46 protein-coding genes (1 of these 46 running past the window's edge) are annotated in these 50,976 nt (G+C 74.5%); 39 read left to right on the plus strand and 7 right to left on the minus strand.

Going from position 1 to position 50,976, the window contains the following annotated elements; genetic code table 11:
- Positions 1-633, plus strand: the 3' portion of a protein-coding gene (locus QRT03_RS13175; RefSeq protein WP_286053281.1) for an amidohydrolase family protein. Its footprint begins 201 nt before the window's first position; the window shows 633 of its 834 coding nt (coding positions 202-834); the start codon falls outside the window, past its left edge; it ends in the stop codon at positions 631-633.
- A 26-nt stretch (positions 634-659) separates the two neighbouring features.
- Here the strand turns inward: QRT03_RS13175 and QRT03_RS13180 are convergent, their stop codons facing one another.
- The gene (locus tag QRT03_RS13180; RefSeq protein WP_286053283.1) at positions 660-1,499 is read right to left on the minus strand and encodes a PaaX family transcriptional regulator; all 840 of its coding nucleotides are present in this window, start codon (positions 1,497-1,499) and stop codon (positions 660-662) included.
- Positions 1,500-1,534: 35 nt separating this feature from the next.
- Between QRT03_RS13180 and QRT03_RS13185 the strand changes: the two genes are divergently transcribed.
- From QRT03_RS13185 to QRT03_RS13225, 9 genes are all read left to right on the plus strand, one after another.
- A complete protein-coding gene (locus QRT03_RS13185) occupies positions 1,535-2,806 on the plus strand; it encodes an adenosylmethionine--8-amino-7-oxononanoate transaminase (RefSeq protein ID WP_286053284.1) in 1,272 nt (423 codons plus the stop codon).
- Positions 2,807-3,289: 483 nt separating this feature from the next.
- Entirely contained in the window at positions 3,290-5,668 is a 2,379-nt protein-coding gene (locus tag QRT03_RS13190; protein ID WP_286053285.1) for a solute carrier family 23 protein, read from the plus strand.
- Positions 5,669-5,771: 103 nt separating this feature from the next.
- A complete protein-coding gene (locus QRT03_RS13195; RefSeq protein WP_286053286.1) occupies positions 5,772-6,965 on the plus strand; it encodes an 8-amino-7-oxononanoate synthase in 1,194 nt (397 codons plus the stop codon).
- A 35-nt stretch (positions 6,966-7,000) separates the two neighbouring features.
- On the plus strand, positions 7,001-7,204 hold the full coding sequence (locus QRT03_RS13200; protein ID WP_286053287.1) for a hypothetical protein: 204 nt from the start codon (positions 7,001-7,003) through the stop codon (positions 7,202-7,204).
- 278 nt (positions 7,205-7,482) lie between these two features.
- Positions 7,483-8,187: a UPF0158 family protein gene (locus QRT03_RS13205; protein WP_286053288.1), complete on the plus strand. Its 705-nt coding sequence runs from the start codon at positions 7,483-7,485 to the stop codon at positions 8,185-8,187.
- Positions 8,188-8,228: 41 nt separating this feature from the next.
- A complete protein-coding gene (gene bioD / locus QRT03_RS13210) occupies positions 8,229-8,951 on the plus strand; it encodes a dethiobiotin synthase (protein ID WP_286053289.1) in 723 nt (240 codons plus the stop codon).
- A 10-nt stretch (positions 8,952-8,961) separates the two neighbouring features.
- A complete protein-coding gene (bioB, locus tag QRT03_RS13215) occupies positions 8,962-9,999 on the plus strand; it encodes a biotin synthase BioB (protein ID WP_286053290.1) in 1,038 nt (345 codons plus the stop codon).
- Positions 9,996-10,205, plus strand: coding sequence for a biotin synthase auxiliary protein BsaP (gene bsaP / locus QRT03_RS13220; protein WP_286053291.1), 210 nt, complete (start codon positions 9,996-9,998; stop codon positions 10,203-10,205). The genes bioB and bsaP overlap by 4 nt, the downstream gene beginning before the upstream one ends.
- Positions 10,202-10,840 (plus strand): DUF2567 domain-containing protein, encoded by a 639-nt coding sequence (locus QRT03_RS13225; protein ID WP_286053292.1) that lies wholly within the window; start codon positions 10,202-10,204, stop codon positions 10,838-10,840. Before bsaP ends, QRT03_RS13225 begins: the two co-directional genes overlap by 4 nt.
- Here the strand turns inward: QRT03_RS13225 and QRT03_RS13230 are convergent.
- Positions 10,837-11,610: an LON peptidase substrate-binding domain-containing protein gene (locus tag QRT03_RS13230; protein ID WP_286053294.1), complete on the minus strand. Its 774-nt coding sequence runs from the start codon at positions 11,608-11,610 to the stop codon at positions 10,837-10,839. The two genes, QRT03_RS13225 and QRT03_RS13230, sit on opposite strands and share 4 nt — an antisense overlap.
- A 50-nt stretch (positions 11,611-11,660) precedes the next feature.
- Positions 11,661-12,356, minus strand: coding sequence for an NUDIX hydrolase (locus QRT03_RS13235; protein ID WP_425604828.1), 696 nt, complete (start codon positions 12,354-12,356; stop codon positions 11,661-11,663).
- A gap of 187 nt (positions 12,357-12,543) precedes the next feature.
- Between QRT03_RS13235 and nadA the strand changes: the two genes are divergently transcribed.
- The 7 genes from nadA (at position 12,544) to QRT03_RS13270 (ending at position 19,879) form a co-directional block, all read left to right on the plus strand.
- Positions 12,544-13,581 carry a quinolinate synthase NadA gene (nadA, locus tag QRT03_RS13240; RefSeq protein ID WP_286053295.1) on the plus strand — a complete coding sequence of 346 codons (1,038 nt, stop codon included), beginning with the start codon at positions 12,544-12,546 and terminating at the stop codon, positions 13,579-13,581.
- A complete protein-coding gene (gene nadB, locus QRT03_RS13245; protein WP_286053296.1) occupies positions 13,578-15,197 on the plus strand; it encodes an L-aspartate oxidase in 1,620 nt (539 codons plus the stop codon). Before nadA ends, nadB begins: the two co-directional genes overlap by 4 nt.
- Positions 15,194-16,066: a carboxylating nicotinate-nucleotide diphosphorylase gene (nadC, locus tag QRT03_RS13250; RefSeq protein ID WP_286053297.1), complete on the plus strand. Its 873-nt coding sequence runs from the start codon at positions 15,194-15,196 to the stop codon at positions 16,064-16,066. The genes nadB and nadC overlap by 4 nt, the downstream gene beginning before the upstream one ends.
- Positions 16,063-16,536: an NUDIX hydrolase gene (locus QRT03_RS13255; RefSeq protein WP_286053298.1), complete on the plus strand. Its 474-nt coding sequence runs from the start codon at positions 16,063-16,065 to the stop codon at positions 16,534-16,536. Before nadC ends, QRT03_RS13255 begins: the two co-directional genes overlap by 4 nt.
- Positions 16,533-17,639, plus strand: a complete 1,107-nt coding sequence (locus QRT03_RS13260; protein WP_286053299.1) for an NAD(P)/FAD-dependent oxidoreductase — start codon at positions 16,533-16,535, stop codon at positions 17,637-17,639. The genes QRT03_RS13255 and QRT03_RS13260 overlap by 4 nt, the downstream gene beginning before the upstream one ends.
- A 10-nt stretch (positions 17,640-17,649) precedes the next feature.
- Positions 17,650-18,585 carry a GH12 family glycosyl hydrolase domain-containing protein gene (locus QRT03_RS13265; RefSeq protein WP_286053300.1) on the plus strand — a complete coding sequence of 312 codons (936 nt, stop codon included), beginning with the start codon at positions 17,650-17,652 and terminating at the stop codon, positions 18,583-18,585.
- A 127-nt stretch (positions 18,586-18,712) separates the two neighbouring features.
- Positions 18,713-19,879 (plus strand): GH12 family glycosyl hydrolase domain-containing protein, encoded by a 1,167-nt coding sequence (locus QRT03_RS13270; protein ID WP_286053302.1) that lies wholly within the window; start codon positions 18,713-18,715, stop codon positions 19,877-19,879.
- Here the strand turns inward: QRT03_RS13270 and QRT03_RS13275 are convergent.
- Positions 19,873-20,286 (minus strand): RNA-binding S4 domain-containing protein, encoded by a 414-nt coding sequence (locus tag QRT03_RS13275; protein ID WP_286053303.1) that lies wholly within the window; start codon positions 20,284-20,286, stop codon positions 19,873-19,875. The genes QRT03_RS13270 and QRT03_RS13275 overlap by 7 nt on opposite strands.
- A gap of 92 nt (positions 20,287-20,378) precedes the next feature.
- Between QRT03_RS13275 and QRT03_RS13280 the strand changes: the two genes are divergently transcribed.
- Positions 20,379-21,737: a sensor domain-containing phosphodiesterase gene (locus tag QRT03_RS13280; protein WP_286053304.1), complete on the plus strand. Its 1,359-nt coding sequence runs from the start codon at positions 20,379-20,381 to the stop codon at positions 21,735-21,737.
- Positions 21,738-21,807: 70 nt separating this feature from the next.
- Positions 21,808-23,067, plus strand: coding sequence for an EAL domain-containing protein (locus tag QRT03_RS13285; RefSeq protein ID WP_286053305.1), 1,260 nt, complete (start codon positions 21,808-21,810; stop codon positions 23,065-23,067).
- Between the two features lie 12 nt (positions 23,068-23,079).
- Here QRT03_RS13285 and QRT03_RS13290 read toward each other — a convergent pair whose 3' ends face one another.
- The gene (locus QRT03_RS13290) at positions 23,080-23,757 is read right to left on the minus strand and encodes an MBL fold metallo-hydrolase (RefSeq protein ID WP_286053306.1); all 678 of its coding nucleotides are present in this window, start codon (positions 23,755-23,757) and stop codon (positions 23,080-23,082) included.
- 359 nt (positions 23,758-24,116) lie between these two features.
- Between QRT03_RS13290 and uvrA the strand changes: the two genes are divergently transcribed.
- The 7 genes from uvrA to pheT all read left to right on the plus strand — a co-directional run bounded on the left by uvrA (position 24,117) and on the right by pheT (position 33,249).
- Positions 24,117-27,014 carry an excinuclease ABC subunit UvrA gene (gene uvrA / locus QRT03_RS13295; RefSeq protein ID WP_286053307.1) on the plus strand — a complete coding sequence of 966 codons (2,898 nt, stop codon included), beginning with the start codon at positions 24,117-24,119 and terminating at the stop codon, positions 27,012-27,014.
- A gap of 333 nt (positions 27,015-27,347) precedes the next feature.
- Positions 27,348-27,932, plus strand: coding sequence for a translation initiation factor IF-3 (gene infC, locus QRT03_RS13300; protein ID WP_286053365.1), 585 nt, complete (start codon positions 27,348-27,350; stop codon positions 27,930-27,932).
- A gap of 115 nt (positions 27,933-28,047) precedes the next feature.
- A complete protein-coding gene (gene rpmI, locus QRT03_RS13305; RefSeq protein WP_286053309.1) occupies positions 28,048-28,239 on the plus strand; it encodes a 50S ribosomal protein L35 in 192 nt (63 codons plus the stop codon).
- A 69-nt stretch (positions 28,240-28,308) separates the two neighbouring features.
- Positions 28,309-28,710 (plus strand): 50S ribosomal protein L20, encoded by a 402-nt coding sequence (rplT, locus tag QRT03_RS13310; RefSeq protein WP_286053310.1) that lies wholly within the window; start codon positions 28,309-28,311, stop codon positions 28,708-28,710.
- Positions 28,711-28,757: 47 nt separating this feature from the next.
- Entirely contained in the window at positions 28,758-29,543 is a 786-nt protein-coding gene (locus QRT03_RS13315; protein ID WP_425604834.1) for a TrmH family RNA methyltransferase, read from the plus strand.
- Between the two features lie 39 nt (positions 29,544-29,582).
- Complete coding sequence (gene pheS, locus QRT03_RS13320) at positions 29,583-30,650, plus strand: phenylalanine--tRNA ligase subunit alpha (protein ID WP_286053312.1); 1,068 nt, start codon at positions 29,583-29,585, stop codon at positions 30,648-30,650.
- Positions 30,651-30,696: 46 nt separating this feature from the next.
- Positions 30,697-33,249 carry a phenylalanine--tRNA ligase subunit beta gene (gene pheT, locus QRT03_RS13325; protein ID WP_286053313.1) on the plus strand — a complete coding sequence of 851 codons (2,553 nt, stop codon included), beginning with the start codon at positions 30,697-30,699 and terminating at the stop codon, positions 33,247-33,249.
- A gap of 119 nt (positions 33,250-33,368) precedes the next feature.
- Here the strand turns inward: pheT and QRT03_RS13330 are convergent, their stop codons facing one another.
- Positions 33,369-33,953, minus strand: a complete 585-nt coding sequence (locus tag QRT03_RS13330; RefSeq protein WP_286053315.1) for a hypothetical protein — start codon at positions 33,951-33,953, stop codon at positions 33,369-33,371.
- Positions 33,954-33,990: 37 nt separating this feature from the next.
- Here QRT03_RS13330 and QRT03_RS13335 point away from each other — a divergent pair, with 37 nt between their 5' ends.
- Positions 33,991-34,794, plus strand: a complete 804-nt coding sequence (locus tag QRT03_RS13335; RefSeq protein ID WP_286053316.1) for an alpha/beta hydrolase — start codon at positions 33,991-33,993, stop codon at positions 34,792-34,794.
- On the opposite strand, the gene QRT03_RS13340 is transcribed toward QRT03_RS13335, so the two are convergent.
- Positions 34,773-36,452: an alpha-keto acid decarboxylase family protein gene (locus tag QRT03_RS13340; protein ID WP_286053317.1), complete on the minus strand. Its 1,680-nt coding sequence runs from the start codon at positions 36,450-36,452 to the stop codon at positions 34,773-34,775. The genes QRT03_RS13335 and QRT03_RS13340 overlap by 22 nt on opposite strands.
- Positions 36,453-36,481: 29 nt before the next feature.
- Here QRT03_RS13340 and QRT03_RS13345 point away from each other — a divergent pair, with 29 nt between their 5' ends.
- From QRT03_RS13345 to tyrS, 12 genes are all read left to right on the plus strand, one after another.
- Positions 36,482-37,462, plus strand: a complete 981-nt coding sequence (locus QRT03_RS13345) for a winged helix DNA-binding domain-containing protein (protein WP_286053318.1) — start codon at positions 36,482-36,484, stop codon at positions 37,460-37,462.
- 81 nt (positions 37,463-37,543) lie between these two features.
- Positions 37,544-39,184: a class I adenylate-forming enzyme family protein gene (locus QRT03_RS13350; RefSeq protein ID WP_286053319.1), complete on the plus strand. Its 1,641-nt coding sequence runs from the start codon at positions 37,544-37,546 to the stop codon at positions 39,182-39,184.
- A gap of 225 nt (positions 39,185-39,409) precedes the next feature.
- A complete protein-coding gene (locus tag QRT03_RS13355) occupies positions 39,410-41,302 on the plus strand; it encodes an NAD(P)/FAD-dependent oxidoreductase (RefSeq protein ID WP_286053320.1) in 1,893 nt (630 codons plus the stop codon).
- A gap of 34 nt (positions 41,303-41,336) precedes the next feature.
- The gene (gene argC / locus QRT03_RS13360) at positions 41,337-42,368 is read left to right on the plus strand and encodes an N-acetyl-gamma-glutamyl-phosphate reductase (RefSeq protein WP_286053366.1); all 1,032 of its coding nucleotides are present in this window, start codon (positions 41,337-41,339) and stop codon (positions 42,366-42,368) included.
- A gap of 55 nt (positions 42,369-42,423) precedes the next feature.
- Entirely contained in the window at positions 42,424-43,584 is a 1,161-nt protein-coding gene (gene argJ / locus QRT03_RS13365; RefSeq protein ID WP_286053321.1) for a bifunctional glutamate N-acetyltransferase/amino-acid acetyltransferase ArgJ, read from the plus strand.
- Positions 43,581-44,489 (plus strand): acetylglutamate kinase, encoded by a 909-nt coding sequence (argB, locus tag QRT03_RS13370; RefSeq protein WP_286053322.1) that lies wholly within the window; start codon positions 43,581-43,583, stop codon positions 44,487-44,489. The genes argJ and argB overlap by 4 nt, the downstream gene beginning before the upstream one ends.
- Entirely contained in the window at positions 44,486-45,697 is a 1,212-nt protein-coding gene (locus QRT03_RS13375) for an acetylornithine transaminase (RefSeq protein ID WP_286053323.1), read from the plus strand. Before argB ends, QRT03_RS13375 begins: the two co-directional genes overlap by 4 nt.
- 11 nt (positions 45,698-45,708) lie before the next feature.
- Positions 45,709-46,695, plus strand: coding sequence for an ornithine carbamoyltransferase (gene argF, locus QRT03_RS13380; RefSeq protein WP_286053367.1), 987 nt, complete (start codon positions 45,709-45,711; stop codon positions 46,693-46,695).
- The gene (locus QRT03_RS13385; protein WP_286053324.1) at positions 46,692-47,303 is read left to right on the plus strand and encodes an arginine repressor; all 612 of its coding nucleotides are present in this window, start codon (positions 46,692-46,694) and stop codon (positions 47,301-47,303) included. The genes argF and QRT03_RS13385 overlap by 4 nt, the downstream gene beginning before the upstream one ends.
- The gene (gene argH, locus QRT03_RS13390) at positions 47,300-48,730 is read left to right on the plus strand and encodes an argininosuccinate lyase (RefSeq protein WP_286053325.1); all 1,431 of its coding nucleotides are present in this window, start codon (positions 47,300-47,302) and stop codon (positions 48,728-48,730) included. Before QRT03_RS13385 ends, argH begins: the two co-directional genes overlap by 4 nt.
- Entirely contained in the window at positions 48,727-49,356 is a 630-nt protein-coding gene (locus QRT03_RS13395; RefSeq protein WP_286053327.1) for a DNA-3-methyladenine glycosylase, read from the plus strand. Before argH ends, QRT03_RS13395 begins: the two co-directional genes overlap by 4 nt.
- Before the next feature lie 26 nt (positions 49,357-49,382).
- Positions 49,383-50,660, plus strand: coding sequence for a tyrosine--tRNA ligase (gene tyrS / locus QRT03_RS13400; RefSeq protein ID WP_286053328.1), 1,278 nt, complete (start codon positions 49,383-49,385; stop codon positions 50,658-50,660).
- Positions 50,661-50,976: the final 316 nt, after the last annotated feature.

Genomic DNA, 50,976 nt, shown 5'->3' on the forward strand with positions numbered 1-50,976 from the left:
AAGGCCACGGGCTGGCAGACGGTCGAGGACGTGCTGCCGATCGTCGAGCACGACCCGCAGCGCTTCCGCATCGTCGCGAACGTCAACCCGCACGTGCACCACCCGGTGGCCCGCGAGCTCGACCGCCAGCTCGACCACGGCGCCGTCGCCCTCAAGATCCACCCGGTCCACGCCGGCGTCGCCCCGAACGACCGCGAGCTCTACCCCGCGTACGCGCGCTGCGTCGAGCGGGGCGTGCCCGTGATCGTCCACACCGGCCCGTCGTTCTTCCCCGGCGCGACCTCCAAGCACGGCGACCCCGTCCTCATGGACGACGTGATGCGCGACTTCCCCGAGCTCGTCGTCATCCTGGCCCACGGCGGCCGCGGCTGGAGCTACGACGCCGCGGCCTCGCTCGCGCTGACCCGCGACAACGTCTGGCTCGACCTCGCCGGCCTCCCGCCCAAGCGCCTCCCGACCTACTACGCGGCCTTCGGCATGGAGCGCATCGCGGCGAAGTCGATCTTCGGCACGGACTCCCCGGCCGCGAGCCCGGCGCGCAACGTCGCCGCCGTCCGCGACCTCGGGCTGCCCGAGCACCTCGCCGACGCGCTCCTCGGCGGCAACGCCGCGCGGGTGTTCCCGGGGCTCTGACCCGTTCCCGACGACGGGTCGGGCTGCTACCGCGACAACTCCGCGAACGCCGCCCGCGCGCCCGGGGCCCACGCCTCGTGACGGGCGTGGAAGACCTCCGCGGCGCGGGCGCCGACCCAGTCGGCCGGCAGCAGCTCCGCGGGCAGCTGCGGGTCCAGGAACGGGAAGCGGCGCCAGGCGTCGACCAGCCGGACCTGGGCGGCGAGCACGCCCCCGGTCACCTCCGGCACCAGCTCGGCGAACTGGTCGACGAACTCCGCGTAGCGCGCCTCGAGCTCGCGCAGGTCCCAGGCCTGGGCCACCAGCTCGGCGTCCGACAGCCCGCCGTGGGTGCCGCCGACCACGACGAGCGCGGACCCGCCGAGCCCCACGTCGGTCAGCGCCCGGTGTGCCTCGGCGACCCGGGACGCGTCCGGACAGACCCACACCCCGGGTGCCGGGGAGCCCAGGCCGGCCCAGGCGAGCTGGGTGCGGAGCTGGTGGCGCAGCGCGCGTTGGGCCTCCGGGACGCTGACGACGAGCACGACCCAGCGCCCGTCCCACGGCTCGGAGCGCGTCCCGTGGGCGTAGATGCGCGCGGCGCCCTCGGAGAGCAGGCGACGACCCGACGACGTCAGCGACCACCGGACCCGTCGTCCGGAACGCTCGGAGAACACGACGTCGTCGGCCGCGGTCCGGGCGAGCGCCTGCCGGGCGGACTTCTCCTCGACGGCGACGGCCCCGAGGGCGTCGAGCAGCGTCTGGGTCCACACCGGCTCGCCCGCGGGGAGCACGAACTCGCCGAGCACCGTCAGCAACAGCGAACGGGCGCTGGTGGCGGCCACCTCACGACGCCGGGAGAACGCCTCGCCCGCCCCCGCCGCCATGACCGGTGATCGTAGGCGAGAGCTACCGTGCGCCGGTGTCAACCCTGCGTGACCTCGACCGACAGCACGTCTGGCACCCGTACGGCCCCATGCCCGGGCGCACCGACCCGCTCGTGGTCACCGACGCCCGCGGCGTCCGCCTGACCCTCGCCGACGGCCGCGAGCTCGTCGACGGGATGAGCTCGTGGTGGGCGGCCGTGCACGGCTACCGGCACCCCGCGCTCGACGCCGCCCTGCACGCCGACGCCGTCAGCCACGTCATGTTCGGCGGCCTCACCCACCACCCCGCGGTCGAGCTCGCGACCACGCTCGTCGAGATCACCCCGGCCCCGCTGCAGCACGTGTTCCTCGCCGACTCGGGGTCGATCTCGATCGAGGTCGCCGTCAAGATGTGCCTGCAGTACCAGCGCGCCCACGGCCGCCCGGGACGCACGCGGATGATGACGTGGCGCGGCGGCTACCACGGCGACACCTTCGCCGCGATGAGCGTCTGCGATCCCGACGGCGGGATGCACTCGCTCTGGCAGGGCTTCCTGCCGCAGCAGGTGTTCGCGGACGCACCGCCCGCGGCGTACGACGGGCCCCATGACACCGCCTTCGACGAGCACCTGGCGGCGGTCGCGGAGCAGCACGCCGGCGAGCTCGCCGGCATCGTCGTCGAACCCGTGGTGCAGGGTGCGGGCGGCATGCGCTTCCACTCGCCGCGCCACCTGCGCGCGCTGCGCGAGATCGCCGACCGGCACGACCTCGTGCTCGTGTTCGACGAGATCGCCACCGGTTTCGGGCGGACCGGCGAGCTGTTCGCCGCCGACCACGCCGGGGTCGCCCCCGACGTCATGTGCGTGGGGAAGGCCCTGACCGGCGGGTACCTGACGATGGCCGCGGCCCTGTGCACCACGGCCGTCGCGGCCGCCGTCAGCGACGAACGCGGCGGCGGGGGACTGATGCACGGTCCGACGTTCATGGGCAACCCGCTGGCCTCGCGGGTCGCGCTGGCCAGCGTGCGCGAGCTGCTCCGTCGGGACTGGCGCGGCGAGGTCGAGGCGATCGGGGAGGTCCTGACGGCGGGTCTGGCGCCGGCCCGGGAGCTCCCGGGGGTGCGGGACGTGCGGGTGCTGGGCGCGATCGGGGTGGTCGAGCTCGACCACGACGTCGACGTGCCGGCGGCCCAGGCCGCTGCGGAACGTCACGGCGTGTGGCTGCGGCCGTTCCGGAACCTGATCTACACGATGCCGCCGTTCGTCAGTGCCCCCGAGGACGTGGCACGCATCGCCGAGGCCGTCGTGGCCGCCGCCACGGACGGATGACGGCGGTGTGTGGATCGCGTGTGCTCGCCATGACGGCACACACTCACCGTCCGGTCTGACGCACCCCTGGGGTTGGTAAAGGTCTTTTCCACCCGAACGGAGCAGGAGTGCGACCTGGCCCACGCGGCCGATCGGCCGTACGCCGCCCTCGGTGATCATCCGCGCGGTCCGGGTCACCCCGTGCGGGGTCCGGAGGTGTCGATCGTCGGTAGCCGGTACCGGGAGTCACGTGAACGGCGGGTGAACCGGATTGCGCGCGACCGGTCACCGGCAGACTGCTGAGGTGCCCGTGTCCGGTTCCTCCCGGATGACCGGCTCTCAACTTCACACGCAGTGACAGCCGAGACGACTGCCGCTGTCGACGTCGATGCCGACGGCGAGAGACGCAGACCGCTCGGACCGCCCCGGGCCAGGGTGTCCCCAGCAAGGACGCTGGACGGACACGCGTGGCCGAGACGATCCGTCCGGAGGACGTACACACCCATGAGTGCTCCCCCCTCGACCCCGCCGTCACCGGCGTCGGGTCCCGCAGGAATCGCGGGGGCTCTGACGAGCCTGCGCGAGAACATCCGCTACGACCTGCCCGCCTCGCTGGTCGTCTTCCTCGTGGCCGTGCCGCTCTCGCTGGGCATCGCGGTCGCCTCCGACGCCCCGCTCACCGCGGGCCTGATCGCCGCCGCCGTGGGCGGCATCGTCGCCGGGGCCCTCGGCGGGTCGGCGCTGCAGGTCAGTGGGCCGGCCGCGGGTCTCACGGTGATCGTGGCCGACCTGGTGAACCGCTTCGGCTGGGGCGTCACGTGCGCGATCACGGTCGCCGCCGGCCTGCTGCAGATCGTCTTCGGGTTCACGAAGGTCGGCCGGGCCGCGCTCGCGATCTCACCCGCCGTCGTGCACGGGATGCTCGCCGGGATCGGCGTGACGATCGTGCTCGGCCAGCTGCACGTCGTCCTGGGCGGCGAGCAGCAGGACGACGCGCTCGCCAACGTCCTCGCGCTGCCCGGCCAGCTGCTCTCCGCACACGGGCCGGCGACGATGCTCGGGCTCGCCGTCATCGCGATCCTGCTCGCCTGGCCGAGACTGCCGAAGGCGACGCCCGCGTGGGTCAAGGGCATCCCGGCGCCGCTCCTCGCGGTCGTCGCGCTGACGGCGGTGGCCGTGGCGTTCGCGCTGCCGGTCGAGCGGGTCGAGGTCGGGGGCTCCGTGCTCGACGCGATCGCGCTGCCGATCCTGCCGACGTCCGACCTCGGCGGGGTGGTCGTCGGAGTGTTCACCGTGGCGATCATCGCGTCGATCGAGAGCCTGCTCTCCGCCGTCGCCGTCGAGCGGATGCGTCCCGGCACGCCGTCGACGAACCTCGACCGCGAGCTCGTCGGCCAGGGCGCGGGCAACACGCTCTCCGGCCTGCTGGGCGGACTGCCCATCACCGGCGTCATCGTCCGCAGCTCCACCAACGCCGCCGCCGGCGCCCGCAGCCGGGTCTCCGCGATCCTGCACGGCGTCTGGATCGTCGTCTTCTCGGTCGCCCTGCTCGGCCTCGTCGAGCAGATCCCGATGGCGGTCCTCGCGGGCCTGCTCGTCCACATCGGCGCGAAGCTCGTGAACGTCGCGCACATGCGGGAGCTGCACCGGCACGGCGAGCTGCCGGTCTACGTCGTGACGATCCTGGGCGTGGTCTTCATCGACCTGCTCACCGGGGTGCTGATCGGCCTGGGGCTCGCGCTGCTGATGGTCCTGCGTCGCGTGGTGTGGGCGTCGATCGAGGTGCAGGAGCCCCGGAGCGAGGGCGGCACCTGGCACGTCGTCGTCGAGGGCGCGCTGTGCTTCCTCTCCGTGCCGCGCCTGTCGCGCCGCCTCGCCCAGATTCCCGAGGACGCCGACGTCGTCGTCGACCTCGTCACCGACTACCTCGACCACGCCGCCTACGACCACCTCTCCGAGTGGGAGGAGCGCCACCGGCTCGCGGGCGGCACCGTCCGGGTCGACGAGGTCGGGACGATGGGGCTGGTCGCCCGCCGCGAGTCGACCGCCGGCGGTCCCGGCGACCGCCGTCCCGGGCCGGTCCCGCGCTTCCTCTCGCCGTGGTCGGTGTGGCAGGCACAGCACGACGCCACCTACGGCGAGGGCTGGGGCCACGGCCACCACGAGCACGACGGTCACGCCCACTCCGACGACGCCGACCCGATCCTCACCGGGCTGCGCGAGTACCACCGTCGCGCCGCCGGGCTGGTCGCGCCGTACCTGTCGGACCTCGCCGAGGGGCAGGCCCCGCACGCCTGGTTCCTCACCTGCAGCGACTCGCGGGTCGTCCCCAACGTCATCACGTCGTCGGGCCCGGGCGACCTGTTCACCGTCCGCAACGTCGGCAACCTCGCCCCGCTGGGCACCGGGGGCGACGACTCGGTGGGCGCCACCGTCGAGTACGCCCTGGACGCGCTGCACGTGCCGACGCTGGTGGTCTGCGGCCACTCCGGCTGCGGGGCGATGCAGGCGGTGTCCCGGGAGGTCGACGGCGACACCTCGCTCGGGCGCTGGCTCGCCGGGGCGTCGGAGTCCATGACGCGCTGGACCGCGAAGCACCCGGTCGGCGAGCACGCCCGCACGGGCGGCTGGGGCGACGTCGACCAGCTCGCCATGGTCAACGTCGCCGTGCAGCTGGACCGGCTCGCCCGCCATCCCGGCGTCGCCCGCGCGGTCGACGAGGGCCGGGTCCGCCTCGTGGGCCTGTTCTTCGACATCCCGACGGCGCGCATGTTCGTGCTCGACGGCGACCGGTTCGTCCCGGCCTCGACCGACCGGCTCGGTGCCGGGGCGTCCTCGACGCCGCCGGAACCGGCGACCAGCGCGTTCCCGGTGAGCGGCTGACCCGTCTCCGTGGCAGGGAAGCGCCGGTGCCGGCGACGACGCTTCCCTGTCATCCCTTCCCGACGCCGGGTCGGCGCGAGTGGGGTGCCTAGGCTGTCCGTCCGTGGACGATCCCCTCGGCTGGCTGGACACGACGGCGGAGGCCCGTCGTGCGGCGGGCCTGCGCCGTGTGCTGTCCCCGCGCGACGTCGTCGAGCCGCTGGTCGACCTCGCCTCCAACGACTACCTCGGCCTGGCCCGCGACCCCCGCGTGGTCGAGGGCGCCGTGGCGGCCACGCGGACGTGGGGCGCGGGATCGACCGGGTCGCGGCTGGTGACCGGCTCGACCCGCCTGCACGCCGACCTCGAGGAGAGCCTGGCCGACCTGGTCGGCGCGCCCGCGGCGCTCGTGTTCTCCAGCGGCTACACGGCGAACCTCGGCGCGGTGACGGCGTTGTCGGGTCGCGGTGCGGTGGTCGTCAGCGACGTCGCCGCGCACGCCTCGCTGGTGGACGCCGCCCGGCTCTCCCGGGCCCGGGTGGCCGTCACGCGGTGCTCGCGCCCGGCCGACGTCGACGCGGTGCTGGCCGACGCGGGGGAGGGACGCCGGCTCGTCGTCACCGACGGCGTCGACTCGGTGGACGGGGGCCTGGCGCCGCTGACCGAGCTGCACGCGGTGTGCCGGGCCCGCGGCGCGATCCTGCTGGTCGACGACGCGCACGGGCTCGGGGTGCGGGGGCCGGGCGGTGCCGGGCTCGTGGCGGAGGCCGGCCTCGCGGGGGAGCCGGACGTCGTCACGACGGTGACCCTGTCGAAGTCCCTGGGATCGCAGGGCGGGGCGGTGCTCGGGTCGCCGACGGTGATCGCGCACCTGGTCGACGCGGCCCGGTCGTTCATCTTCGACACCGGTCTGGCGCCCGCCTGCGTCGGCGCCGCGCTCGCCGCCCTGGAGGTGCTCCGGCTCGAGCCGGACCGGGTCGGCGCACTGCACCGCGCCGCCGCGGCCGTCGCGGCCTCCGCCCGGGCGGCGGCACCCGGCCTCGGGGTGGCGGACCCGACGGCGGCCATGGTGCCCGTCGTCCTCGGGGAGCCGGACCTCGCCGTGGCCGCCCGGGACGCCTGCGCGGCCGCCGGACTGCGCGCCGGCTGCTTCCGCCCGCCGTCGGTGCCCGAGGGCACGTCGCGGTTGCGGCTCACCGCCCGGGCCGATCTGACGGCCGACGACCTCGCGCTCGTCGACCGGGTCCTGCACGACGTGCTCGGACCGATCGTGGGTGGGTCCCGGAGCAGCGGCGCCGTGCCTGGGGTGGCATCCTGAGAAGGCCCTTCTGAATCGATGTGGAGGAGATCGTCGTGACCGTCACGGACAGCCCCCAGGCGTTCCGGCTCTGGCACTGTGGCCGCTGCCGTCGCCCGCTGGCCGAGGCCTCCGACTACCTGCGCTGCCGCTGCTGTGGCGCCGTGCACGACGTCGACGGGACCCCGCGCCCCGACGTCGAGGCCGCCGAGCAGCCGGCCCGGGACCCGAACGCCGTGCGCGTACGGAACTGGCTGTAGCGCCGACCCCGTCCCGCTTTGAGCGAAGGGCCCCTTCCGTCGAATAGATGGGCCAGGGGCGCCCATCGCCAGCGCGGCGCCGACCTGGTCGTGGGCGCCCATCGGCGGCTCTATCGAGCGAAGGGCCCCTTCGCTCGAGACCAGTGCCACAAGATCTCGTTCCGGCGCGCGAAGTGGGGCGGGGACCGATCGGTCCGCTCCGTCGAATGAGATCTTCGCTCACGACGAGCCCGGCGCCCCCTCCCGCACGCGGGGACCGGGACGACACACTCGCCCGCATGGACGACGAGGACCCGCGTCCCGCGCTGAGGGGTGCCACGTACCGCGGGGACGGAGAGACGGTGGTCTCCGTTCTCGGCCGCCTCGACCCGAGGGAGTACCTGCAGATCGGCGGCGACGGGCTGCTCCTGGCCCTCGTGCAGCGTGTCGACGGCGCGGCGGATCTGGCCGGCCGGTGGGTCGAGATGCTGCGCGAGCGGGATCGTGACGGCGACGCCGAGCTCGCCGATCAGCTCGACGCACGTCTCGGTCGGGGGCCGTCCCCGATGCTCCGTCCCCTCCCGATCGACCTCGAGCAGCTCACCGACGTCCTCGAGGGAGACCCCACGAGCCCGGGTGGGCGGATCGACCTCGACACCGGTGAGGTGTGGCCGATCTTCGACGACTTCCTGACGGACCAGGCGAACGACGGGGACGAGGACGGCGAGGAGCGGGAGTGGCTGGAGGTCCCGTGTCTCGGGTCCCGCGCCTCCTACCGTGACATGCAGGACTTCATCGACACCCTCGACGACCCCGGACGGCGCGACCGGCTGGAGATCGCGATCGAGGGCCGGGGTGCCTTCCGCCGCTTCAAGGACGTCCTGGCTCGGAGCGAGGCGGACCTCACCCGCTGGTACGGCTTCTCCGACGAGCGGCAACGCGGCCGGGCCCGGGCCTGGCTCGCCGATGCCGGGTACGCGGTGAGTCCACGTCGGGGCTCCTGACACGAGCCGCGACAGGAGCACCCGGCGCCTAGGCTCGCCCCGTGCGCACGATGATCATCACCGGCACCGGCACGGACGTGGGCAAGACGGTCGTGACGGCGGCCGTGGCCGCGCTCGCGGCGGCGGCCGGGGACCGGGTCGTCGTCGTGAAGCCCGCGCAGACCGGGATCGCGCCGGGGGAGCCGGGGGACCTCGCCGACGTCGAGCGGCTGACCGGGCACCGCGTGCGGACCCTCGAGCTCGCCCGGTACCCCGAGCCGCTCGCGCCGGCCACCGCGGCGCGGCGCTCCGGGCTCCCACCGCTGCACGTCGCAGACGTCGAGAAGGCCCTCGCCGGGATCGACGACGCCGACCTCGTCCTCGTCGAGGGCGCCGGCGGCCTCCTGGTCCGGCTGAACGACGACGGCGAGACCCTCGCCGACCTCGACCTCCCCGTGCTGCTCGTCGCCACGGCGGGTCTGGGCGTGCTGAACACCGCCGCGCTGACCGCCGAGGCCCTCGCGAGCCGACGCCGCGACCTGCTGGGCACCGTCGTCGGCGCCTACCCGGAGCACCCCGACCTCGCCGAACGCACCAACCTCGCCGACCTGCCGCGCGTGACCGGCCGACCCCTGCTCGGCGTCCTGCCGGCGGACCTCGGCCGGAGCGCGCCCGACGACCTCGAGGCCGCCGCCCGGTGTGGCCTGCATCCCGTCCTGGGTGGGCAGTGGATCGAGCCGTCGGACGTGAGGCAGACTCCGGACGGTTCGACCCCCGACGCATAGGAGCGACCGCGTGACGACGGCGAGCACCGAGACCGCCACCGGCACCACGGGAGAGGGCGACATCCTCGCCGTCGCCCGGGAGCAGGTCCTCGAGCGCGGGGAGGGCCTGTCCGAGGCGCAGGTCCTGGAGGTGCTTCGCCTGCCCGCGGAGCGGCTCACCGAGGCCCTCGCGCTGGCCCACGACGTGCGCATGCGCTGGTGCGGGCCGGACATCGAGGTCGAGGGCATCGTCAGCCTGAAGACCGGCGGCTGCCCGGAGGACTGCCACTTCTGCTCCCAGTCGGGGCTGTTCGACTCCCCGGTGCGCGCGGCGTGGCTGGACAAAGACCGGCTGGTCGAGGCGGCGAAGCAGACCGCGAAGACCGGGGCGACGGAGTTCTGCATCGTCGCCGCCGTCCGGGGACCGGACGAGAAGCTCATGGAGCAGATCCGGGTCGGGGTCGCGGCGATCCGCGCCGAGGTCGACATCAACGTCGCCTGCTCGCTGGGGATGCTGACCCAGGACCAGGTCGACCGGCTCGCCGCGATGGGCGTGCACCGCTACAACCACAACCTGGAGACCGCGCGCAGCCACTTCCCGGAGGTCGTCACGACCCACACCTGGGAGGAGCGCTGGGAGACCCTGCAGATGGTGCGGGCCGCGGGCATGGAGGTCTGCTGCGGCGGCATCGTGGGGATGGGGGAGACCCTCGAGCAGCGCGCGGAGTTCGCCGTGCAGCTCGCGGAGCTCGAGCCCGACGAGGTCCCGATGAACTTCCTGATCCCGAACCCGGGCACCCCGTTCGCGCACCTGGAGGTGCCGCAGGGCCCGGACGCGTTGATGACGATCGCGGCGTTCCGGCTGGCGATGCCGAAGACCGTGCTGCGCTTCGCCGGCGGCCGGGAGCTGACCCTCGGGGACCTCGGCGCGGAGCAGGGCATGCTCGGCGGGATCAACGCGATCATCGTCGGGAACTACCTGACGAACCTGGGGCGCCCGGCCGAGCAGGACCTCGAGATGCTCGACACGCTGAAGATGCCGATCAAGGCCCTGAACGACACCCTGTGACGACGACCGTGGGCACGTTCTGCTCCTTCTGCGGCGGCGAGGCCGCGTCCGGCGACCACGAGCACTGCCGGGCGCGCCTGTCGCTGATCGACCCGCCGCGCTACTGCCCGGAGTGCGGGCGCCGGATGGTGGTGCAGGTCGACCCCATGGGCTGGACGGCGCGCTGCAGTCGGCACGGCGAGACCACGAACGCCGCCCAGCGGTGACGCCCGACCCGGCCGTCGACGAGTTCGTCCGCGAGGAGCCACGGGGTGTCCTGGCGCGGGAGGAGCTGCTCGGCGACCTCCGACCGACCCTCGTGGCGATGGTGGCGGTCGCCCTGTCCGGGGTCGTCCTCGGACTGATCTGGGCGCTCGTCGCCCCCGGTCAGGCCACCGTCACGACGGCGTCCGGGGCCAGTTCCCCGCTCGCGGCGGAGTCCGACCACGTCTTCGACGCCACCGCGATCTTCTTCCTCCTCGCGGCCGCCTACGGCGTGGTCGTCGGGGTCCTCGCGTGGCGGCGCGTCACGCGGCGGGGCCCGGTGACGCTCCTCGGCATCGGGGTGGCGACGACGGCCGGGGGCTGGGTCGCGGCCTTCGTCGGGACCCGCCTGGCCGGCCCGCTCACCGACCGGCACCCGATCGGCGTGCTGCTCGACCGCGCGGAGGCGTCCGGCAGCGCGGCCGGCGGCGCACCGATCCCGGCCACGCTCTCCACGGTCCCGCCCACCATCGGCTCCTTCTGGACGGTGCTCGCGGCGGGTGTCGGTGCGGTCCTCGCCTACCTGCTCTGCGCCATCGCCCTGGGCGAGGACGACATGTGCCGTCCGGAGGGCCCCGGACCGGAGCCGGCCCCCTAGTTGTCGCTGGAGGGGACGGCGAACTTCGCGGTCGGCGCCCACACCGCGCCCAGCCGCCCGAGCAGCGTCGCCTCGCGGCTCATCGCGTGCGAGACCAGCTCCAGGCGCGCCTTCGGGCAGGTCTGCTCGAGCAGTTCCTGACGGTCCGCGAGCGGGAGCAGGCAGTCCGCGGCGAGCACGTGCGGCAGCACGGTGACGTCGACGTCGGTGTCCTCGGTCGAGACCGGCGGCGCCGCGGCGGCCTCCTCGTCGACGTCGTCGACCCCGTCGAGGTCGTCCTCGGTGCCCTCCGCGAGCGCCGCGTCGCGGTCGGCCTCGCGGCGATAGGTCCACGCGGTGCTGCAGTAGCGCCGGTGCGCGGCACGCGCAGCCCGCTCGAGCGGCTCCAGATCGGCCGGGTCGTCGCCCTCGAGGTCGGGCACCCACTCGACGGTCGCGGTGAGGTACGGCGAGGCGGTCGCGTCGATGTCGAGCAGCCGGAACCGCCGGTCGCCCTGGGTGAGCATGTCGAAGCGGCCGTCGGGCAGGCGCCGGACCTCGCGCAGCGCGGCGGAGCAGCCGACCTCGTGGAGCCCGTCCATCCCGTCGTCGGGACCCCAGCCCTCACGGACCGCGACGACGCCGAACTGCTTGCCGGGGAACGCGCCGGTCACCAGGTCGATCGTCATCTGCCGGTAGCGCGGCTCGAAGATGTGCAGCGGGAGCGGTGCCCCGGGCAGCAGGACGGTGCCCAGCGGGAAGAGGGGCAACGTCTCGGGCACAGCGACCACGCTACGGCCGAACCGTCCCCGTCGCCGGGTGAGCGGACCGGCCCGGACCGTCAGCAGTCGCGGGTCGCGTCCGGCGGGCGCAGCGTCGCGAACGGGTCGGTCACGCGCAGCCGGTGCTCGGAGAAGCGGAACAGGGCGGCGGGCCGGCCGCCGGACGGACCGGGAGCGGCGGTGGTGCCGGTCGGTACCAGGACGCCGCGCCGGGTGAGCACCCGCTGCAGGTTGGTCGCGGACACCCGGTGGCCCAGCGCGGCCGTGTAGAGCCCGCGCAGTTCCGAGATCGAGAAGACCTCGGGGGCCAGGGCGAAGCCGATGTTGGTGTAGGAGAGCTTGGCCCGCAGCCGGTCCAGGCCGACCCGCGTGATCTCGCCGTGGTCGAACGCCGTCTCCGGCAGGGCGTCCACCGGGTGCCAGGCCGTGTCGTCCGGGACCGCGGGGTCGGCGTCGCTGGGCACCAACCCGAGGAACGCGGTCGCGACGCGGCGCGGGGCCGGGCCGCGGTGCGGGTCGGAGAACACCGACAGCTGCTCGACGTGCGCGACCTCGGCCAGGTCGACCTTCTCCGCCAGGTGCCGGCGCACCGACACCTCGACGTCCTCGGTCGCGCCGAGCCGCCCGCCCGGGAGCGCCCACCGGCCCTCGTGCGGCTCGCGCGCGCGTCGCCAGAGCAGCACCTCGGGGGAGCTGGGCGACATCCGCAGCACGACGGCCAGCACGTCGTGGGCGATCAGGCCCTCGGCCTCCACGCCACTCACGGTAGCGGTCGGTGACGGGTGCTCCGGCGACCGTGGTCACGGACACCGGTGCTGGCGCCCGGACGGCACGCCGCGTACGGTCGGCGGTGTTTTCGACCAACAGGCGAAAACCTCGACCACTGTTCCGGGCCCTTCCCGACGACGGGGAGGGGGCGACCCCGGGGGAGGACCACCGGTCATGACCGTCACCGATCTCGCCGCGCACCAGCCGCCCACGGACCTCGTCGAGCCCCGCTCGCTGTCCGACGAGGCCGACGTCGAGGCCTGGGCCGCGCAGGTCCGGGAACTGGCCCGTGCCCGCGACGCCGTCGTGCTCGCGCACAACTACCAGCGTCCGGAGATCCAGGACGTCGCCGACCACACCGGCGACTCGCTCGCGCTCTCCCGGATCGCGGCCGCGTCCGACGCCTCGACGATCGTGTTCTGCGGCGTCCACTTCATGGCCGAGACCGCGAAGATCCTCGCGCCGGAGAAGACGGTGCTCATCCCCGACGCCCGTGCCGGCTGCTCGCTCGCGGACTCGATCACCGCCGACGAGCTGCGCGAGTGGAAGGCCGAGCACCCGGGCGCGGTCGTCGTCAGCTACGTCAACACGACGGCGGCCGTGAAGGCCGAGACCGACGTCTGCTGCACGTCGTCGAACGCGGTCGAGGTGGTGGTCTCGATCCCGGCCGACCGCGAGGTCGTGTTCCTGCCCGACCAGTTCCTCGGGGCGCACGTCCGCCGCGAGACCGGCCGGACGAACCTCCACGTCTGGGCCGGCGAGTGCCACGTCCACGCAGGTATCAACGGCGCGGAGCTCACCGCGCGCGCCCAGGCCGACCCGGACGCCGACCTGTTCGTCCACCCCGAGTGCGGGTGCGCCACCTCGGCGCTCTACCTGGCCGGCGAGGGCGCGGTGCCCGCCGAGCAGGTCCACATCCTCTCGACCGGCGGGATGCTGGACGCCGCGAAGAACACCACGAAGTCCTCCGTGCTCGTCGCGACCGAGGTCGGCATGCTCCACCAGCTCCGCCGCGCCAACCCGGCGGTCGACTTCCGCCCGGTGAACGAGCGCGCGGCCTGCGGCTACATGAAGATGATCACGCCGGGGGCGCTGCTGCGGTCGCTGCAGGAGGGGCGCGACGAGGTCCTCGTCGACCCCGCCACAGCGGAGCGGGCCCGTGCGTCCGTGCAGCGGATGATCGAGATCGGGCAGCCCGGGGGTGGGGAGTGAGCACCCCGGACGCGGAGCGGAGCGGAGCCGGACCATCGGTGTGGGGTGCGGCCGCCGACCTCGTCGTCGTCGGGTCCGGGGTCGCCGGGCTCTCGGCGGCGTCGGAGGCGTCGCGGCGCGGCCTGCGGGTCGTCGTCGTGACCAAGGACGTGCCCGCCGAGGGGTCCACCCGCTGGGCGCAGGGCGGCATCGCCGTCGTGCTGGGTGACATCGCCGGGGACACCGTCGACGCGCACGTCGCGGACACGCTGACGGCGGGCGGCGGGCTGGTCGACGCGGCCGCGACCGCCGACATCCTCGGCGCGGGCCGGGACGCGGTGAGCGACCTGCGCTCGCGCGGCGCGCTGTTCGACGCGTCCGGGGTCCGGCTCGCCCGGACCCGCGAGGGCGGGCACGGCACCACCCGGGTGATCCACGCCGGCGGCGACGCGACCGGCGCGGAGGTCGAGCGGGCCCTGCTCGCCGCGCTGCCCGGCGAGGTGACGGTGCTCGCGCACCACACGGCCGTGGCCGTGTGCCGGGACCGCGGACGGGTCGGCGGGCTCGAGGTGGTCGACGACGCCGGGCGCCTCGGTGTCGTGGCCGCCCCGGCGGTCCTGCTCGCGACCGGCGGCATCGGCGGGCTCTACGAGACGACCACCAACCCGGCCGTGGCCACCGCGGACGGCTGGTCGCTCGCCCTGCGTGCCGGGGCGGCGCTGGCCGACGTCGAGTTCGTGCAGTTCCACCCGACCGCACTCTTCGTCCCCGGGCTCGTCGGGCGGGCGCCGCTCGTGACGGAGGCCCTGCGCGGGGAGGGGGCGCACCTCGTCGAGCTCTCCGGCCGGGGCGTCATGGACGACGTCGACCCGCGGGGCGACCTCGCCCCGCGCGACGTCGTCGCGGGCGCCATCACCGCGGTGCTCGCCCGCACCGGGGCCCCGCACGTCCTCCTCGACGCCAGCGGGGTGCCCGACGTCCGGCGGCGCTTCCCGACGGTGGCCGCCTCCTGCGACGCGATCGGGGTCGACCTGGCCCGGGAGCCGATCCCGGTCCGCCCGGCGCAGCACTACGCGTGCGGCGGCGTCGTCACCGACACGACGGGCCGGACCGGGGTGCCGGGCCTGTGGGCGGCCGGTGAGGTCGCCCGCACCGGCCTGCACGGGGCGAACCGGCTGGCGTCGAACAGCCTGCTCGAGGGCCTCGTCGTGGGCCGGCGGGCCGGGGCGGACGTCGCCACGGCGCTCGCGGGGCCGCGGGTCGTCACCGAGCCGGCCACACCCGTCGTCGGGAAGGCCCCGGCGGCGGACCGGACGGTGCTGCAGCGGGCGATGAGCCGGGGCGCCGCGGTCGGGCGCGACGCGGCCGGACTCGCCGCGACCTCCGACCTCGTCGAGGCGTCGACGGTGGTCCGGGCGCTGGACACCCGGGACGCCGTCGAGGACGCCGCCCTCACCCTGGCCGCCGCCGCGGTGCTGGCCGCCGCGGGGTCACGGACCGAGTCCCGCGGGTGCCACCTGCGGTCGGACTTCCCGCGCCGCGACGACCGGTGGCAGGGCGCCTCGACCGCGGTGACCCTCGTCGACGACCACCTGGTGCTCGCCACGCTCGACCTCGCACTCGGAGGTGCCGCATGACCGCCGTTCTCCTCCCCGACGGCCTCGACGCCACCGAGATCGACGCCGTCGTCGACCGCGCCCTCGACGAGGACCTCCGCGACGGGCCCGACCGGACGACGGCCGCGTGCGTTCCGGCCGGGACGGTCGCGGTGGGGGAGTTCCGGACGCGGCCCTCGGGCACGCTGGCGGGCGTCGGCGTCGCGGTGCGGGTGCTGGAGAAGGTGTGCGGTCCGGAGCTGGAGGTCCTCTCCGCGCTCGACGACGGGTCGCGGCTCGCGCCCGGGGAGGTCGCGCTCGCCGTGCGGGCGCCCCTGTCGACCCTGCTCACCGCCGAGCGCACGGCACTGAACCTGCTGTGCCAGCTCTCCGGGGTCGCCACCGCCACGAGCGCGTGGGTGGACGCCGTGGCCGGCACGCGAGCCCGCATCCGGGACACCCGCAAGACCGTCCCCGGGCTGCGGGCGCTGCAGAAGTACGCGGTGCGCTGCGGGGGCGGGGTCAACCACCGGATGTCCCTGGGCGACGCGCTGCTGATCAAGGACAACCACGTCGCCGCCGCCGGGTCGGTGTCCGCCGCGGTGCACGCGGCGCGGACGGCCGCCCCGGAACTGTCCTGCGAGCTGGAGGTCGACTCGTTCGACCAGCTCGACGAGGCCCTGGGGCTCGGCCTGGAGCTGATCCTGCTGGACAACTTCTCCGCGGCCGACTGCGTCGAGGCGGTCCGCCGACGGGACGCGGCGGCCCCGTCGACCGGGCTGGAGGCCAGCGGCGGGCTGACGATCGACACCGCCGCGGCCTACGGGGCCGCCGGCGTCGACTTCCTGGCGGTCGGCGGGTTGACCCACTCGTCCCCGGCGCTGGACCTGGGGTTGGACCTGCGCGCGTGACGATCCCGGTCCCGGACGAGCGCGGGGCCCTCCGACGGACGCGCCCGGACGAGCTGCGCTGGCGCCCGAGTGCCTACGCGATCGTCCTGCGGGCCGAGGAGATCCTCCTGCTGCCCTATCTGGACGGCGTGGACCTGCCGGGCGGCGGGATCGAGTTCGGCGAGTCGCTGGAGGCGGGGCTGTTGCGCGAGCTGAAGGAGGAGACCGACCTGGACGGGTACGACCCCGTCCTGGTCGGCGCCGCGTCCTCGTACTTCCGGTTCGACGACGACTGCGTCCAGTCCGTGATGCTCTACTACCGAGTCCTGGTCCACCCGGGGCAGCCGAGCGCGGCCAACCTGAGCGATGCGGAGCGGGACACGACCGGGCTCGCGCAGTGGCACCCGGTCGCCGACCTGCCGGACCTCCACCTGCCGTCGACGGTGGACTGGCGCGCGTACGTCCCCGCGGCCCGGGAGCTGTCCCGGTGACCACCACGGCCGGCGCCGTGATCGTCGGCGGCGGGATCGCCGGCATGTCGGTGGCGGCGGAGCTGGCCGCGCTCGGCGTCGAGCAGCCGGTCCTGCTCGAGGCCGAGCGCGAGCTCGCCCACCACACCACCGGCCGCTCCGCGGCGAGCTACATCCCTGGGCACGGCTCCAGGCCGATGCGGGCGCTGGTCGCCGCCAGCCGCGACCGCTTCGACCGACTCGCCGACGAGGCGGGCCACCCCTTCCTGCGGCCGCGGCCGGTGCTGCACGTCGCGACGACGCCGGACGAGGAGCGGGTGCTGCGCTCCGATCTCCTCGCGCTCGCGGAGGTCACGGAGCTCTCGCCGGCCGAGGCCGTCCGCCGGTGGCCGGCCCTCCGGCCGGACGTGGTGCTGGGCGCGGGCGTCGTCGAGGACGCCCACGACGCCGACCCGATCGGCCTCCACCAGCACTACCGGCAACGCTTCCGGGCCGCGGGCGGGGAGATCCGCACGTCCGCACCCGTCGTCGGGATGACGACGACGGCGACCGGGTGGCACCTCGACCTCCCCGACGACGGCCTCGACACCGACCTCGTCGTCCTCGCCGCAGGTGCCTGGACCGACCGGCTGCTCGCGCTCGCCGGGGCGCCACCCCTGGGGCTTCGGGCGATGCGCCGCACGATCGCGATCGTGCGGGCGGAGGTCCGGGCGGACGACCCGTTCGCCGTCGGGGTCGGCGAGACCTGGTACGCGAAGCCGGAGGGGCAGTACCTCCTGGTCAGTCCCTCCGAGGAGACCCCGCAGGAGCCCGGGGACGCCCGCGCGGACGAGCTCGACGTCGCCCTCGCGATCGAACGGGTCAACGCCGTCACCACGCTCGGCATCCGCTCGGTGGTCATCAGCTGGGCGGGGCAGCGGACCTTCGCTCCCGACCGGACGCTCGTCGTCGGCACGCGGGCCCCTGGGCTCGCCGTCGTGGCCGGGCAGGGCGGGTCCGGCATCGAGACCGCACCCGCAGCGGCGGCCCTCGCCGCGGCCGTGCTGCTCGAGCGATCCATCCCCGGCGACCTGCGACGACACGGTGTCGAGGCCGCCGCGTACGCCCCGGAGCGGCTCCTCTAGCCTCCCCCGTATGGGTCAGTCCCGAGGGGCCAGCTCCGCTCCGCTGCGTGGTCGCCATCGGCGCCTGGTCGTGGCTGCCGCCGTCGTGCTCCTCGCCCTCCTCACGGCGTGCGCGGGCCCCCAGGAGACCGTCCCGCCGATCACGGTCGCTCCGGGTGAGGCGCAGAACGTGGCCGGCGCCGCGCCGCTGCCGGCCCCGCTCCCCGCGCTGCCCAGCGCGGTCCCGGTCGTCCCGAAGGTGCTCGCGCCGCTGTCGGCGATCGGGAGCCGGAACGGCCCGCGGATCTGCGAGAAGTTCCGCTCCGCCCCCGTCGCGGGTGGCCGGTTCGAGGTGCAGAACAACGCGTGGGGCGCGGAGACACCGCAGTGCACCACCGCCTTCGACACCGGCTTCAGCGTGCAGGCGAACCACGCCAAGGACTCCGGGCCCGCCGCCTACCCGAGCATCGTCTGGGGCTGCAACCACGGGACCTGCACACGCGGGACGCCGTTCCCCCGGCCGCTGTCCGACCTCGGGGACGTCCGCTCCAGCTGGGCGGTCAGCGTCCCCGACCGCGGCCGCTACAACGCCGCCTACGACATCTGGCTCGACCCGACCCCGCGCCGCGACGGCGACAACACCGGCGCCGAGCTGATGATCTGGACGATCCGCGCCGGCGGCATCGACCCGATCGGCTCGAAGCGCGGATCGGTGGACCTGGGCGGGGCCGACTGGGACGTCTGGACCGGCGAGAACAACGGGGTGCCGGTCATCTCCTACGTCCGCAAGCAGTCCGTGCGGCAGGTGATCGACCTGCCGATCACCGACTTCGTGCGCGACGCGCAGCGCCAGGGCGTCGTGCAGCCGTCCTGGTACCTCACCAACCTCCAGGCGGGCTTCGAGCCGTGGGTCGGCGGCTCCGGTCTGTCCACGGACGCCTTCAACGCCACCCGCAACGGGGCCTGATCCTGTCACTCGTGTGGGTGTTCACGTCCCCACCGACTGCTCGAACGACTGACGTCACCTAGCGCTTCCCCCTGCGCCGAACGTACGTTTCGCCGCGCTGAACGGTCCAACGGGGAGGACGGCGCGGATGAACGGTCGGTGGGCGGCGGCGAACGAGACGCCCGAGGATTCCCGACGACGGGTCGGGCGGCACCGTCGGCCCGGGGTCGGCCGGCGTGCGCCGGCCGGGACCGTGCCACGGCACGGCCGCGGGGCGAACCGCCGGACCGACGCGGTGCGGGCGGTCGGTGGCGGGCTCGCGCTCGTCGCGTTGGCCGTCGTGACCGGCCTGCCGCACGGGGCGGCGACGGCCGACCCGCGCCCGGCCACGGTCGCCGTCACGACCACGAGCACGCTCGAGCCCGCGGCGCCGTCCGAGTCCATCGCGTCACCCGAGCCCGTCGCACCGACCGGGACCACCGAGCCGTCGGCACCCGAGGAGACGACCACTCCGGAGACGACCACTCCGGAGACGACCACTCCGGAGACGAGCTCCCCGGAGACCGTCGCCACGGACACGCCCGCCACCACGGCCGGTGCGCCCCAGCGCGCCGAGGAGAAGAAGGTCTGCGAGAAGTTCGGCTCCACGCCCGTCGCGGGCGGGCGCTACGAGGTGCAGAACTCGCTGTGGGGCGCGAGCACCTCGCAGTGCATCGTCGCCTACGACGGCCCGTCCGCCGGCCCGACCGGCGCGAGCGCGGCCTTCCGGGTCGAGGCCAAGCACCGCAACGACAGCGGGCCGGCGTCGTACCCGTCCATCGTCTACGGCTGCAACTACGGCAACTGCACGAAGGGCACCCCGTTCCCCCGGCCGATCGCCGATCTCGGAGACCTGCGGTCGTCCTGGAGCGTCAAGACCCCGACGTCCGGGGACTACAACGTCGCCTACGACATCTGGCTCGACCCGACCGCCCGCAAGGAGGGCCGCCCGACCGGTCTCGAGCTGATGATCTGGCTCAAGCACACCGACCGTGTCCAGCCGATCGGCGACAAGGTCGGCACCACGACGCTCGACGGCGTCGGCTACGACGTGTGGCTCGGTAAGGCCGACCTGCCGACGATCTCCTACGTCCGCCAGCAGCAGACCACCGAGGTCAAGGACCTGAACATCTCGACCTTCGTGGCCGACGCCCAGAAGCGCGGCCAGGCGAAGCAGGGTTGGTACCTCACCAGCGTGCAGGCCGGGTTCGAGCCCTGGATCGGCGGCGACGGCCTCGAGACGACGTCCTACTCCGTGACCCGCAACGGTCAGTAGGGCTCGTCCTCCGGCACGTCGTGCTCCACCCCGTGCAGCAGCGAGGCCCGCTCGAAGGCCTCCATGCGGCGCCGGTCGCGCTTGGTCGGGCGGCCGGCGCCGCGCTCGCGCTGCGCGACGGCGAGCGTGGTCTCCTTCGGCGGCGGGGGCGGCGTGTGGTCGACGTAGCAGGTCACGGCGACCGGGGCGCCGACCCGCTTCTCGATGACCGTCCCGACCTCCACCACCCGCGGGATGTCGTAGAGCCGGGTGCGGACGGTGTCGCCGGCGCGCACCGGGGTGGACGGCTTCGCCGGCTTGTCGTTGACGCGCACGTGTCCGCCCCGGCAGGCGGTCGCCGCGTCCGCCCGGGTCTTGCTCAGCCGGACCGCCCACAGCCAGCGGTCCACGCGCGTCGTCGAATCCATACCGCTCCCATTGTCACCGCATCCGGCGGCCCGTCCACCGGGTTCGCGATCGTCTCGCCGCCCTGCTCCGTCCGGCGTACCGTCGGTCATTCGTGTCACGGCGAGAGGGGCCGCGGGTGCAGCTCGACGACGTGACCCCCGACGAGTCCGCCGCGCTCCACGCGGTGCTCGCCGAGCGCGCCGTCACCCCCGTCCTCCAGCCCGTCGCGGACGTCGTGACGGGTGAGGTCGTCGGGCTGGAGGCCCTCGCGCGCGGACCCGCGGGGCCGGTCGAGCGTCCCGACCGGCTCTTCGCGGCCGCCCGCGCGGAGGGCCTGGTCCACGACCTCGACGACCTCTGCCGGCGCCGCGCGGTGGAGGTCGCCGACGAGGCCGGTCTCTCCGGTCCGTTCGGGCTGTTCGTCAACGTCGAGCCGGAGGCCGCCCCGGTCGACGTCACCCCGGGACCGGCCAGCGTCCGCCTCCTCGACCGCGGGGTCACCGTCGTGCTCGAGCTCACCGAGCGCGATCTGACCGGCGACCCCGGGCGGTTGCTGGCCTTCGCCGAGGCCGCGCGCGCGGAGGGCTTCCGCATCGCGCTGGACGACGTCGGCGCCGAGCCCGCCTCATTGGCGCTCATGCCGTTCCTGCGTCCGGAGGTCGTGAAGCTGGATCTCTCGCTGGTGCAGGGACGGGACCCGGGCGAGGTCGCGGAGATCGTGTCGGCGGTCGCGGCCTACGCCGAGCAGAGCGACGCGATCGTCCTCGCCGAGGGCGTGGAGACCGCCGACCAGCTCGCCACCGCTCGCGGCCTGGGGGCGACCCTGGCCCAGGGCTGGTGGGTGGGCACGCCGGAGCCGGCCGCGGACGTGGTGCCCGGACTGGTCCCCCCGCGGGTCCCGCCCCGGTTCCGGCTCCGGATGCCCGAGGCGGTCCCGCACAGCCCGTTCCAGACCGTGGCCCGGTCGCGCACCGCGCGACGCGCGCCGAAGTCGCTGCTGGTGGCGGTCAGCCGGCACCTCGAACGCCAGGCCGCCGCGCAGGGCGACCTCGCGGTCGTGCTCGCGGCCTACGAGGACGCGGAGAACCTGACCCCGGGCTCCCGACGCCGCTACCGGGACCTGGCCGCGTCGGCCGCGTTCGTCGGGGTCCTCGGCCGCGGGGTCGCCGCGGAGCCCGAGCCCGGGGTGCGCGGCGCCGACCTGCTCGCCGAGGACCCGGTGAACGGTGAGTGGGACATCGCGGTCGTCGGGCCGCACTTCGCGGCCGCGCTCGTGGCGCGCGACCTGGACCCGGACGGCGACCCGGGGGACCCCGCCCGCGAGTTCGACCACGTCCTGACCCACGACCGGACCCTCGTGCTCGAGGTGGCGCGTTCGCTGATGGCCCGGGTGGTGCCCCACCGTGTACGGAACGCGACCGATGTGACGGACGCGTCGCCCGTTGGGGTCGCATCGGGCACACGGGCCTAGCGCGTTCGGATCACCCAGGTACCGTCCGTGCCAGGACGACGGGGCGGGGACGCGTGTGAGGCAGCAGGCCATGACCGAGGTGCCGGGCGTGACCGGGGTGGCCGACCCCGCGTCGGCCGAGCTCACGGCGGCGATGGACGGCCTCACCACGGTCTTCCAGCCGATCGTGGACCTCGCCACCGGGGGAGTGATCGCCCACGAGGCGCTGACCCGGGGGCCAGCCGGGGTGCTGGCCCGTCCCGAGCAGCTCTTCGACCGGGCCCGCTCCGAGGGCCGGCTCGCCGAGCTCGACGAGCTGTGCCGGATCCGGGCCCTGGAGGCCACGGTGGCCGCCGGGGACGACGGGCCGAGCACGCTCTTCCTCAACGTCGAGCCCGACGGCATCCCGGTGGGGGAGCCGCCGCCGGTGGCCCGGGAGTTCGCCCGGCACGGCGGCCGCCTCGTCATGGAGTTCACCGAGCGGGCCCTGACGGCCGACCCGGCGCGGGTGCAGTGGTTCGCGAACCGGCTACGGCACGTCGGCATCGCGATCGCCCTCGACGACGTCGGGAGCCACCCCGGCTCCCTGGCGCTCATGCCCTTCCTGCGCCCCGAGGTGGTCAAGCTCGACCAGCGCCTCGTCCAGGGTCCGCACGACGACGACGCCGCCCGGATCGCCACCGCCGTCTCCGCCTACGCCGAGCAGAACGACGCGATCGTGCTCGCCGAGGGCATCGAGACCGCCGAGCACGAGCGCACCGCCCGCGCCTTCGGTGCCACCCTCGGGCAGGGCTGGTTCTACGGTCGGCCGGGCCGCCTCGGTCCCGACCCGCGCCGCGTCCCGCCGGTCAGCGCCCCGCTCGCACGGGCGCCCGAGGGCCCGACGCGGCGCAGCCCGTTCGCCACCGTGTCGCGCAGCCGCCCGATGCGCCACGGCGGTCTCGACGAGGTGTCGCTCGCCGCCGAGCTGCTCGAACGCCGTGCCCTCACCGCGGAGGGCCCCACGGTCACCCTGGCGACCGTCGGCCCGGGCGGCGTGCCCACCGACGACCGGGCCGACCGCTACGTCGCCGCCGCCCGCGACACCAGCCTCGTCGCCCTGCTCGGCGCCGGGCGGGAGCCGCTGCCCGGGGTGCGGGGCGCCGATCTCGGCGAGGGCGACCCGCTGCGCTCGGAGTGGGACGTCGTCGTGGTCGGTCCGCACGTGGCCGCGGCGCTGGTGGCGCGGGAGACCGTCGGCGGCGAGTACCAGTACGCCGTGGTCTACGACCGCGACCTGGTCCTCGAGCTCGCGCGGTCCCTCATGAGCCGCACCGTCCCGGCGCCGAACGCGGCGATGCCGGGCGCCTGACGCGGACGCGGCTCACCAGCCGCGTTCGCGCCACTCCGGGAGCTGGGGGCGCTCGGCGCCGAGCGTGGTGTCGTCCCCGTGGCCGGGGTAGACGTGCGTGTCGTCGTCGAGCCGGTCGAAGACCTTGCGCTCGAGATCGTCCATAAGCGCGTTGTGGTGGTCGACCGTCGCGGTCTTCCCGTGGCCGCCGGGGAAGAGCGAGTCGCCCGTGAACAGGTGCGCGGAGCCGTTCGGGTCGCGGTAGAGCAGCGCGATCGAGCCCGGCGTGTGCCCGTCGAGGTGGATGACCTCGACGAAGGAGTCACCGAAGCGCACCTCGTCGTCGTCGCCCACGGTGTGGTCGGGCGCCACCGGCAGCTCCGGCGCGTCGAGCTCGTGAGCGTAGGTCTCCGGCGAGAGTTCCTTCGTCATCGCCTCCAGCGCCTGGACGTGGTCCCAGTGCTGGTGGGTGGTGATGATCGTCTTCGTGTGGCCGCGGTCGGCCACCGTGTCGACGGTGTCGAGCAGCCGGTCGGCCTCGTTCGCGGCGTCGATCAGCAGCGTCGCCCCGGTGGCCCGGTCGACCAGCAGGTAGGCGTTGTTGTCCATCGGCCCGACCGAGACCTTCGTGATCGAGACGGCGTCGAGGTCGCGGCGCGCGGCCGGGCCCTCGGGGTCGACGTGGCCGGTGTAGGTGTCGAGGAGCTCCACGCCCGACAGTCTGCCCGGTCGCCCCGACAGCCATACCTCGCCGGATCGACGATGGCGCGCCACACCCACCCGGTGCGAGCAGAGCGCCATCGTCGAGCGCCGGTCACCCGGGAGGCGTACCCGCTCGTCCGTTCACCGTGCTCGACCGGACGCGACGACGGGCCGTGTCCGCGTCCGCCGTCGGGAACGGGCCGCTGAACGCCCGGATCCGGGCCCGGGAGGCGCGGTGGACGACGGCTCCTACAGTGGAGGGGAACCCCCGCGAGGCGCTGCCGGACGACGCGGCCGGACGATGTTGTCGGTGCCCGGGGGTATGACAGGGCGGCACCGTCCTGTCCGATCGCCTGGGGAGCTGATCCGTGGCTGACCGCCTCGTCGTCAAGGGCGCCCGTGAGCACAACCTCACGGGTGTCGACATCGACCTGCCGCGCGACAGCCTGGTCGTGTTCACCGGGCTCTCCGGCTCGGGCAAGTCGAGCCTCGCGTTCGACACGATCTTCGCGGAGGGCCAGCGGCGCTACGTCGAGTCGCTGTCGGCCTACGCGCGCCAGTTCCTCGGGCAGATGGACAAGCCCGACGTCGACTTCATCGAGGGGCTCTCGCCCGCGGTGTCGATCGACCAGAAGTCCACGAGCCGCAACCCGCGTTCGACCGTCGGGACGATCACCGAGGTCTACGACTACCTGCGGCTGCTGTACGCCCGCGCCGGCACGCCGCACTGCCCCACCTGCGGGGAGATCATCTCCAAGCAGACGCCGCAGCAGATCGTCGACCAGGTGCTGGAGATGGAGTCCGGGCGCCGGTTCCAGGTCCTCGCGCCGGTGATCCGCGGGCGCAAGGGCGAGTACGTCGACCTGTTCTCCCAGCTCCAGGGGCAGGGCTACTCCCGCGTGCTGGTCGACGGCACGGTGTACCCGCTGGCCGAGCCTCCGACGTTGAAGAAGCAGGAGAAGCACGACATCGCGGTGGTGGTCGACCGGCTCTCGGTCAAGGCCAGCGCCAAGCAGCGCCTCACCGACTCGGTGGAGACAGCGCTGCGGCTCGCGGAGGGCATCGTCGTGCTGGACTTCGTCGACCTCGAGGAGGACGACCCGCAGCGCGAGCGCCGCTTCTCCGAGAAGATGGCCTGCCCGAACGGCCACCAGCTCGCGGTGGATGACCTCGAGCCCCGCGCGTTCTCGTTCAACTCGCCGTACGGCGCCTGCCCGGCCTGCAGCGGCCTGGGGACGAAGATGGAGGTCGACCCGGAGCTCCTCGTCCCGGACGACGAGCTCTCGCTGGCCGACGGCGCGATCGCCCCGTGGAACATGGGCCAGACGGCCGACTACTTCCAGCGCCTGCTCCAGGCACTGTCCGAGTCGATCGGCTTCCGGATGGACACGCCGTGGCGCAAGCTGCCGGCGGCGGTGAAGAAGGCCGTGCTGCACGGGTCCACCGACCAGGTGCACGTGCGCTACCGCAACCGCTACGGCCGCGAGCGCTCGTACTACGCGGCCTTCGAGGGCGTGGTGCCGTTCCTGGAGCGGCGCCTCGACCAGGCCGAGTCCGACAGCGCCCGGGAGCGCTACGAGGGCTACATGCGCGAGGTCCCGTGCCCGACGTGCTCCGGCACGCGGCTCAAGCCGGAGATCCTCGCGGTGACGCTGCGCCACGAGGCGCAGGGCGACCGGTCGATCGCCGAGGTGTGCGCGCTCTCGGTCGCCGACTGCGCGGAGTTCCTCCAGGGCCTCGTGCTGGGGGCGCGGGAGCAGGTGATCGCCGGGGCGGTGCTCAAGGAGATCCAGGCGCGGCTGGGCTTCCTGCTCGACGTGGGGCTGGACTACCTCTCGCTCTCGCGCGCGGCCGGCACGCTCTCCGGCGGCGAGGCGCAGCGCATCCGGCTGGCCACGCAGATCGGCTCCGGGCTGGTGGGCGTGCTCTACGTGCTCGACGAGCCGTCGATCGGGCTGCACCAGCGGGACAACCGCCGGCTGATCGACACGCTGACCCGGCTGCGGAACCTCGGCAACACGCTGATCGTCGTCGAGCACGACGAGGACACCGTGCGCGCGAGCGACTGGGTGGTCGACATCGGCCCGGGCGCCGGCGAGCACGGCGGCCAGGTGGTGCACTCCGGGCCGGTCGAGGAGCTGCTGGCGAACACCGACTCGATGACGGGGGACTACCTGTCGGGTCGCCGGGCCATCCCGGTGCCCGACATCCGCCGCCCGCGCGACCGCAAACGGCAGCTCTCGGTGGTCGGCGCCCGCGAGCACAACCTGCACGAGGTCGACGTCTCGTTCCCGCTGGGGTGCCTGGTCTCGATCACCGGGGTCTCCGGGTCGGGCAAGTCCACGCTGGTCAACGACATCCTGGCCACGGTGCTGGCCAACAAGCTGAATGGCGCCCGCCAGGTGCCGGGCCGGCACACCCGTGTGACCGGGCTGGAGCACCTGGACAAGCTGGTCCGGGTCGACCAGTCGCCGATCGGGCGCACGCCGCGCTCCAACCCGGCGACCTACACCGGCGTGTGGGACCACATGCGCAAGCTGTTCGCGTCGACCAACGAGGCCAAGGTGCGCGGCTACGGCCCCGGCCGGTTCTCGTTCAACGTCAAGGGCGGGCGCTGCGAGGCGTGCGCGGGCGACGGCACGATCAAGATCGAGATGAACTTCCTGCCGGACGTCTACGTGCCCTGCGAGGTGTGCAAGGGGGCGCGGTACAACCGCGAGACCCTCGAGGTGCACTACAAGGGCAAGACGGTCGCCGAGGTGCTCGACATGCCGATCGAGGAGGCCGCGACCTTCTTCGAGCCGATCACCGCGATCCACCGCCACCTCAAGACGCTGACCGAGGTCGGGCTGGGCTACGTCCGGCTCGGCCAGCCGGCGCCGACCCTCTCCGGCGGCGAGGCGCAGCGCGTCAAGCTGGCCGCGGAGCTGCAGAAGCGCTCGATGGGCCGCACGATCTACATCCTCGACGAGCCGACGACGGGCCTGCACTTCGAGGACATCCGCAAGCTCCTCGGCGTGATCAACGGTCTGGTCGACAAGGGCAACACGGTGCTGGTGATCGAGCACAACCTCGACGTCATCAAGGTGTCCGACTGGGTCGTCGACATGGGCCCCGAGGGCGGCAACGGCGGCGGCACGGTCGTCGCCGAGGGAACGCCGGAACAGATCGCGGCCGTGCCGGGGAGCTACACCGGCCAGTTCCTCGCCGGGCTGGTCACGCCGGAGAAGGCGCCGGCCAAGCGCTCGCGCGCCAAGGCGGGCTGACCCCGCCCGCCACGCCGTGTGAGCACGACACGCGGTGATGGTAGGGTCGATGTGAGCGACCAGCTCGACGCGCGCCCCGGTGCGTGCCGAGCGGCAAGTGGAGCCCGCCTCCCACCCGGTCCGCCGCCCCAGGTGGCCGGGTTCCGGTCTCAGCCGTTCCCCCGGGAACGGCCGGAAGACCCGTCGTCGGGAACGAACCCGGCAGCGGATCGGATCGGTACGAGTCAGGGCCCCCGCCACGAGCACGACGGCGCGGGGCCCGACGTCGTGAGGGAACAAGGACACCTCTCGCCGGGTTGCGGCCGGAAACACTGTCGAACCCGAGGAGAACTCATCAGCGCAGAGACGCGCATCAACGAGCGCATCCGCGTGCCCGAGGTCCGTCTGGTCGGTCCGAACGGCGAGCAGGTGGGGATCGTCCGCATCGAGGACGCCCTGCGGCTGGCCCGGGAGGCCGACCTCGACCTCGTGGAGGTCGCGGCCCAGGCGCGCCCGCCGGTCTGCAAGCTCATGGACTACGGCAAGTTCAAGTACGAGAGCGCGCAGAAGGCCCGCGAGTCGCGTCGCAACCAGCAGCAGACCGTGATCAAGGAGCAGAAGCTCCGGCCGAAGATCGACCCGCACGACTACGAGACGAAGAAGGGTCACGTCACCCGCTTCCTCGGTCAGGGTCACAAGGTCAAGGTCACGATCATGTTCCGCGGCCGCGAGCAGTCCCGCCCGGAGCTGGGCTTCCGGCTGCTCCAGCGGCTCGCCGAGGACGTCGGCGACCTCGCGTTCGTCGAGGCCTCGCCGAAGCAGGACGGCCGCAACATGACCATGGTGCTCGCGCCCAACAAGAAGGTCGCGAAGACACCGAAGCAGCAGCAGGCCCAGGACGCCGCCGCCGCGGCGGCCGAGCCGACGCCTGCCTCCTGAGTCCGCGGAAGCGGGCCGTACCGTCGCGTACGGCCCGCGCCGCGGCCGCGGGAACCGCCCCCGCCCGGGTCACGGACGTGCCCCCGGGACGGCAGGACGACCAGGACGAGGACGGATGAAGAACAAGACCCACTCCGGGACCAAGAAGCGCATCAAGGTGTCGGGCAGCGGCAAGCTGCTGCGCGAGAAGGCCGGGAAGCGCCACCTGCTGGAGAAGAAGTCCAGCGAGAAGACGCGTCGGCTCTCGGGCCAGACGACGATCGCCCCGCAGGACGACAAGCGCATCCGCAAGATGCTCGGTATCTGAGCCAGCTGACCATCGCGGTCACCACGACGCCCCGGTGACCCTCCCCGACACGATCGAAGGCAGGACGACGTGGCACGCGTCAAGCGCGCAGTCAACGCCCAGAAGAAGCGCCGTACCGTTCTGGAGGCCGCCAGCGGCTACCGCGGACAGCGCTCCCGGCTCTACCGCAAGGCCAAGGAGCAGCAGCTCCACTCGCTGACCTACGCCTTCCGCGACCGCAAGCAGCGCAAGGGCGACTTCCGGCAGCTCTGGATCACCCGCATCAACGCGGCGGCCCGTGCGAACGACATGACCTACAACCGGTTCATGCAGGGCCTCAAGCTCGCCGGCGTCGAGGCCGACCGCAAGGTCCTGGCCGAGATCGCCGTCTCGGACCCGGCGACCTTCACGGCGCTGGTCGAGACGGCCAAGGCCGCCGTGGCCGACGTGCCCAAGGGCGCGGAGAAGAACGACGACGGAGCAGCCGCCTGAGCGAGCTCCTCACCGAACGCACCCCGCGCGTCGCCGCAGCACGCAAGCTGCTCCGGCGCGCGGCGCGTGAGGACACCGGTCGCTTCCTCCTCGAGGGCGTGCGGCCGGCCCACGACGCGGTGGCCCGGGCGGAGACCGACCCGGGTGCCGTCGTCGACCTGTTCGTCACCGAGACCGTCGCCGACCGCGAGCGGGACCTGCTGATCCGCGCCCGGGCGGCCGGCGTCCGGACCGCGCTGGTCACCGACAAGGCGATCGCGGGCCTGACAGACACGGTGCACCCGCAGGGGCTCGTGCTCGTCTGCCGCCGGCCCTCCGCCGCACTCCCGGCCGCACCGCGGCTCGTCGCGGTGCTGCTCGACGTCGCCGACCCGGGCAACGCCGGCACCGTCATCCGCACCGCCGACGCCGCGGGCGCCGACGCGGTCGTGTTCGCCGGGGAGTCCGTCGACCCGTTCAACCCCAAGTGCGTCCGCGCCAGCATGGGCAGCTTGTTCCACCTCCCGGTGTTCCAGGAGCGGGTTCCTGACGACGGGTGTGCGCGGCTGCGCGAGGCCGGGCTCGGCCTCGTCGTCGCCGACGGCGGGGGAGAGCTGGAGCTGGGCGCGGACACCGACGACCTCCTGGCCCGCCCCACCGCGTGGGTGTTCGGCAGCGAGGCCCACGGGGTGCGCGGGGACGTCGCCGCCGCGGCCGACCACCGGATCCGGGTGCCGATCCGCGGGCGCGCCGAGAGCCTCAACCTCGCCACCGCGGCGGCCGTGTGCCTGTACGCATCGGTGCGGGCGCAGTCTGCGGAGCAGGCCGCGAACCCGGTCGCGTCCGCTCGATAGACTCGAATCCCGTCCAGCCGAGCAGGAGCAGCAGCCCAGATGTCCGGGACCAACGACTCGTTCGACCCCAAGCAGGTCTCCGCGCTGGCCCCCGAGGCCCTCTCGGCGGCGCGCGACGAGGCGACGAGCGCGTTCGCCGGGGCCACCACGCTCGAGGCGCTCACCGCGCTCAAGCCGGCCCACCTGGGCGACCGGTCGCCGGTGCTGCTGGCCCGCCGCGAGATCGGCGCGCTGCCACCGCAGGCCAAGTCGGACGCGGGCAAGCGGGTCAACGAGGCCCGGCTCGCCGTCCAGACCGCCTACGACGAGCGCCACGCGGTGCTGTCGACCGAGCGCGACGAGCGGGTCCTGGCCGAGGAGGCCGTCGACGTCACGCTGCCGACGACCCGGCACCCGCGCGGCAGCCGGCACCCGCTCACCCAGACCTCCGAGCGGATCGCGGACGTCTTCGTCGCGATGGGCTGGGAGGTCGCGGAGGGCCCCGAGGTCGAGTCGGAGTGGTTCAACTTCGACGCCCTGAACTTCCTGCCCGACCACCCGGCGCGCACGATGCAGGACACGTTCCACGTCGAGCCGCCGGCCGCGAAGCAGGTGCTGCGCACGCACACCTCGCCGGTGCAGATCCGGACGCTGCTCGAGCGCGACCTGCCGGTCTACGTCGTCTGTCCGGGCCGCACGTTCCGCACCGACGAGCTGGACGCGACCCACACCCCGGTCTTCCACCAGATCGAGGGCCTCGCCGTCGACAAGGGCCTGACGATGGCCCACCTCAAGGGCACGCTCGACGCCTTCGCCCGCGCGATGTTCGGGCCGGACTCCCGCATCCGGATGCGGCCGTCCTACTTCCCGTTCACCGAGCCGTCCGCCGAGCCCGACGTGTGGTTCCCGCAGAAGAAGGGCGGCGCCGGCTGGGTCGAGTGGGGCGGCTGCGGGATGGTCGACCCGAACGTCCTCGAGGCCTGCGGCGTCGACCCCGAGGTGTACTCCGGCTTCGCGTTCGGCATGGGCCTCGAACGCACCCTGATGTTCCGCAACGGGCTGCCGGACATGCGCGACATGGTGGAGGGCGACGTCCGCTTCACCAGCGCGTTCTCCGTCGAGCCCTGACCCTCCTCCGTCCCCGAGAGCCGTCGTCCGAAAGGCCTGAGCACCCGTGCGCGTCCCCGTCTCCTGGCTCACCGAGCACGTCGGTCTCACGGAGGTGCCCTCCGCGGACGAGCTGGCGGAGGCGCTGATCCGGGTCGGTTTCGAGGTCGAGGACGTCGAGCAGCTCGAGGCGGTCACCGGTCCGCTCGTGATCGGGCGCGTCACCGAGATCGAGGAGCTCACGGAGTTCAAGAAGCCGATCCGGTTCTGCCGCGTCGACGTCGGGACACGGGGCAGTGATCCGGCCGAGCCGCAGGGCATCGTCTGCGGCGCGACCAACTTCGCCGTCGGCGACCTCGTCGTCGCGGCCCTGCCCGGCACGACGCTGCCCGGCGGCTTCGCCATCGCCGCGCGCAAGACCTACGGCCGGGTCTCCGACGGCATGATCTGCGCGCTGGACGAGCTCGGGATCGGGGACGACCACGCGGGCATCCTCGTGCTGCCGCCCGACACCGCCGAGCCGGGCGCCGACGCGGCCCCGCTGCTCGGGGTCGCCGATGGCGCCGCAGAGGCCGTGCTCGACGTCGCGATCAACCCCGACCGGGGGTACGCGCTGTCGATCCGTGGGCTCGGCCGCGAGATCGCCTGCGCGTACGACGCACCGTTCGGCGACCCCACCGCCATCAACCAGGGACTCCCCGCGGTCGAGGGCGAGGCCTGGCCGGTGACGGTCGAGCCGGCGTCCGGCTGCCGGCGGTTCGTCGCCCGCCGGGTGACCGACCTGGACCCGACCGCGCCGACCCCGTGGTGGATGACCCGCCGGCTGCTGCTCGCGGGGATCCGCCCGATCTCGCTCGCGGTCGACGTCACCAACTACGTGATGCTCGAGCTCGGGCAGCCGATGCACGCCTACGACGCCGCCCGCGTCACCGGCGACGTCGTGGTCCGGCGGGCCCGCGCCGACGAGAAGATCACGACGCTGGACGACGTCAGCCGGGCCCTCGACCCCGACGACGTCGCGGTGTGCGACGAGTCCGGCCCGATCGGGCTCGCCGGGGTGATGGGCGGCGCGTCGACCGAGGTCACCGACACCACCGCGGACGTGCTGCTGGAGGCGGCCACCTGGGAGCCGGCCTCCGTGGCGCGCGCGGCCCGTCGTCACAAGCTCCCCAGTGAGGCGGCCCGCCGCTTCGAGCGCACCGTCGACCCCGCCGTGGCGCGCGCGGCCACCGACCGGGCGGCCGCGCTGCTGGCGCACTACGGCTCCGCGACCGTGGCACCCGGCGTGACCGACGCCGGACCGTTCCCGGCCGGTGACGAGGCCGCGCTCGAGCCGGTGCGGATGGCGCTCGACCTCCCGGACCGCGTCGCCGGCGTCGCCTACCCGCGGGGTGCGAGCGTGCGGCGTCTCGTCCAGGTCGGGTGCGCGGTCGACGTCGACTCGCAGGACGGGGCCGCCGCCGTGGTGGTCACGCCCCCGACCTGGCGTCCGGACCTCGTCCGGCCCGCCGACCTGGTCGAGGAGGTCCTGCGCCTCGAGGGCTACGACGTGATCCCGTCGGTGCTGCCGGCCTTCGCCGGTGGCACCGGGCTGACGATGGCGCAGCGCCGTCGCCGCCAGGTCTCGCGGGCGCTCGCCGACGCCGGCTACCAGGAGGTGCTGCCCTCGCCGTTCATGGCGCCGGGCGTCCTGGACGCCTTCGGGCTGGACGACGACGACCCGCGACGGTCCGCGGTCCGGCTCGCCAACCCGCTCGACGCCGACCGCTCGCTCATGGCGACGACGCTCCTGCCGGGGCTGCTCGACGCCGTCGTCCGGAACGTCTCCCGCGGTCTGCGCGACCTCGCGCTCTTCCACGTGGGCCAGGTGGCGCGACCCGACCGGGGCGAGCGGAGCGACGGGGAGGGCCGCGGCACCCCGGGCGCCGCACCCGTCGTCGGGACCGCGCAGCGCCCCACCGACGCCGAGATCGCCGCGCTGCTCGAGGGGCTGCCCGCGCAGCCGCTGCGGGTCGGTGCGGTCCTCACCGGCGCGTGGGAGCCGAAGGGCTGGTGGGGCGAGGGCCGCCCGGCGACCTGGACGGACGCCGTCGAGGCCGCCCGCACCGTCGCGTCGGTGTACGGGGCGACCCCCGAGGTGTCGGACGACCGCCACGCCCCGTGGCACCCGGGCCGGTGCGCCGCGCTGCACGTCGACGGCGTGCTCGTCGGGCACGCGGGGGAGCTGCACCCGAAGGTCCTCGAGGCGCTCGGCCTGCCGCCCCGCACGTGCGCGATGGAGCTCGAGCTCGACCGGCTCCCGGTGCACGAGGTGCTGGCCCGCCCCGAGGTCTCGGCGTTCCCGCCGGTGCTGCTCGACGTGGCCCTCGTGGCGGCGACCGACGTCCCGGCCGCGGCGCTCGAGGCGACCCTCGTCGAGGGTGGCGGCGACCTGCTCGAGGACGTGCGGCTCTTCGACGTCTACTCGGGTGCCCAGGTGGGGGAGGGTCGGCGGTCGCTGGCGTTCGCCCTGCGCCTCCGCGCGCCCGACCGCACGCTCACCCTCGAGGAGGCCTCCGCCGCCCGTGATGCCGCGATCGCCCTCGCCGGCGAGCGCCACGGGGCGACGCTGCGCGCCTGAGGCGGCGGCCCGCCGGGTTGAGCGAAGGGCACCTTCCGTCGGGTAGACGGGCCGTGGGCGCCCTTCGCCAATGGGTCGGCGCACCACCCGGACTCGAGCGAAGGGCACCTTCGCTCGACCTAGTCGACCGAACGGGCCTTTCGCTCAGAACCGGGTGCCGACCCCAACGCGCCGTCGACGAGCCACGCCAGGCCGGCCGCGTAGGTGCCCCGCAGCGTGTCCATCGGCAGCGGTGCACCGTCCGGGGCCACGCCGAGGGCCGCGTTGCCGATCGCGTGCACCACGAGCACGCGGATCGCGGTGGCCTGGGCCGCCGGGTCGTCGACCCCGGCCCGCACCAGCAGCGCCCGCATGGACTCCCCGAGCCGCACCGCGTTCGGCCCGCGGGAGCCCTGCCGCGCCACGAAGTGCGGCACCAGGGTCGGGTGGGCGAGCAGCAGCTCGTGCGTCGCGGTCATCAGCTCGACCAGCCCGACCCGCGGGACCGCGTCGTCCACGATCGGCAACGACCCGAGCAGGTCGTCGAGCACCGCATCGAGCAGCCCGTCCCGACCATCGACGTGGCTGTAGAGCGCGTTCGGCGCCACCCCCAGACGTCCGGCGACCGCGCGCATCGACAACGATGCGCCCTCGTCGAGGACGTCGCGCGCGGCCTGGACGACGGCGGTCCGGCTCAGCCCGGCCCGCTGTCCCGGAGTTCTCACGGTTGTGAACTGTACACCGTCCAGCTACTATTGGACTATGTACAGCACCTCCGCCGCCGGCGTCCCCCACGTGCTCACCCCGCCGTCGTCCGGGCGGGCGGACGCGCCGCTGGTGATCGCCTGGCACCTCATGGACGCGCCACGCACCGAGCGGGCGTTCGCCGCGGCGCTGCCGCTCGAGGGCCTCGACGCGTGGAAGCTCTATCCGGGCCTCCCGCTCAGCGGCGAGCGCTTCCCCGGGGAGGACGAGTTCATGGGCGCGATGTTCGCCGAGCCCGTCCTCAACGGGCACGGCGCGATCAACGCCGGGGCGCTGGCCGAGCTCCCCGGCCTGCTCGACGAGGTGCGCGCGGAGCACGGCATCGCCGACGGTCCGGTCGCCGTGGTCGGGGGTTCCGCCGGGGCGGGGATCGCGGGAGGAGCCGTCGTCGAGAAGCTGGTCGACGCCCGAGCCGCCGTCCTGATCAGCCCGCTGGTCCAGCTGCGTCCCGTCGTCGACCTCCTCGCCCGCCAGTTCGGGATGGACTACCGCTGGACCCCCGAGTCCGAGGCCGTGGCCGACCGGATGGACCTGGTGTGGCGGGCGCACGAGTTCGGCTCCACGCCCGTGCGGTGCATCGTCGGTGGGGACGACGACCTCGACGCGTTCCTCTACCCGTCGGGCCGGCTGCGCGACATGCTCCGCGAACAGGGCAGCCGGGCCGACCTGCGGGTCGTCAACGACATGGGCCACGCCCTGGCCGAGGAGCCCGGCGTCGAGCCGGCCCCGCAGACGGCCGCTGCGCGGGAGGTCGACGCCCTCGCCGTCGAGTTCCTCGCTCAGTGCCTCGAGTTGGCCTGACCCAGCGCCTTCGTCAGGTCGGCGAGGAGCTGCGGCACGTCGTCGCGGGGAACCACGGCCTGCACGATCGCCATCCGTGACGGGTCGTCCCGGGCTGCCCGCAGCGCCGCGCGCAGCTCACCGACCGTCCCGGCCCGCGTCGCCGTCGCGCCGCCACCCGGCGCGAACATCGCGGGCGCCGCCGTCCAGTCCCAGCGGGCGATGTCGTTGTAGTGCTCGTCGGGCCCGTGGATGGCCCGCTCGACGGTGTAGCCGTCGTTGTCCACGACGACGACCACCGGCGCCAGCCCCTGCCGCACGATCGTCCCCAGCTCGGCCACGGTGAGCTGCGCCGCGCCGTCGCCGATGAGCAGGACGCCCCGCGAGTCGGGCTGGGCGAGCTGCACCCCGAGCGTGGCCGGCAGCGTGTAGCCGATCGACGCCCACAGCGGCTGGCCGATGAAGTCCACCCCGGCGGGCAGCCGGTGGGTCGAGGCGCCGTAGAAGGACGTGCCCTGGTCGGCGAGCACCACGTCCCCGTCGCGCAGGAACCCCGCCACCTCGGCCCACAACGCGTCCTGGGAGAGCGGCTCGTCGTCCGGCGGCGCGGGCAGCGCGACCTCCGGGCCCGGCACCCGCCGCGTGGCGGGCGCCCGCTCGGCGAGCTCGGCCACCAACGGCACGAGGGCGCCGAGGGCGGTCGGCAGCTCCACCGGCGAGAAGGTCGCCGCGCCGACGCTCGCGGTCCGCGCGCCCAGCTCGATCGTGCGCGACCGCGTGATCCGCTGGGTGAAGAACCCGCTGGTCAGGTCGGTGAAGTACACCCCGGACACGACGAGGGCGCCCGCGTCCTCGACCGTCGACCGCACCTCCTCGGGGCTCGCGGCGCCCGCGTAGGTCCCGACGAAGTGGTCGACGCTCTCGTCGACGAGGCTCTTGGCCCACACGTCGGTGGCGTGCCGCAGCGGCCCGGCGTCGATCAGCCGGGCGAGGACCTCGCGCCCGCCGACCCGGTGGGTCAGCAGCCCTGCGAGCAGCGCGACCCGGTCGATCGACCCCGCCCGCTCGAGCAGCGTGCGCGCGGCGTCGACGAAGCCCTCCAGCGCCTCCGGGTCGGTGTAGTCCACCGGGTCCGGGAGCTTTCCCGACGGCGGGTCGACGGCGGCGGCGGACACGTCGGTCGGCACCAGGAGGTAGCCAGGGAGGTGCTGGTCGCGTACGGCGGCGACCACCCGGTCGATCTCCGCCCGGGCGGTGTCCACCGTCAGGGCGGCCCGCGCGCACGTGATGCCCTCGTGCATCGTCATGAAGTGGGTGAAGTCCCCGTCGCCGAGGGAGTGGTGGACCATCCGGTGCGCGGACTGGTGGTCGGTGGAGGGCGCCCCGACGACGTGGACCACCGGGACGTGCTCGGCGAAGCTCCCGGCCATCGCGTTGATCGCGGACAGCTCACCGACCCCGAACGCCGTCGCCAGCGCCGCCATCCCGCGCAGCCGTCCGTACCCATCGGCGGCGTAGCCCGCGTCGAGCTCGTTCGCGCACCCGACCCACTGCAGGCGATCGTGGGCGACGACGTGGTCGAGCATCGCGAGGTTGTAGTCCCCGGGGACGCCGAAGACGTGCTCGACACCCACCTCGGCGAGCCGGTCGGCGAGGTAGTCGGCGACGCAGTAGGTCATGGGCGCCGAGGCTGCCAGACTCCGGCACCGTGAACACCGTCGGTCGGCAGCGGCTCGCCGCGATGCGCCTGGTGGGCGAGCGCTGGGCGACCCCGCACGACGCCGCGGCCGCGCTCGGCTGCGCCCAGGGCCAGGACCTGCCGGGTGTGCTGTCCTCGATCGCCCTCCGGACGGCGTCGGGTGACGAGGAGGAGGTCCGCCGCGCCTTCGACGACGGGACGGTCGTCCGGTCGTGGCCGATGCGCGGCACGCTGCACGTCGTGGCGGCCGAGGACCTCGCCTGGATGCTGCCGCTCGGCACGCCGCGCCCGCTCGCCGCGGCGGCGAAGCGTCGGGAGGGGCTCGGGCTGGCGGAGGCCACGCTCGAGCGGGCGGGGGAGGTCGCGGCCGAGGCCCTGCGCGGGGGCGGGAGGAAGACCCGCGCCGAGATGAGCGAGTGCTGGGCCGACGCCGGGCTCGACCTCACCTCCTCCCGCGCCTACCACTCGCTGAGCGTGCTGAGCCAGCGCGGCCTGCTCGTGCAGGGACCCTTCGCCACGGCCAAGGAGCAGGCGTTCGTGCTGCTCGACGAGTGGGTGCCGGAGCCGACGCGGCTGGGTCGTGACGAGGCCCTGGTCGAGTGGGCGCGACGGTACTTCCGCTCCCACGGGCCGGCGCACCGCAAGGACTTCGCCCGCTGGACCGGGCTCCCCGCCGCCGACGTCAGCACCGCGATCGACGGGGTCCGCGACGAGCTCACCGAGAGCGACGGCCTCCTGCACGACCCAGAGCTCCCCGAGCGGCTCGCGGCCGCCGAGGTGCCCGACGAGCTCCTCCTGCCCGGCTTCGACGAGTTCGTCCTCGGCTACGCCGACCGCTCGCACGTCCTCGACCCGGAGCACGCCGACCGCATCGTGCCCGGGAACAACGGCATCTTCCGGCCGACGGTCGTGCGCGACGGCCGGGTCGTGGGCACGTGGGCCCGGAAGGGCTCCGGGAGGAACCGGCGGGTGGAGCGGGAGCTGTTCTGAGTCGGCCGTCGTGACAGCAAAGCGTCGTTGCTTGCATCCAGTGGCAGGAAATCCGCATCGTCGGGGAGCAGACTCCGTGACATGACGGGCTCGACGCTGCGTTCCCCGATCACCATCGACCTCCCCGTGGTCCCCGTCGGGGCCCTGCTCGACGCCGCTGCCCGCCGCTACGGCGACCGCGCGGCCCTGGTCCACCACGAGGACACGCTCACCTTCCGTGGCCTGTGGGGCGAGGCGTGCGCGGTCGCCCACGCCCTGATCGCGCGCGGTGTACGCCCGGGCGACGTCGTCGGGCTGCACCTGCCGAACTGCCTCGCCTGGCCGGTCGTCTACCACGGCATCCTGCTGGCCGGCGGCACCGTCGCCCTCGCGAGTCCCGCGCTGCCCGCGGAGCTGCTGCGTGACCAGCTCGACGACGCCGGGGTGGTCGCCGTCGTCAGCCGCGACACGACCCTGCGCTCGGTGATCGGGACGGACGGTCGCCGGCTCGACCTGGCCACGGAGCCCGTCGAGACCCCACCCGACGTCGAGATCGACCCGACCGTCGCGCTCGCCCACCTGGCCTACACCGGTGGCACCACGGGCCGGTCCAAGGGCGTGGAGCTGACGCACGCGAACGTCGTCGCGAACGTCCTGCAGTACGTGGCCTCGGGCTCCGGCTCGGTCCCCGCCCCCGACGTGCACGGCGGGATCACCGTCGAGCAGACCTCGTCACCGGAGGAGCACCCGGTCCGCCTCGGCGAGGGCGTGTCGCTCGCGGTCGCCCCGTGGTTCCACGCGATGGGCACCAACGGGCTGACGATCGGGCTCGTCACCGGGGCGACGGCCGTCGTCCAGGACCGGTTCGACCCGGCGGCCTACCTCGCGGACGTCGAGCGCCACCGCGCCACGACGCTGTCCGGCGCACCGGCGATGTACCACGCGCTGCTCGCCCACCCCGACGCCCGGACCCGCGACCTGAGCAGCGTGCGTTCGGTGACCTCGGGCGCGAGTCCGATGGCGGTGGCCCAGGCGGAGCGGATCGCAGCCCTCATGCCGCACGCCGTCGTGCTCGAGGGCTATGGCCTCACCGAGGCGACGATGGCCCTGTGCACCTCCCCGTCGGCGCGCTCGGCACACCGTCGGATCGGCACGGTGGGCGCCCCGATCGCGAACACCGAGCTCGCCCTGCTCGACGTCGAGTCCGGCCGCCCCGGCGACGACCCGGTGCCGGTGGGGGAGCGCGGCGAGATCTGGGCCCGTGGGCCGCAGGTGATGGCCCGCTACCACGACCGTCCCGACGAGACCGCCACGACGCTCGTCGACGGCTGGTTGCGCACCGGCGACATCGGGATCGTCGGCGACGACGGGCTCGTCGCGGTGGTCGACCGCGCGAAGGACATGCTGCTCTACAAGGGCTACAACGTCTTCCCCCGCGAGCTCGAGGAGCGCCTGGTCGCGCGTCCGGAGGTCCTGACGGCGGCCGTGGTCGGCTGGCCCGACGACGCCGTCGGGGAGGCCCCGACGGCGGCCGTGGTGCTCTCCGCCGGGGCGGGCCCGGACGCCGTGGCCGAGCTCGTGGCGGCGGTCAACGGCGAGGTCCGGCCCTACGAGCGCCTGCGCCGGGTCTTCGTCGTCGAGACCCTGCCGGTGTCGGCGGCGGGCAAGGTCCTCAAGCGGGATCTCCGCGACGTGCTGATCTCCTCGGCCGACGGTCCGGCCTGGACCGACGGCGCTTCCTGAGAGCGGGCCTGCGCGGGCGCCGGAAACGGTTGCTCCGTGCAGAGCAGCCGTCCGCTGTTGGGCGCGGTGGCGGCGGCGCCGGGCGGGTCCGCTCTCAGGTCCGCGGTCCGCACACGGTCGTGTGCCTAGCGTGAGCACCCGGTCCACCGGCTCCCCCCGGGTCCGCCCGGTCGGTGGTCCTCCGATGAGTGCCCAGCGTCCTGCCCCGACAGGAGAGCCCGACGGATGTCGCCGTACCCGCACGCCCCCGACGTGCCGCCCCAGTGGTCCCCGACCGGACGGCGGCCCCGGGCCGCCGCCCGCCTCCTGACCGTCCTCGGCGTCCTGGCCGGCCCGGGGGTGATCGCGGGCCTCGCGGTCGCCGGGCTGGTCGGACCCTGGCTCGCCCTCGGACTGGGGGTCGTCGCGCTCGCCGGCGGCGTCGCCCTGGCCGGCGGGACCGTGTTCCGCGGGCCCGGCGCGATGCGCGGCCCCGCCGAGTGGGGCGCGCCCGCGACCGGGGACTTCGTCCCCGGTGCCCGGGTGCTCGTGGTCGGCGGCGGGTACGTCGGGCTGGTCGCGGCCCGGGCGCTGCAGGCCCGCCTCGGGCAGTCCGGCGACGGGCGGCACCGTGGCCGGCGCAGCGGGGCGCGCGACCGCGCGTCGACGCCGGTCGGCTCGATCACCGTCGTCGACCCGCAGCCGCACATGACCTACCAGCCGTTCCTGCCCGAGGCGGCGGGCGGCTCGATCGCCCCGCGGCACCTCACGGTGTCGCTGCGGCGGGTGCTGGACCGCTGCGACGTGGTGACGGGATCGGTCGTGGCGGTCGACGACGCGCGGCGCCGCGCCGTGGTGGCGCTCGGCGACGGGTCGTCGACGGAGGTCGGCTACGACGTCCTGGTGGTCGCCCCGGGCGCGGTGGCCCGGGAGCTCCCGGTGCCGGGGCTCGCCGAGCAGGCCCTGACGTTCCGCACGGTGGGCGACGCGACGGCGCTGCGCGACCACGTGCTGTCCCGGCTCGACGCCGCGGCCTCCGTCGTCCCGGGCTCGCCCGACGAGGCGGCACGACGGGCCCGGCTGCTCACCTTCGTCGTCATCGGCGGCGGCTTCGCCGGGGTCGAGGCCCTCGGCGAGATCGAGGACCTCGCGCGGCGGGCCGCGAAGCAGGTCGGGGTGGACCCCGGGGAGCTGCGCTGGGTCCTGGTCGAGGCCTCGAAGCGGATCATGCCCGAGGTGAGCGAGCCGACCGCCGCGCGGGTGCACGGCAAGCTCGCCCGACGCGGCATCGAGGTCCGGGTCGGGGCCGGACTGGTCTCCGCCGAGGGCGGCGTCGTCCGGCTCGCCGACGGGACCGTCGTCCCCACGGACACGGTCGTCGTGGCGGCCGGCACGCGGCCGAACCCGCTGCTGGAGCGGACCGACCTCCCGCTGGAACGCACCGGCAAGGTGCGCTGCACGGCGATGCTGCAGGTCATCGGGCGCTCGCACGTCTTCGCGGCGGGCGACGGCGCGGCCGTGCCGGACCTCGCCCGGGGCGCCACGCTCGCCGACGAGGACCCGCAGGTGCTCACCGCGCCCACCGCCCAGCACGCGGTCCGTCAGGCGCGGGTGCTGGCGGGCAACGTCGTCGCCCACCTCGGCGGACGTCCGCTGCAGCCCTACCACCACGCGTCGGCCGGGGTGGTCGCCGGGCTGGGGCGGCGCCGCGGCGTCGCCGAGATCCGGGGGCTGCGCCTCATGGGGTGGCCGGCCTACGCCCTGCACCGCGCCTACCACCTCTGGGCCATGCCGACCACGGAGCGCAAGGCGCGGATCGTGCTCGACTGGTTCGCCGCGGCCCTCCTGGGGCGGGACCCGGTCGCGACGGGGGCCGTGGTGCCGTCGCCGCGCCGGGGGGACGGCGACCCGGAGGTCGCGCCCGCGCCCGCGACCACCTCGGAGCCGGCGCGACCCGCACGCGGGACCCGTGGGATCGTGGACCCCGCCGTCATCGACGGCCCGACGCTGCGCGAGCCCCACCCCTCCTTCCCGACGCCGAGCCGGGTCGGGGTCCCCAGCGGCTCCCGCCCCGGCCCGACGACCGGCGACCAGCCGGCGTTGTCCTGGCTGAGCACCGGGAGGCACGACTTCCGCTGATCCGTTGCATGGAATTCCGTGATCGTGCATAGTCATTCGTATGCGGATCGCGGTGGCCGGTGCGAGCGGGTACGTCGGGGGTGAGCTCCTGCGGCTGGCGCTCGGCCATCCCGAGGTGGAGATCGGGGCGCTGACCGCGGGGGACTCCGCGGGCAGTCTCCTCGGGGCGCACCAGCCGCACCTGTCGACCCTGGCCGACCGTCCGATCGTGGAGACGACGGTCGAGGCCCTCGCGGGGCACGACGTCGTCTTCCTGGCGCTCCCGCACGGCCGGTCGGCGGAGCTCGCCGCGCGGCTGCCCGCCGACGTGCTGGTGGTCGACTGCGGGGCCGATCACCGGCTGCGCGACCAGGCGGCGTGGGAGCGCTGGTACGGCGGCGAGCACGCGGGCCACTGGCCCTACGGCCTGCCGGAGCTGCCCGGGGCGCGGGAGGCGCTGCGCGGCAGCCGGCGGATCGCCGTCCCGGGCTGCTACCCGACGACGGCGACACTGGCCGCTCTCCCCGCCGTCGCCTCGGGCCTGGTCGAGCCGGAGATCAGCGTCGTCGCCTTCTCCGGCACGTCCGGGGCCGGGCGGGCGGCGAAGCCGCACCTGCTCGGTTCCGAGGTGATGGGGTCGGCCACGGCCTACGGCGTCGGCGGCGCCCACCGGCACACCCCGGAGATCGTGCAGAACCTCTCCGACCTCGGCGCCGGGCCGGTCCGGGTCTCGTTCATCCCGGTCCTCGCGCCGATGCCGCGCGGCATCCTGGCGGTGGTCAGTGCCCCGCTCGCCGACGCGGCGGTCGACGCCACCCAGGCGCGGGAGGTCTACGCCAAGGCGTACGACGCCGAGGCCTTCGTCCACCTCCTGCCCGAGGGCGTCCAGCCCGCCACGAAGAGCGTGGTGGGGTCGAACGCCGTCCAGGTGCAGGTCGAGGTGGATGCGGACGCCGGCCGGCTCGTGGCCACGGCCGTGATCGACAACCTCACCAAGGGCACCGCGGGCGGCGCCTTCCAGTCGGTCAACGTGGCCCTCGGGCTCGAGGAGACCCTCGGCCTGCCCACCGCCGGCCTCGCCCCGTGAGCCCGTCCTCCGCACCGACCGCACCGACCGCACCGACCTCGACGAGGAGGACGCCGTGAGCGTCACCGCCGCCGCCGGCTTCCGGGCCACCGGCGTCCGCGCCGGGCTGCGCGCCCACGGCGACCGCCCCGATCTCGCCCTGGTGGTCAACGACGGCCCGTCGACCACCGCGGCCGGGGTCTTCACCCGCAACCAGGTCAAGGCCGCCCCCGTGCTGTGGTCCCAGCAGGTGCTGCGCGAGCGCTCCCTGCGCGCGGTCGTGCTGAACTCGGGGGGCGCGAACGCCTGCACCGGCCCCGACGGGTTCGGCGACACCCACCGCACCGCCGAGAAGGTCGCCGAGGTCCTCGGGTGCGGGGCGATCGAGGTCGCGGTCTGCTCGACCGGGCTGATCGGCGAGCGGCTCCCCATCGACTCCCTGCTCGCCGGGGTCGACGAGGCGGCGACCGGGCTCGGCGACGACGAGGCCGCCGGGACCTCGGCCGCCACCGCCGTCCTCACCACCGACACCGTCGACAAGCAGGCGGCCCGGACGCGCGACGGCTGGACGGTCGGCGGGTTCGCGAAGGGCGCCGGGATGATGGCGCCGAGCCTCGCGACCATGCTCGTCGTCGTCACCACCGACGCCGCGCTCGACGCCGAGGTCGCCGATCGCGCCCTCCGCGCGGCCACATCCGTGACCTTCGACCGGCTCGACATCGACGGGTCGACCAGCACGAACGACACGGTGATCCTGCTGGCGTCCGGATCCTCCGGCGTGACGCCCGACGAGGGGACCTTCACCGGCGAGCTGCGCGAGGTGTGCGCCGAGCTCGCCCGCGGGCTGCAGGCCGACGCCGAGGGGGTCACCAAGCGCATCGTCGTGACCGTGACGGGCGCGTCCACCGACGCCGAGGCGCTCGTGGGGGCCCGCGCGGTCGCCCGCGACAGCCTGGTGAAGACCGCGCTGTTCGGCTCCGACCCGAACTGGGGCCGGATCGCGGCCGCGATCGGCGCCAGCGACGCCCGGGTGGAGCCGGAGACGCTGTCGGTCACCGTCAACGGGGTGCTGCTCTGTGCCGCCGCCGCGGCGGTGGGCGACCGGTCGAAGGCCGACCTCACCGGGCGGGACGTCGAGGTCGAGGTCGATCTCGGTCTGGGCACCGGGACCGCGACCGTGCTGACCACCGACCTGTCGCACGCCTACGTCGAAGAGAACAGCGCGTACTCGACATGACCGCGACGTCGCACGAGGAGGCCCAGGGCAAGGCGGCCGTGCTGGCCGAGGCGCTGCCGTGGCTGCGGGAGTTCCAGGACGCGATCGTCGTCGTCAAGTACGGCGGCAACGCGATGGTCGACGACGAGCTGCGCCGCGCCTTCGCCGAGGACATGGTGTTCCTGCGCCTCGCCGGGATCCGTCCGGTCGTCGTGCACGGCGGCGGTCCCCAGATCTCCGCCATGCTCGAGCGGCTCGGCATGGAGGGCGAGTTCCGCGGCGGGCTGCGGGTGACCACGCCGGAGACGATGGACGTCGTCCGGATGGTGCTCGTGGGGCAGGTCGGCCGGGAGCTCGTCGGCCTGGTCAACGCCCACGGGCCCCTCGCGGTCGGGATGTCCGGTGAGGACGCGCAACTGTTCACGGCCGCGCGGCGCACCGCCACCGTCGACGGCGAGCAGGTCGACGTCGGTCTGGTCGGCGACGTCGTCGCCGTCAACCCCGCGGCCGTGCTCGACCTCGTCGCCGGCGGCCGCATCCCGGTGATCTCCACGGTCGCCCCCGACATCGACGGCGTCGTGCACAACGTGAACGCCGACACCGCCGCGGGGGCACTCGCGGTCGCCCTGGGAGCCCGCAAGCTCGTCGTCCTCACCGACGTCGAGGGGCTCTACACCGACTGGCCCGACCGCGCGAGCCTCCGCACCGAGATCGGTGCGGACGAGCTCGCCGGGCTCCTGCCCGGTCTCGCGAGCGGCATGATCCCCAAGATGGAGGCCTGCCTGCGGGCGGTCCTGGGCGGCGTGCCCCGCGCGCACGTCATCGACGGCCGGGTGGCGCACTCGGTCCTGCTCGAGGTCTTCACCAGCAAGGGCGTCGGGACGATGGTCGTCCCCGCCGAGGAACCCGGAGGAGGTCCCGCATGACCACGTCAGCACCCACCGGTGAGGACCTCCGCCGCCGCTGGTCGGAGACGATGATGGGGAACTACGGCACCCCGCCGATCGACCTCGTCCGGGGCGAGGGCGCCCGCGTCTGGGACACCGACGGTCGCGAGTACCTCGACCTGCTCGGCGGGATCGCGGTCAACCTGCTCGGCCACGCGCACCCCGCCGTGGTCGAGGCGGTGACCCGGCAGGTCGCCACCCTCGGCCACACCTCGAATCTCGTGATCAACCCGCGCACCGTCGAGCTCGGCGAGCGCCTGCTGGAGCTGCTCGGGGTGACCGACGGCCGGGTGCTGATGTGCAACTCCGGCGCGGAGGCCAACGAGGCGGCCTTCAAGATCGCCCGGCGGACCGGTCGGCCGAAGATCGTCGCCGCCGAGGGCGGGTTCCACGGCCGGACGATGGGCGCCCTCGCGATGACCGGCCAGCCCGCCAAGCGCGAGCCGTTCGAGCCGATGCCGCCCGGGGTGGAGTTCGTGCCCTACGGCGACGCCGAGGCGCTGCGGGCCGCGGTGGACGGCGACACCGCGGCGGTCGTCCTCGAGCCGATCCAGGGCGAGGCGGGCGTCGTCATCCCGCCCGAGGGCTACCTCCAGGCGGCCCGCGAGATCACCTCGGACGCCGGCGCCCTGCTCGTCGTCGACGAGGTGCAGACCGGCATCGGGCGCACCGGGGTCTGGTTCGCCCACCAGCGCGCGGGCGTCGTCCCCGACGTCGTGACGCTGGCGAAGGGCCTCGGCGGCGGCCTCCCGCTCGGCGCCTGCATCGGCATCGGTTCCGCCGCCGAGCTGCTCGGGGCGGGCCAGCACGGCACGACCTTCGGGGGCAACCCGGTGTGCTGTGCCGCCGCGCTGGCCGTCCTCGACACGATCGTCCGGGAGGGACTGCTCGACCGAGCCGACACGCTCGGCAAGGACCTCGGGACGCGGATCGAGGGCCTCGACCACCCGCTGGTCGACCACGTCGACGCGGCCGGCCTGCTGATCGGCGTCGCCCTGACCACCCCGGCCTCGCCGCAGGTCACCGCCGCTGCCCTCGAGTCCGGCTTCCTGATCAACGGGGCCGTCCCGGGCCGGCTGCGGCTCGCCCCGCCCGCCGTCGTCACCGACGACCAGGTGGAGGGCTTCCTCGCGGCCCTGCCCGACGTCCTCACGCGTGGTGCCGCCCGGGCGGAGGGGACGTCGTGACGGCCCCGTCCCTGTCCACCTCCGGCGGGACCACCACGGGCGGCGTCCCGTCCGGACGCCGGGCGCCACGCCACCTGCTGCGCGACGACGACCTCTCGCCCGCCGAGCAGGCCGAGGTCCTCGAGCTCGCGGCCACGATCAAGGCCGACCCGTTCGGGCACCGCCCCCTCGCCGGCCCGCGGGCCGTCGCGGTCATCTTCGACAAGCCCTCGACGCGGACGCGGGTCTCGTTCCAGGTCGGCATCGCCGCCCTCGGCGGCACCCCGGTGATGATCGACGGCCGGGACGCCCAGTTCGGGCGGGGCGAGACCATCGCGGACACGGCGCGGGTGCTGTCCCGCTACGTCGACGCCATCGTCTGGCGCACCGGGGCCGACGAGCGCATCCGGGAGATGGCCGCGCACGCGAGCGTGCCCGTCGTCAACGCGCTCACCGACGGCTTCCACCCCTGCCAGGTCCTCGCCGACCTGCAGACCGTCGTCGAACGGCACGGCCGTACCGCCGGGCTCACGCTGACCTACCTGGGCGACGGGGCGAACAACATGGCGCACTCCCTGCTGCTCGGTGGCGTCACCGCCGGGATGCACGTGCGGGTCGCCTCCCCGGACGGCTTCCACCCCGACCCGACCGTGCTGGCGGACGCCCGGTCGCGGGCGGTGGAGACCGGCGGCTCGGCGGCGGCTGTCGTGGTGGACGGGCGGCCCGCGGCGCTCGACGCCGCCGCGGGGGCCCACGTCCTCGTCACCGACACCTGGACCTCGATGGGGCAGGAGGACGACGGGCTGGACCGCGTCGCGCCGTTCCGGCCCTGCCGCATCGACGACGAGCTGCTGGCGGGCGCGGCGGCCGACGCGACCGTGCTGCACTGCCTGCCCGCGCACCGGGGCGACGAGATCACCGCGGAGCTCCTCGACGGCCCGACGTCCGCGGTGTGGGACGAGGCGGAGAACCGCCTGCACGCCCAGAAGGCCCTGCTGACCTGGCTCCTCGGGCGATGACCCCGGCGGACGAGGCCCTCGGCGCCGAGCCCGAGGCGGTGCCCGACCCCCGGCTCGCGCGGGAACGGCTGGAGCGGCTGCGCCCGGTCACCAGCCGCGCCTCCCGCCAGGCCCGCATCGTCGAGCTGATCAGCACCCGCGAGGTGCACAGCCAGAGCGAGCTCGCCGCGATGCTCGGCCGGGAGGGCGTGGACGCCACGCAGGCGACCCTGTCCCGCGACCTCGACGAGCTCGGTGCGGTGAAGCTGCGCGGCGCCGACGGCGGCGCCGGGCGCTACGTGGTCCCCGACGACGGCAGCCCGGTGCGGGGGGTCACCGGGGGTACCGACAGACTGTCCCGGCTGCTCGCGGAGCTGCTGGTCTCGGTGGACCACTCGGGCAACCTGGCGGTGCTCCGGACCCCGCCGGGCGGGGCGCACTACCTGGCGAGCGCGCTGGACCGGGCGGCGCTGTCCGAGGTCGTTGGCACGATCGCGGGGGACGACACCGTGGTCGTGGTCGCCCGCGAGCCGCTCGACGGGGCCGGCCTCGCCGGCCTGCTCAGCGGCCTGGGCGGGCGGCCCGCAGCACGACGCACACACCAGGACGACGGGGAGGACCTTCGGTGACGGCGGGAACGGGCGGGGCGCTCTGGGGCGGACGGTTCTCCTCGGGACCGGACGCGGTCATGGCGGCCCTGTCGAAGTCGACCCAGTTCGACTGGGTGCTCGCTCCCTACGACCTCGCGGGATCGCGGGCACACGCCCGCGTGCTGCACCACGCGGGGCTTCTCGACGACGAGGAGCTCACCGGCATGCTCGACGGGCTCGCCCGTCTCGAGCGTGACGTCGAGGACGGGGCCTTCGTCGCCGCGGAGTCCGACGAGGACGTACACACCGCGCTCGAGCGGGGGCTCATCGAGCGTGTCGGTCCGGAGCTCGGCGGCAAGCTGCGCGCCGGCCGGTCCCGCAACGACCAGATCGCGACGCAGCTGCGGATGTGGCTGCGCGACCGGCTCCGTGAGATCGCGCGCGGGGTCTGCGACGTGGTGGACGCGCTCGTCGTGCAGGGGCGGACCCACCCCGACGCGGTCATGCCCGGCCGCACCCACCTCCAGCACGCCCAGCCGGTGCTGCTCGCCCACCACCTCGGTGCCCACGCCCAGGCCCTCCTGCGCGATGTCGAGCGCTGCCGCGACCTCGACCGGCGTCTCGGGCTCTCGCCGTACGGCTCGGGGGCCCTGGCCGGCACCTCGCTCGGTCTCGACCCGGCGGCGGTCGCCCGCGACCTCGGGTTCCGCGACGCGGTCGACAACTCGATCGACGGCACCGCCTCCCGCGACCTTGCCGCCGAGGGCGCGTTCGTCCTGGCCATGGTCGCCGTCGACCTCTCCCGGATGGCCGAGGAGACGATCCTCTGGGCGACCGCGGAGTTCGGGTACGTGACGCTCGACGACGCGTGGTCCACCGGGTCGTCGATCATGCCGCAGAAGAAGAACCCCGACGTCGCCGAGCTGGCCCGCGGGAAGGCCGGACGCCTCGTCGGGAACCTCGCCGGTCTCCTGACGACGCTCAAGGCGCTGCCGCTCGCCTACAACCGCGACCTGCAGGAGGACAAGGAGCCGCTGTTCGACTCGGCGGCGCAGCTCGCCATGGTGCTGCCGGCGATGGCCGGGATGATCCGCACCCTGACGATCCACACCGACCGGCTGGCCGAGCTGGCTCCGGCGGGGTTCAGCCTCGCCACCGACATCGCCGAGTGGCTGGTGCGCCAGGGCGTGCCGTTCCGACGTGCCCACGAGGCCGCCGGGGCCTGCGTCCGGGCCGCCGAGGGCCGCGGTGTCGGCCTGGACGAGCTGACCGACGACGAGCTCGCCGGCTGCGACCCCGCGCTCACCCCGGACGTCCGCACGGTGCTGACCGTCGAGGGATCGATCGCCTCGCGGGACGCCCACGGGGGAACCGCGCCGAAGCGGGTCGCCGAACAGTACGACCGCATCGTGGGGGCCGTGATCGAGGCGCGCGCGTGGGCCGGCCGGCCGATCGACCGACGGTGACGTCGGTTCCGGCCCGCTCCGAGCTGGCCGTCGACCCGCTCGACGCCGCGCGGTTCCTGCTCGGGTGCGAGCTCGTCGCGGACACGCCCGAGGGAGATGTCCGGGTCCGCCTGGTCGAGGTCGAGGCGTACCGCGGCGAGGACGACCCCGGCTCGCACTGCTACCGCGGGCGCACCCCGCGCAACGACGTCATGTGGGGTCCGGCCGGTCATCTCTACGTCTACTTCGTCTACGGGATGCACTTCTGCGCGAACGTCGTCGCTCTCGACGACGGGCGCCCCGGGGCCGTCCTGGTGCGCGCGGGGGAGGTGCTCTCCGACCGGTCCCTCGCCCACGTCCGACGGCCCACGGCGCGCGGGCGGGACGCGGAGCTGGCGAAGGGGCCGGCGCGACTGTGCACGCTGCTCGGCCTCGCGCGGGAGCACAACGGCGTCGACGTCCTCGACCCGCAGGCCCCCGTCCGGCTCGAGCGCGGCACGGCGGTGCCCGACGAGGCCGTGCGCCGGGGGCCCCGGGTCGGGGTGGCCGTCGGCCAGGAACGGCCGTGGCGCCTGTGGGTGGACGGGTCGTCGGCGGTGACGCCGTACAAGGCGGGGCGCGCCCGCCCGGACGGTCCCGACTGGTAGCGGGGCCGACCGGCCACAATGGACCCGTGACCGCACCGCACATCCTCGACGACCTCGCCTGGCGAGGGCTGATCGCCCAGAGCACCGACCTCGACGCGCTGCGCCGCGACCTGGACGCCGGCACGGTCACCCTCTATTCGGGCATCGACCCGACGGCGCCGAGCGCCCACATCGGCCACCTGCTGCAGTGGCTGACCCTCGCGCGCTTCCAGCAGGCCGGCCACCGACCGATCGCGCTGGTGGGTGGCGCGACCGGTCTCATCGGCGACCCGAAGCCGACGGCCGAGCGGACGCTCAACGACCGCGAGGTCGTCGCCGGCTGGGTGGAGAAGATCGGGCAGCAGCTCCGGCCGTTCCTCGAGTTCACCGGGGACAACGCCGCGCTGCTGGTCAACAACCTCGACTGGACCGAGGGCGTCTCGGCCCTGGACTTCCTGCGTGACCTCGGCAAGCACTTCCGCGTCGGGCGCATGCTCGCCAAGGAGGCGGTGAGCCGGCGGATGGAGTCCGACGAGGGCATCAGCTACGCCGAGTTCTCCTACCAGATCCTGCAGTCCTACGACTTCCTCGAGCTGTTCCGCCGCTACGGCTGCACGATGCAGACCGGGGGCAGCGACCAGTGGGGGAACCTGACGGCGGGCATCGACCTGATCCACCGCGTCGAGGGTCGGTCCGTGCACGCGCTCGGCACCCCGCTGATCACCAAGGCCGACGGGTCGAAGTTCGGCAAGACCGAGGGCGGCACGGTGTGGCTCGACGCCTCGCTGACGAGCCCCTACGCCTTCTACCAGTTCTGGATCAACGCCGAGGACGCCAAGGTGGGGGAGTACCTACGGGCCTTCACGTGGCTGCCGCGCGAGGAGATCGAGGACCTCGAGCGCCAGACCGTGGAGAAGCCCCAGGTGCGTGCCGCGCAACGCGCCCTGGCCGAGTCGGTGACGACGCTCGTGCACGGGGCCGCGGAGCTCGGTCGGGTCCAGGCCGCGAGCCAGGCCCTGTTCGGGCGGGGCGAGCTGCGAGCCCTGGACGCCCCGACGCTCGCGGCCGCCCTCGCCGAGGTCCCGTCGACGACGCTGCCGCGGACCGACAACCCGACGATCGTCGACCTGCTCGTCGGCACCGGTCTGGCCACGGGCCGCGGCGCCGCCCGGCGGACCGTCGCCGAGGGTGGGGCCTACGTGAACAACGCCAAGGTCGACGCGGAGGACTGGACGCCGGGGGAGGCCGACCTGCTGCACGGCCGCTGGCTCGTGGTGCGCCGCGGGAAGCGGACGACGGCGGGCGTGGAGCTCGTGTCGACCTGATGTCGGCCGTGGGTCGGGCGGGAAACGCCGCCCGACCTGCGGTGACGCCCGAACGGGACCCCCCTGAACACGGGCCTCGCGGGGTGTGTAAAGTTCTCCATGTCGCCAGGCCGGAGGGGTTGCCCCGGGGTCTGGGGGCGGGATAGGTTCGAGAGGTTGCCCTCCAGCCGGTCTGGTAGGGTCGGAGTCGAACTGAGTCACCGAGCGGTGCGCCACTCCTGGGTGGGTGGTTGCGGGTTCGTGTGGTCGTCCTTTGAGAACTCAACAGTGTGCTGACGTTTTGTGTTCTGGCCCCAGCTTTGTGTTGGGGTTTGTT

Origin of the sequence: Actinomycetospora termitidis, from assembly GCF_030286555.1 — a bacterium.
In the GTDB taxonomy this organism is placed as follows: Bacteria; Actinomycetota; Actinomycetes; order Mycobacteriales; family Pseudonocardiaceae; genus Actinomycetospora; species Actinomycetospora termitidis.

Coding starts and splice junctions, on each gene's coding strand:
- QRT03_RS13180 (WP_286053283.1), bottom strand. CDS start 1,499: ATGGCGGCGGGGGCGGGCGAGGCGTTCTCCCGGCGTCGTGAGGTGGCC.
- QRT03_RS13190 (WP_286053285.1), top strand. CDS start 3,290: ATGAGTGCTCCCCCCTCGACCCCGCCGTCACCGGCGTCGGGTCCCGCA.
- QRT03_RS13205 (WP_286053288.1), top strand. CDS start 7,483: ATGGACGACGAGGACCCGCGTCCCGCGCTGAGGGGTGCCACGTACCGC.
- nadA (WP_286053295.1), top strand. CDS start 12,544: ATGACCGTCACCGATCTCGCCGCGCACCAGCCGCCCACGGACCTCGTC.
- nadC (WP_286053297.1), top strand. CDS start 15,194: ATGACCGCCGTTCTCCTCCCCGACGGCCTCGACGCCACCGAGATCGAC.
- QRT03_RS13265 (WP_286053300.1), top strand. CDS start 17,650: ATGGGTCAGTCCCGAGGGGCCAGCTCCGCTCCGCTGCGTGGTCGCCAT.
- QRT03_RS13270 (WP_286053302.1), top strand. CDS start 18,713: ATGAACGGTCGGTGGGCGGCGGCGAACGAGACGCCCGAGGATTCCCGA.
- QRT03_RS13275 (WP_286053303.1), bottom strand. CDS start 20,286: ATGGATTCGACGACGCGCGTGGACCGCTGGCTGTGGGCGGTCCGGCTG.
- QRT03_RS13285 (WP_286053305.1), top strand. CDS start 21,808: ATGACCGAGGTGCCGGGCGTGACCGGGGTGGCCGACCCCGCGTCGGCC.
- rpmI (WP_286053309.1), top strand. CDS start 28,048: ATGAAGAACAAGACCCACTCCGGGACCAAGAAGCGCATCAAGGTGTCG.
- pheS (WP_286053312.1), top strand. CDS start 29,583: ATGTCCGGGACCAACGACTCGTTCGACCCCAAGCAGGTCTCCGCGCTG.
- QRT03_RS13335 (WP_286053316.1), top strand. CDS start 33,991: ATGTACAGCACCTCCGCCGCCGGCGTCCCCCACGTGCTCACCCCGCCG.
- QRT03_RS13340 (WP_286053317.1), bottom strand. CDS start 36,452: ATGACCTACTGCGTCGCCGACTACCTCGCCGACCGGCTCGCCGAGGTG.
- QRT03_RS13350 (WP_286053319.1), top strand. CDS start 37,544: ATGACGGGCTCGACGCTGCGTTCCCCGATCACCATCGACCTCCCCGTG.
- QRT03_RS13355 (WP_286053320.1), top strand. CDS start 39,410: ATGTCGCCGTACCCGCACGCCCCCGACGTGCCGCCCCAGTGGTCCCCG.
- argB (WP_286053322.1), top strand. CDS start 43,581: ATGACCGCGACGTCGCACGAGGAGGCCCAGGGCAAGGCGGCCGTGCTG.
- QRT03_RS13375 (WP_286053323.1), top strand. CDS start 44,486: ATGACCACGTCAGCACCCACCGGTGAGGACCTCCGCCGCCGCTGGTCG.
- QRT03_RS13385 (WP_286053324.1), top strand. CDS start 46,692: ATGACCCCGGCGGACGAGGCCCTCGGCGCCGAGCCCGAGGCGGTGCCC.